Origin of the sequence: Kitasatospora sp. NPDC048715, from assembly GCF_043198905.1 — a bacterium.
In the GTDB taxonomy this organism is placed as follows: Bacteria; Actinomycetota; Actinomycetes; order Streptomycetales; family Streptomycetaceae; genus Kitasatospora; species Kitasatospora lactacystinica.
In genome coordinates, this window is record NZ_JBICVH010000010.1 from 201,934 (window position 1) to 257,979 (window position 56,046).

The 56,046-nt window shown below is 73.6% G+C and carries 50 protein-coding genes and 3 tRNA genes (1 of these 53 only partly in view); 27 read left to right on the forward strand and 26 right to left on the reverse strand.

Going from position 1 to position 56,046, the window contains the following annotated elements:
- Positions 1-218: 218 nt before the first annotated feature.
- Positions 219-770, forward strand: coding sequence for a ribonuclease (locus ACGFSC_RS20400; RefSeq protein ID WP_359902938.1), 552 nt, complete (start codon positions 219-221; stop codon positions 768-770).
- Positions 771-830: 60 nt separating this feature from the next.
- Here the strand turns inward: ACGFSC_RS20400 and ACGFSC_RS20405 are convergent, their stop codons facing one another.
- Entirely contained in the window at positions 831-1,826 is a 996-nt protein-coding gene (locus tag ACGFSC_RS20405) for a hypothetical protein (protein WP_359902935.1), read from the reverse strand.
- Positions 1,827-1,938: 112 nt separating this feature from the next.
- Here ACGFSC_RS20405 and ACGFSC_RS20410 point away from each other — a divergent pair, with 112 nt between their 5' ends.
- Positions 1,939-3,174 (forward strand): ADP-ribosylglycohydrolase family protein, encoded by a 1,236-nt coding sequence (locus tag ACGFSC_RS20410; RefSeq protein WP_359902932.1) that lies wholly within the window; start codon positions 1,939-1,941, stop codon positions 3,172-3,174.
- 57 nt (positions 3,175-3,231) lie between these two features.
- Here the strand turns inward: ACGFSC_RS20410 and ACGFSC_RS20415 are convergent, their stop codons facing one another.
- Complete coding sequence (locus ACGFSC_RS20415) at positions 3,232-3,966, reverse strand: GNAT family protein (protein WP_359902930.1); 735 nt, start codon at positions 3,964-3,966, stop codon at positions 3,232-3,234.
- A 706-nt stretch (positions 3,967-4,672) separates the two neighbouring features.
- Here ACGFSC_RS20415 and ACGFSC_RS20420 point away from each other — a divergent pair.
- The 5 genes from ACGFSC_RS20420 (at position 4,673) to ACGFSC_RS20440 (ending at position 11,684) form a co-directional block, all read left to right on the forward strand.
- Positions 4,673-5,617 carry a PAC2 family protein gene (locus ACGFSC_RS20420; RefSeq protein WP_359902927.1) on the forward strand — a complete coding sequence of 315 codons (945 nt, stop codon included), beginning with the start codon at positions 4,673-4,675 and terminating at the stop codon, positions 5,615-5,617.
- A 200-nt stretch (positions 5,618-5,817) separates the two neighbouring features.
- Positions 5,818-6,825: an SGNH/GDSL hydrolase family protein gene (locus ACGFSC_RS20425; protein WP_359902924.1), complete on the forward strand. Its 1,008-nt coding sequence runs from the start codon at positions 5,818-5,820 to the stop codon at positions 6,823-6,825.
- 229 nt (positions 6,826-7,054) lie between these two features.
- On the forward strand, positions 7,055-8,365 hold the full coding sequence (locus ACGFSC_RS20430; protein WP_359902922.1) for a deoxyguanosinetriphosphate triphosphohydrolase: 1,311 nt from the start codon (positions 7,055-7,057) through the stop codon (positions 8,363-8,365).
- Positions 8,366-8,422: 57 nt separating this feature from the next.
- On the forward strand, positions 8,423-10,330 hold the full coding sequence (gene dnaG / locus ACGFSC_RS20435) for a DNA primase (protein WP_359902919.1): 1,908 nt from the start codon (positions 8,423-8,425) through the stop codon (positions 10,328-10,330).
- Positions 10,331-10,457: 127 nt separating this feature from the next.
- Positions 10,458-11,684 carry an RNA polymerase sigma factor gene (locus ACGFSC_RS20440; protein ID WP_359902917.1) on the forward strand — a complete coding sequence of 409 codons (1,227 nt, stop codon included), beginning with the start codon at positions 10,458-10,460 and terminating at the stop codon, positions 11,682-11,684.
- A 13-nt stretch (positions 11,685-11,697) separates the two neighbouring features.
- Here ACGFSC_RS20440 and ACGFSC_RS20445 read toward each other — a convergent pair whose 3' ends face one another.
- The 4 genes from ACGFSC_RS20445 to ACGFSC_RS20460 form a co-directional block, all read right to left on the reverse strand.
- Positions 11,698-12,924: a DUF2690 domain-containing protein gene (locus ACGFSC_RS20445; RefSeq protein WP_359902914.1), complete on the reverse strand. Its 1,227-nt coding sequence runs from the start codon at positions 12,922-12,924 to the stop codon at positions 11,698-11,700.
- Positions 12,925-13,321: 397 nt separating this feature from the next.
- The gene (locus tag ACGFSC_RS20450) at positions 13,322-14,725 is read right to left on the reverse strand and encodes a glutamate decarboxylase (protein WP_359915604.1); all 1,404 of its coding nucleotides are present in this window, start codon (positions 14,723-14,725) and stop codon (positions 13,322-13,324) included.
- 102 nt (positions 14,726-14,827) lie between these two features.
- Complete coding sequence (locus ACGFSC_RS20455; protein WP_359915602.1) at positions 14,828-16,261, reverse strand: FGGY family carbohydrate kinase; 1,434 nt, start codon at positions 16,259-16,261, stop codon at positions 14,828-14,830.
- A gap of 202 nt (positions 16,262-16,463) precedes the next feature.
- Positions 16,464-16,769: a hypothetical protein gene (locus ACGFSC_RS20460; RefSeq protein ID WP_359915244.1), complete on the reverse strand. Its 306-nt coding sequence runs from the start codon at positions 16,767-16,769 to the stop codon at positions 16,464-16,466.
- Between the two features lie 229 nt (positions 16,770-16,998).
- On the opposite strand from ACGFSC_RS20460, the gene ACGFSC_RS20465 reads away from it, so the two are divergent.
- Positions 16,999-17,071, forward strand: a tRNA-Asn gene (locus ACGFSC_RS20465).
- Positions 17,072-17,132: 61 nt separating this feature from the next.
- Positions 17,133-17,205, forward strand: a tRNA-Asn gene (locus ACGFSC_RS20470).
- Positions 17,206-17,391: 186 nt separating this feature from the next.
- Here the strand turns inward: ACGFSC_RS20470 and ACGFSC_RS20475 are convergent.
- Positions 17,392-18,138: a trypsin-like peptidase domain-containing protein gene (locus ACGFSC_RS20475; RefSeq protein WP_359915246.1), complete on the reverse strand. Its 747-nt coding sequence runs from the start codon at positions 18,136-18,138 to the stop codon at positions 17,392-17,394.
- A gap of 118 nt (positions 18,139-18,256) precedes the next feature.
- A complete protein-coding gene (locus tag ACGFSC_RS20480) occupies positions 18,257-19,120 on the reverse strand; it encodes a hypothetical protein (RefSeq protein ID WP_359915248.1) in 864 nt (287 codons plus the stop codon).
- 189 nt (positions 19,121-19,309) lie between these two features.
- Between ACGFSC_RS20480 and ACGFSC_RS20485 the strand changes: the two genes are divergently transcribed.
- The 5 genes from ACGFSC_RS20485 to ACGFSC_RS20505 all read left to right on the forward strand — a co-directional run bounded on the left by ACGFSC_RS20485 (position 19,310) and on the right by ACGFSC_RS20505 (position 22,635).
- Positions 19,310-19,383: transfer RNA gene (locus tag ACGFSC_RS20485), tRNA-Ile, on the forward strand.
- 335 nt (positions 19,384-19,718) lie between these two features.
- A complete protein-coding gene (locus ACGFSC_RS20490) occupies positions 19,719-20,666 on the forward strand; it encodes an SPFH domain-containing protein (protein WP_359915250.1) in 948 nt (315 codons plus the stop codon).
- Between the two features lie 9 nt (positions 20,667-20,675).
- Positions 20,676-20,903 carry a hypothetical protein gene (locus ACGFSC_RS20495; RefSeq protein ID WP_359915252.1) on the forward strand — a complete coding sequence of 76 codons (228 nt, stop codon included), beginning with the start codon at positions 20,676-20,678 and terminating at the stop codon, positions 20,901-20,903.
- 50 nt (positions 20,904-20,953) lie between these two features.
- Complete coding sequence (locus ACGFSC_RS20500; protein WP_359915254.1) at positions 20,954-21,622, forward strand: GPP34 family phosphoprotein; 669 nt, start codon at positions 20,954-20,956, stop codon at positions 21,620-21,622.
- 101 nt (positions 21,623-21,723) lie between these two features.
- Positions 21,724-22,635: a pyridoxal-phosphate dependent enzyme gene (locus ACGFSC_RS20505; protein WP_359915255.1), complete on the forward strand. Its 912-nt coding sequence runs from the start codon at positions 21,724-21,726 to the stop codon at positions 22,633-22,635.
- Between the two features lie 54 nt (positions 22,636-22,689).
- Here the strand turns inward: ACGFSC_RS20505 and ACGFSC_RS20510 are convergent, their stop codons facing one another.
- Together ACGFSC_RS20510 and ACGFSC_RS20515 are read right to left on the reverse strand one after the other, a co-directional pair.
- The gene (locus tag ACGFSC_RS20510) at positions 22,690-24,282 is read right to left on the reverse strand and encodes an LCP family protein (RefSeq protein ID WP_359915257.1); all 1,593 of its coding nucleotides are present in this window, start codon (positions 24,280-24,282) and stop codon (positions 22,690-22,692) included.
- A 119-nt stretch (positions 24,283-24,401) separates the two neighbouring features.
- Complete coding sequence (locus ACGFSC_RS20515) at positions 24,402-24,866, reverse strand: MarR family transcriptional regulator (RefSeq protein WP_359915259.1); 465 nt, start codon at positions 24,864-24,866, stop codon at positions 24,402-24,404.
- A gap of 137 nt (positions 24,867-25,003) precedes the next feature.
- Here ACGFSC_RS20515 and ACGFSC_RS20520 point away from each other — a divergent pair, with 137 nt between their 5' ends.
- A complete protein-coding gene (locus ACGFSC_RS20520; RefSeq protein WP_359915261.1) occupies positions 25,004-26,032 on the forward strand; it encodes an NADP-dependent oxidoreductase in 1,029 nt (342 codons plus the stop codon).
- A 362-nt stretch (positions 26,033-26,394) separates the two neighbouring features.
- Positions 26,395-26,889 (forward strand): DUF3145 domain-containing protein, encoded by a 495-nt coding sequence (locus ACGFSC_RS20525; RefSeq protein WP_359913089.1) that lies wholly within the window; start codon positions 26,395-26,397, stop codon positions 26,887-26,889.
- A gap of 78 nt (positions 26,890-26,967) precedes the next feature.
- On the opposite strand, the gene fabF is transcribed toward ACGFSC_RS20525, so the two are convergent.
- The 5 genes from fabF to ACGFSC_RS20550 all read right to left on the reverse strand — a co-directional run bounded on the left by fabF (position 26,968) and on the right by ACGFSC_RS20550 (position 32,001).
- Positions 26,968-28,233 (reverse strand): beta-ketoacyl-ACP synthase II, encoded by a 1,266-nt coding sequence (gene fabF / locus ACGFSC_RS20530; RefSeq protein WP_359913086.1) that lies wholly within the window; start codon positions 28,231-28,233, stop codon positions 26,968-26,970.
- 186 nt (positions 28,234-28,419) lie between these two features.
- Entirely contained in the window at positions 28,420-28,659 is a 240-nt protein-coding gene (locus tag ACGFSC_RS20535; protein ID WP_224283099.1) for an acyl carrier protein, read from the reverse strand.
- A gap of 75 nt (positions 28,660-28,734) precedes the next feature.
- Positions 28,735-29,766 carry a beta-ketoacyl-ACP synthase III gene (locus ACGFSC_RS20540; protein ID WP_359913083.1) on the reverse strand — a complete coding sequence of 344 codons (1,032 nt, stop codon included), beginning with the start codon at positions 29,764-29,766 and terminating at the stop codon, positions 28,735-28,737.
- Positions 29,763-30,713, reverse strand: coding sequence for an ACP S-malonyltransferase (locus ACGFSC_RS20545; protein ID WP_359913080.1), 951 nt, complete (start codon positions 30,711-30,713; stop codon positions 29,763-29,765). The genes ACGFSC_RS20540 and ACGFSC_RS20545 overlap by 4 nt, the downstream gene beginning before the upstream one ends.
- 91 nt (positions 30,714-30,804) lie before the next feature.
- Positions 30,805-32,001, reverse strand: a complete 1,197-nt coding sequence (locus tag ACGFSC_RS20550; RefSeq protein ID WP_359913095.1) for a helix-turn-helix domain-containing protein — start codon at positions 31,999-32,001, stop codon at positions 30,805-30,807.
- A gap of 224 nt (positions 32,002-32,225) precedes the next feature.
- Between ACGFSC_RS20550 and ACGFSC_RS20555 the strand changes: the two genes are divergently transcribed.
- Entirely contained in the window at positions 32,226-33,002 is a 777-nt protein-coding gene (locus ACGFSC_RS20555; protein ID WP_359913077.1) for a pirin family protein, read from the forward strand.
- 62 nt (positions 33,003-33,064) lie between these two features.
- On the opposite strand, the gene ACGFSC_RS20560 is transcribed toward ACGFSC_RS20555, so the two are convergent.
- A complete protein-coding gene (locus ACGFSC_RS20560) occupies positions 33,065-33,901 on the reverse strand; it encodes a serine hydrolase domain-containing protein (protein WP_359913074.1) in 837 nt (278 codons plus the stop codon).
- A gap of 214 nt (positions 33,902-34,115) precedes the next feature.
- On the opposite strand from ACGFSC_RS20560, the gene ACGFSC_RS20565 reads away from it, so the two are divergent.
- Both ACGFSC_RS20565 and ACGFSC_RS20570 read left to right on the forward strand, forming a co-directional pair.
- A complete protein-coding gene (locus ACGFSC_RS20565; protein WP_359913092.1) occupies positions 34,116-34,538 on the forward strand; it encodes a MerR family transcriptional regulator in 423 nt (140 codons plus the stop codon).
- Positions 34,535-35,548, forward strand: coding sequence for an aldo/keto reductase (locus ACGFSC_RS20570; protein ID WP_359913072.1), 1,014 nt, complete (start codon positions 34,535-34,537; stop codon positions 35,546-35,548). The genes ACGFSC_RS20565 and ACGFSC_RS20570 overlap by 4 nt, the downstream gene beginning before the upstream one ends.
- Before the next feature lie 62 nt (positions 35,549-35,610).
- On the opposite strand, the gene ACGFSC_RS20575 is transcribed toward ACGFSC_RS20570, so the two are convergent.
- Positions 35,611-36,189, reverse strand: coding sequence for a TIGR03086 family metal-binding protein (locus tag ACGFSC_RS20575; RefSeq protein WP_359913069.1), 579 nt, complete (start codon positions 36,187-36,189; stop codon positions 35,611-35,613).
- A 101-nt stretch (positions 36,190-36,290) separates the two neighbouring features.
- Between ACGFSC_RS20575 and ACGFSC_RS20580 the strand changes: the two genes are divergently transcribed.
- On the forward strand, positions 36,291-37,283 hold the full coding sequence (locus tag ACGFSC_RS20580) for a WYL domain-containing protein (RefSeq protein ID WP_359913066.1): 993 nt from the start codon (positions 36,291-36,293) through the stop codon (positions 37,281-37,283).
- A 16-nt stretch (positions 37,284-37,299) separates the two neighbouring features.
- Here the strand turns inward: ACGFSC_RS20580 and ACGFSC_RS20585 are convergent, their stop codons facing one another.
- The 7 genes from ACGFSC_RS20585 to ACGFSC_RS20615 all read right to left on the reverse strand — a co-directional run bounded on the left by ACGFSC_RS20585 (position 37,300) and on the right by ACGFSC_RS20615 (position 44,554).
- Positions 37,300-38,514, reverse strand: a complete 1,215-nt coding sequence (locus ACGFSC_RS20585) for an alpha/beta hydrolase (protein ID WP_359913063.1) — start codon at positions 38,512-38,514, stop codon at positions 37,300-37,302.
- 211 nt (positions 38,515-38,725) lie between these two features.
- Positions 38,726-39,061, reverse strand: coding sequence for an MmcQ/YjbR family DNA-binding protein (locus ACGFSC_RS20590; RefSeq protein ID WP_359913061.1), 336 nt, complete (start codon positions 39,059-39,061; stop codon positions 38,726-38,728).
- Positions 39,062-39,177: 116 nt separating this feature from the next.
- Positions 39,178-40,467 (reverse strand): acyltransferase, encoded by a 1,290-nt coding sequence (locus ACGFSC_RS20595; protein WP_359913058.1) that lies wholly within the window; start codon positions 40,465-40,467, stop codon positions 39,178-39,180.
- A 26-nt stretch (positions 40,468-40,493) separates the two neighbouring features.
- Complete coding sequence (locus ACGFSC_RS20600) at positions 40,494-41,618, reverse strand: alpha/beta hydrolase (protein ID WP_359913055.1); 1,125 nt, start codon at positions 41,616-41,618, stop codon at positions 40,494-40,496.
- A 148-nt stretch (positions 41,619-41,766) separates the two neighbouring features.
- Positions 41,767-42,441 (reverse strand): response regulator transcription factor, encoded by a 675-nt coding sequence (locus ACGFSC_RS20605; protein WP_359913052.1) that lies wholly within the window; start codon positions 42,439-42,441, stop codon positions 41,767-41,769.
- Positions 42,438-43,751 (reverse strand): sensor histidine kinase, encoded by a 1,314-nt coding sequence (locus tag ACGFSC_RS20610; protein WP_359913049.1) that lies wholly within the window; start codon positions 43,749-43,751, stop codon positions 42,438-42,440. The genes ACGFSC_RS20605 and ACGFSC_RS20610 overlap by 4 nt, the downstream gene beginning before the upstream one ends.
- A 116-nt stretch (positions 43,752-43,867) precedes the next feature.
- Positions 43,868-44,554, reverse strand: coding sequence for a TetR family transcriptional regulator (locus tag ACGFSC_RS20615; protein ID WP_359913046.1), 687 nt, complete (start codon positions 44,552-44,554; stop codon positions 43,868-43,870).
- Positions 44,555-44,771: 217 nt separating this feature from the next.
- Here ACGFSC_RS20615 and ACGFSC_RS20620 point away from each other — a divergent pair, with 217 nt between their 5' ends.
- Entirely contained in the window at positions 44,772-46,370 is a 1,599-nt protein-coding gene (locus tag ACGFSC_RS20620) for an MFS transporter (RefSeq protein ID WP_359913043.1), read from the forward strand.
- A gap of 146 nt (positions 46,371-46,516) precedes the next feature.
- On the opposite strand, the gene aceE is transcribed toward ACGFSC_RS20620, so the two are convergent.
- Complete coding sequence (aceE, locus tag ACGFSC_RS20625; RefSeq protein WP_359913040.1) at positions 46,517-49,267, reverse strand: pyruvate dehydrogenase (acetyl-transferring), homodimeric type; 2,751 nt, start codon at positions 49,265-49,267, stop codon at positions 46,517-46,519.
- Between the two features lie 516 nt (positions 49,268-49,783).
- On the opposite strand from aceE, the gene ACGFSC_RS20630 reads away from it, so the two are divergent.
- The 5 genes from ACGFSC_RS20630 to ACGFSC_RS20650 all read left to right on the forward strand — a co-directional run bounded on the left by ACGFSC_RS20630 (position 49,784) and on the right by ACGFSC_RS20650 (position 53,795).
- Positions 49,784-50,221: a DUF3052 domain-containing protein gene (locus tag ACGFSC_RS20630; protein ID WP_359913037.1), complete on the forward strand. Its 438-nt coding sequence runs from the start codon at positions 49,784-49,786 to the stop codon at positions 50,219-50,221.
- A gap of 260 nt (positions 50,222-50,481) precedes the next feature.
- Positions 50,482-50,940 carry a peroxiredoxin gene (locus ACGFSC_RS20635; protein ID WP_359915651.1) on the forward strand — a complete coding sequence of 153 codons (459 nt, stop codon included), beginning with the start codon at positions 50,482-50,484 and terminating at the stop codon, positions 50,938-50,940.
- A gap of 231 nt (positions 50,941-51,171) precedes the next feature.
- Positions 51,172-51,747 (forward strand): TerD family protein, encoded by a 576-nt coding sequence (locus ACGFSC_RS20640; RefSeq protein ID WP_359915653.1) that lies wholly within the window; start codon positions 51,172-51,174, stop codon positions 51,745-51,747.
- A gap of 227 nt (positions 51,748-51,974) precedes the next feature.
- Positions 51,975-52,553, forward strand: a complete 579-nt coding sequence (locus tag ACGFSC_RS20645) for a TerD family protein (RefSeq protein ID WP_359914478.1) — start codon at positions 51,975-51,977, stop codon at positions 52,551-52,553.
- 147 nt (positions 52,554-52,700) lie between these two features.
- Positions 52,701-53,795, forward strand: coding sequence for a DUF475 domain-containing protein (locus ACGFSC_RS20650; RefSeq protein WP_359914475.1), 1,095 nt, complete (start codon positions 52,701-52,703; stop codon positions 53,793-53,795).
- An 89-nt stretch (positions 53,796-53,884) separates the two neighbouring features.
- On the opposite strand, the gene ACGFSC_RS20655 is transcribed toward ACGFSC_RS20650, so the two are convergent.
- Entirely contained in the window at positions 53,885-55,045 is a 1,161-nt protein-coding gene (locus ACGFSC_RS20655; RefSeq protein WP_359914472.1) for a DUF2637 domain-containing protein, read from the reverse strand.
- A gap of 340 nt (positions 55,046-55,385) precedes the next feature.
- Here ACGFSC_RS20655 and ACGFSC_RS20660 point away from each other — a divergent pair, with 340 nt between their 5' ends.
- On the forward strand, positions 55,386-56,046 hold the 5' portion of the coding sequence (locus tag ACGFSC_RS20660) for a Tellurium resistance (RefSeq protein WP_359914470.1). The gene runs 80 nt beyond the window's last position; only the first 661 of its 741 coding nucleotides appear in the window; it begins with the start codon at positions 55,386-55,388; its stop codon lies off the right edge, out of view.

Genomic DNA, 56,046 nt, shown 5'->3' on the forward strand with positions numbered 1-56,046 from the left:
GTTTTGCTAGGGCCGTCCGATGTTCGTGTGGGTGGGGTTAAGGTTGTTGGTGCTGGGGGGGGCGGGGGGGGCGGGCCCGGGGGGGGGGGGGCCCCCCCCCGCGCCCCCCCCCCCCCCCGGCCGTACGTCGTGCGCCGGCCCGCCGCGCGGGCCGGTGTGGCGGCGGCCACGTGTGCGGTTCCCCCGGGGCGGCCCGGCCGCCTGCCAAGCTGGACCGCATGACCAACCGCAGAAACCCGCTCGTCGTCGTGGCCGTGCTGATCCTGGCGCTCCTGGCCGGGGCCGGGTACCTCCTCGCCAACCGGGGGAGCAGCCACCCCAAGGCCGCCGCGAGCGCCACCGGGAGTGCCGGCGCGGCCGCCGGCACCGGTGCCACGACGTCCGGGTCCGCGGCGCCCAAGCCCTCGGCCCCCAAGCCGACCCCGCCCGCCGGGGGCGCCGGCAGCACCCCGGCCCCGGCCGGCTCCTGGGTCCCGACCGACCCGGCCATGGCCGACGTCTGCCGCACCAAGCTCCCCGGCCAGGCCCAGGACACCCTCGGTCTGATCGCCAAGGGCGGGCCCTACCCGTACAACCGCGACGGCATCGTCTTCGAGAACCGGGAGAGCCGCCTCCCCAAGAAGACCGGCGGCTACTACCACGAGTACACCGTGGTCACCCCGGGCTCCAACGACCGCGGCACCCGCCGGGTGGTGACCGGCGACTCCGGCGAGCAGTACTGGTCCGCCGACCACTACGCCACCTTCCAGGAGATCGACTCCCGCTGCTGAGTGGGCCCGGCCGGGCCGCCCGCACCGCGCCGTCGGCCCGCCTCACCGCGCGGGCCCGCCTCACCTCGCCCGCCGCCAGGTGATCCGGGGGTGCGGTGCGTGCGGGCCGGTGGTGACCAGGGCCGTCAGCTCGTGGAGCACCGGGGCCGGGTCGCGGCGGAGCTGGGCCGGGGTGGTGCGCACCACCGGGAGGCCGGCGGCGGTGAGGCGGTTGGCGCGGGCCAGGCCCCGTTCGTGCTCGGCCGGGCGCAGGTGCCAGGCGCGGGAGTCGATCTCCAGGGCCACGCAGGCGTGCGGCCAGTAGGCGTCCGGGACGGCGAGGAAGCGGCCGTCCAGGAAGAGCACCGGGTTCCACAGCGGGTCCGGCAGCCCGGCGTGCGCCAGCAGTTCGCGGGCCTCGCCCTCCACCACCGACCGCACCCCGACCGTCAGCTCCTCCACCACCCCGGCCACCTGGGGCAGCCCGAGCGCACCCGGGCGGGACAGCAACTGGTCGAGCAGTTCGCCGAGTTCGCAGTGCCGCCGCTGGACGGCCTCCGCGCACAGCGCCCGGAACCGGCGCTGCCCGGTCTCCCTCGGCGCGAGGTCCGCCAGGGCCCGGGCGACCGTGGTGCTCCACAGTCCGTCGGCGCGCTCGAAGCCGCCCGGCATCGCCCCGGACGCCCGGTGGATCCGGACGAACTCCCGGTCCCCGACCCGTCGTTGGCCGGGGATCAGGATGTCGACCGCGTTCAGGTCGGACGGGTGGCCGGCGCTCGGCAGTCCGGCCTCGGCCAGGACCGCCAGGCCGGTCAGCAGCACCTCCCCGGTCCGTGGTTCGCGCCCCTTCGGCGTCGCGTACGCCAGGGCGGCCCGCAGCCGCTGATGGAACGTCAGTCTTCCGCTCTGCAGGCAGATCACCCGGGGCAGCACCTGCTGCCACGGCCCGCCCGGCCGCAGCCGGTGGGCGATGGTGCCGGAGGGCACCCCGAGCCGGCGCAGCTGCGCGCGGGTGGCGATGTGCTGCTGGTCGGCGCCGAGCAGGGCGACCGGATCGAGGGGATTCGCGCGGGTCATGCCCCGGTGCCTGCCCGCCGGAATCGGAGGTATGCGAAACATCCCCCGTCGGTGGGGCCGGCGGTCACGGGTGTTGACGCGACGGCGGCCGAGCCGCTGAGCTGGATGCCATATGACCATTCCATTCACGCACGCCGGCCCCGCGCTGGACGCGCTCCTCGGCCTCCGCACGGGCGACGCCCTCGGAGCCCAGTTCTTCGTCCCGGAGACCGCCCGGACCCACCTCGCCGCCCGCACCGAACCGCCCGGTTCCTGGCCCTGGACCGACGACACCGAGATGGCCTGCTCGGTCCACGCCGCGCACACCGAGCGCGGCGCGATCGACACCTTCGACCTCACCTACGCCTTCGCCCTGCGCCACGACTTCGACCGCGGCTACGGCCCGGCCGCCAACCGGCTGCTCCGGCTGATCCGCGAGGGCGGCGACGCCCGGCAGCTGGCCGCCGAACTCTTCGACGGCCAGGGCTCCTACGGCAACGGCGCCGCGATGCGGGTCGCCCCGCTGGGGGCGGCGTACGCCGAGGACCCGGCCGCCGTCGTCCGGCCCGCCGCCGACACCGCCCTGATCACCCACACCCATCCGCAGGCCGTGGACGGCGCGATCGCGGTCGCGGTGGCGGCCGCGTACGCGGTGCGGGCCCGCACCCGGCCGATGACACCGGAGCGCTTCCTGGAGTCGGTGGCCGGCCTCACCCCGAACGGTGCGGTCAGGGACGGCCTGGTGGAGGCCCGCGGACTGCTCGCCCGGCCGGACTTCCGGCTCGCCGCGCAGGTGCTCGGCAACGGCAGCCGGACGTCCGCGGCGGACACCGTCCCGTACGCGCTGTGGTGCGCCGCCCGGAACCTGGCCGACTACCGCGCCGCCGTGTGGGACGCGATCGCGGCCGGCGGCGACATGGACACCGTCGCGGCGATCACCGGCGGGGTGGTGGCCGCGCACACCGGCACCGGCGGCATCCCGCGGACCTGGCTGGCCGCCTGCGAGCCGCTGCCCGACTGGGCGTTCCCGGAGCCGGGCGGCGTCCGCGCGGCCGGCGAGCCGCACCTGACGCCGATCGGCCTGCCCCGCCCGCACCCCGTGCCCGACCTGCTCTGGTCGGACGCCGACTGGGAGCGGATCAGGCGCGGCCTGCGGGCCCGGGAGGCGGACGAGCGCTGGGCCTCCGTGGTCTCCGAGGGCGTGCTGCACCTGCACCGCGGCGTGGGTGGCGCGGAGGTCTACCGGGTCCGGGTGGCCCGGGTGCGGGGCGGCTGGCGGCCGGTGGAGGCCCTGGTCGAGGCGCACCCGGGACGCCACCGGGCCTGGGACGACCGCACCACCCTGCCGGCCGTCCTGGGGCGTGTCTGACCATTCGCGTCGGGCCAGGACCCGCGAGCCTCGGCCACGAGCCGTTCCGGGACGGCCTCAGGCGGTGATCATCAGCTGCCCGGCGCCGCTGCCGCCCTGTCTAAGGCACTCCTGGTTGATCGCCGGATCCGGGGCGCTCGGCGAGGTGGCGGCGGCGATCCGCAGCTCGATGATGTCCCGGACGGCCGGCCACTCGTCGTCGAGGATCGAGTAGAACGCGGTGGAGCGCACCACGCCGTCCAGCCCGCGCGAGTGCGCCCGGCGGACGCCCTCGGAGGTCGCGCCGAGCCGTTCGATGGCGGCGCGCGAGCGCAGGTTGCGGGCGTCCGCGCGCAGCGAGATCCGCTGCACGCCCCAGGTCTCGAAGGCGTGGCGCAGCATCAGCAGCTTGGCCTCGGTGTTGATGCCGGTGCCCTGGGCACGCGGTGAGAGCCAGGTGTTGCCGATCTCGGCCGCGTCCGGGACGGCCGTGGCCGGATCGCCGAACGGGACCCCGGGCGCGGGCGGCCACACCATCGGGCCCTGCCAGTAGTCGAGTTCCAGGAACCGGGTGGAGCCGACCACCCGGCCGTCGGCGAGGTTCACCGTCGCGAACGGCAGTGACCGGCCCGCGGCCTGGTCGGCGAGCGCCCGCGCGACGTAGTCGCGGGCGGCCTCCCGGCCGTGCGGGACGGGGGTGAAGGCGTAGGTCGTACGGTCCTCGGCGCCGGCCTCGGCGATGGCCTCGGCATGGTGCGCGGCGAGTGGCTCCAGCCGCACGGTGCGGCCGGTGAGGATGACAGGTACGGGCACGGAACCTTGGTCCTTCATCGGTCGGAGGGTGCCTCCCGCGCCGGGGTACGGCTCGGGGTGCTCTGGGCTGGGTACGCCTGGGCCCGGGTCCGCCGGCCGGGTACCCGCGCACGCCGGAGGTCCGGTCGGACGGGGTGGGGGCGGCGGCCCGGAACGGGCGGCGCGGGGTGCCGGAACGGACACGGATCCTCGGACCGGTCCGGCGGGAAGAGCGACGGGACAGTGTGCGTCCGCGAGATGGCCGAGGAGGGTACGAGAGCGCGAAGGGAAGCAGGCGGCCAGGTGAAGGCAAGATGCGTCGTGGGTGGCTGGCCGAGCACCGGACCGGGACGTGGCCGACGGCGTTACGGACGACGTGGCGACGACGCGACGATGCGAGGCAGCGAGAGGACGATACCCGCCAGAAGGCGGTGCGTCACTTCGCGGCACGCGAATGGCCGCGCGGGCCGTTCGCGTGCCCTGCGGACCGACCCCTCGCAGGGCCCTGACCAGGGAGTCTTCGGCCGGGTGCGATCATGGTCCGGAGCGCTCGTCCGAGGCCGTCGGGCGAGCCCCCCGGGGAGCCGTAGGACGCGCCCCGCGGGGCGCGCGGACGGGAGGTCCGCAGGACGGGGGCCGGGCGCGGGAATTCCGGCGGCGCCCGGCGCGCTGGACAGGACGAGAAGCCGGTCGACCGGGACGAGCAGGGAACGGGGTTGGGTGCGCGGTGCGTGACTTCCAGGCGTTGTACGAGCTGGATCAGCAGGGCGTGGCCGCCGTTGCCGCGGCCAACGAGCAGTTGCGCGACACCGGTGCCGGCCTCGTGCTGCTCCAGCACTTCGAGGGCTTCATGGACGCCGGGGAGGCCGGCGGCCAGGTGGTGGCCCACCTGCTGGAGACGGGCGCGCCGCAGGTGGTGGCCCGCTTCGACCACGACCGTCTGGTGGACTACCGGGCCCGTCGCCCGGCGATGGTCTTCGACCACGACCACTGGACGTCCTACGACCCGCCGGAGATCCTGCTCCAGCTCGTCCACGACGCCGCCGGCGCGCCGTTCCTGCTGCTCACCGGCCCCGAGCCGGACGTCGAGTGGGAGCGCTTCGCGCGTGCCGTCCGCGAGCTGGTGGACCGCTTCGAGGTGCGGCTCTCCATCGACTTCCACGGCATCCCGATGGGCGTGCCGCACACCCGCCCGGTCGGCCTGACGCCGCACGGCAACCGGCTGGACCTCGCCCCGGGCTACCCGCAGTGGTTCGAGCAGGCGCAGGTCCCGGGCAGTGCCCAGGCGCTGGTGGAGTACCGCCTGGGCGAGGCCGGGCACGACGTCCTGGGCTTCGCCGTGCACGTCCCGCACTACGTGGCCCGCTCCGCCTACCCGGCGGCGGCCGTGCAGGTCCTGGAGGCGGTGCAGTCCGCCACCGGGCTGGTGCTGCCCGGCACCGGGCTGCGCGAGCGGGTCCCCGAGGTCTACGCCGACATCGAGGAGCAGCTGGCCCAGGGGGACGGCGAGTTGCGCTCGGCGATCCGCGGCATGGAGGGCCAGTACGACGCCGTGGCGGGCGCGGAGGGCCGGGAGAGCCTGCTGGCCGAGCCGGCGGACCTGCCCTCGGCGGACGAACTGGGGCGGCGCTTCGAGCAGTTCCTGGCCGAGCACGAGCGCGGCGCGGAGTAGCCGGGGCAGCCGGAGCGGGCGGGCGGAACCGGGCGGCCGGACGGGGTCCCAGGGGCGGATTCCGGCCGGATCCGGCTCGTCGCGCGGCGATCGGGCGCGGGTGGGAGTGATCGGCCGCGATCGTTCGTTGGCCCCTGGTGTGCCCGGGGGACGGGCCGCCGTAAGGAGCCGACCGTGACCCGTATCCCCGGGGGGAGACCATGCCGAGGACCGCACGCCCGACCATCGCCCTGACCGTCGGACTGGCCGCAGTACTGCTGGCCGGCTGCACCGACAACGCCGGTACCGACCAGCAGGGGAGCGCCGCCGCGGGCGCGACGCCCGCCCGCGCGCAGGCCGGCGGGAACCCGTCGCCGACCGCCGCCCCGCCGCCGACCGGCCCGTACGTCGCGCTCGGCGACTCGTACACGGCCGGGATGAAGCTCCCGCCGCAGGTCGGCGAGCCGGGCGCCTGCTACCGCTCCGGGGCCAACTACCCGTCCCTGGTGGCGAAGGAGCTCTCGCTCGCCGCCGGGCAGTTCAAGGACGTCAGCTGCAGCGGCGCCCGCACCGGGGACCTGACCGGTCCGCAGAAGGTCGCGGACGGCACCAACCCGGCCCAGCTGGACGCGCTGACCGCGGACACCCGGCTGGTCACCCTGGGGATCGGCGGCAACGACGCCGGCTTCATGGAGGTCGTGACCGAGTGCGCCAAGGCCAACCTGGTGGACATCGTCAAGGGCGTGATCACCGACAGTGCCGACCGGATCAGCGAGTCGCCCTGCCGGGACCACTACGCGGCCGGCAGCGGCACCGACGACGTCCAGCGCAAGGTGGAGGCGGCCGGCGACCGGATCGGCCAGGTGCTCCAGGACGTCAAGAAGCGCTCCCCGAAGGCCAGGGTGTACGTGATCGGGTACCCGGGGCTGCTCCCGGCCGACCCGGCGAGCTGCCTGCCGGTGCTCGGCAACGCCGTGGCCGCCTCCGACCTGGGCTTCCTGGTGGAGAAGCAGCAGCAGCTGAACGGCATGCTCAAGAAGCGCGCGGAGGCCGCCGGAGCGGTGTTCGTGGACCTCGCCGGGCCCTCGGCCGGGCACGACATGTGCGCGGGGGAGGACAAGCGCTGGGTGGAGCCGCCCCTGCCGGCCCAGGGGCTGGTGCCGATCCACCCCAACGCCAAGGGGCAGGAGGCGGTGTCCGGCGTGGTCCTGAAGGCGATCAGGGGCTGAGGCCGCCCGGGCCGGGGGAGGTTCGGGACGCAGGGACGCAGGGCGTAGGGGCGTAGACGCAGGGACGCAGACGCGGGGGCGCAGGGGGCGCGCGGGGCTGCGCCGTCCGGGTGGGGTCGACTCGCCGGGGCGGGCACCCGCGCGCCGCGCACCGTTCACGCCCCGGCCCGCGCTCCTTCGCGCGCGGCACACCCCGCGTGTCGGGGGCCCGGCGTACGGTGAAGGGCATATGGACGACACCACGCACCGCCTCGCCGCCCCGATCCCGTACGACCACGCTGCCGAGGCCCGCTGGGTCCCCGAACCCGACAAGCGCCCGGGCCGTACGGCCTTCCAGCGCGACCGTGCCCGGGTGCTGCACTCGGCCGCGCTGCGCCGGCTGGCCGGCACCACCCAGGTGGTCGCCCCGATGCGCAGCGACTTCCCGCGCACCCGGCTCACCCACTCCCTCGAATGCGCCCAGGTCGGGCGGGAGTTGGGGGCCGCCCTGGGCTGCGACCCGGACCTCGTGGAGACCGGTTGCCTGGCCCACGACATCGGCCACCCGCCGTTCGGCCACACCGGCGAGGAGGCCCTCGACCAGGCCGCCGAGGCCTGCGGCGGCTTCGAGGGCAACGCCCAGTCGCTGCGCATCCTGACCCGGCTCGAACCCAAGCGCTTCGCGCCCCAGGAGGAGCAGCCCGCCACCCGGCTCGCCCCCTGGCCGGGCCGCAGCGTCGGCCTCAACCTGAGCCGGGCCGCCCTCGACGCCGCCACCAAGTACCCGTGGACCAAGGGCGCCCACCCCACCGACCCGGCCTCGCCCAAGTACGGCGTCTACGCCGACGACCTGCCGGTCTTCCGCTGGCTGCGGGCCGGCTCCCCGACCGGGCGCAAGTGCTTCGAGGCCACCGTGATGGACTGGTCCGACGACGTGGCCTACTCCACCCACGACGTCGAGGACGGCCTCCAGGCCGGCCACATCGACCCGGCCGCCCTGCGCGCCCCCGGTGAGCGCGCCGAGCTCTTCAAGGTCGCCGAGCGCTACGCCCGGGACGCCGAGCCCCAGGAGCTGTCCGACGCCCTGGACCGGCTGCTCGCCCAGGAGTGGTGGCCCCGCTCCTACGACGGCACCGCCCGCGCCCGGGGCGGGCTCAAGGACCTCACCAGCCAGCTGATCGGCCGCTTCTGCCTGGCCGCCGAGCAGGCCACCCGCGCCCGCTACGGCCCCGGCCGGCTCACCCGCTACACCGCCGAGCTGGTGGTGCCGAGGGACGTCCGGCTGGAGTGCGCGGTGCTCAAGGCGGTCGCCGTCCGCTACGTCATGCAGCGCGACGAGCAGGCCCAGCTGCGGGCCCGCCAGCGGATCGTGATCGCCGAGCTGGCGTACGTCCTCACCCAGCGCGCCCCCGAGGGGCTGGACCCGGTGTTCGCCGCCATGTACCGCGAGGCCGAGGACGACCGCGCCGCCCTGCGCACGGTCATCGACCAGATCGCCACCCTCACGGACGCCTCGGCCCTGGCCCTGCACGCCAAGCTGGTCGGCGCCGCCTGGGCGTAGCCGCCCGGAGGCGGCCGCCACGGATCGAATGCCCGGCCGTCCCAGTAGACTTCCGGGGTGGCCGGGCGGATCAGGGACGAAGACGTGCAGGCGGTGCGCAGCGCACTGCCGATCGACGCGGTGGTCGGCGACTACGTACAGCTGACCAACGGTGGCGGTGGCGAGTACAAGGGCGTCTGCCCCTTCCACGACGAGAAGTCCGCCTCCTTCTACGTGAACCCCGCCAAGGGCGTCTTCCACTGCTTCGGCTGCCAGGAGAACGGCGACACCATCGCCTTCCTGATGAAGATCGAGCACTTCACCTTCGCCGAGGCCGTCGAGCGGATGGCCGCCCAGGCCGGCATCACCCTGCGCTACGAGGAGGGCGGCTACAGCCCCCGCCACCAGCAGGGCGAGCGCACCCGGCTGGTCGAGGCGCACAAGGTGGCCGCCGCCTACTACCGGGAGCAGCTGGCCTCGCCGGAGGCGGAGATCGGCCGCCGCTTCCTGGCCGAGCGCGGCTTCGACGAGGAGGCCGCCACGGTCTTCGGCGTCGGCTACGCCCCCGTGGGGTGGGAGCACCTGGTCCGCTACCTGCGCGGCAAGGGCTTCACGGACAAGGAGATCCTGCTGGGCGGCCTCGCCTCGCAGGGCCAGCGCGGCGGCCTGATCGACCGCTTCCGGGGCCGGCTGGTCTGGCCGATCCGGGACATCGCCGGCGAGGTGGTCGGCTTCGGCGCCCGCCGCCTGCGCGAGGACGACAACGGTCCGAAGTACCTCAACACGCCCGAGACCCCGATCTACAAGAAGTCCCACGTGCTGTACGGCATCGACCTGGCGAAGAAGGAGATCGCCAAGTCGGGCCGCGCGGTGGTGGTCGAGGGCTACACCGACGTGATGGCCTGCCACCTGGCCGGGGTCACCTCGGCGGTGGCCACCTGCGGCACCGCCTTCGCCGAGGACCACATCAAGATCATCCGCCGGCTGCTGATGGACACCTCGCAGTACCGGGGCGAGACCGTCTTCACCTTCGACGGCGACGCGGCCGGCCAGAAGGCCGCCCTGCGCGCCTTCGAGGACGACCAGAAGTTCGCCGCCAAGACCTCCATCGCGGTCAGCCCGGGCGGCATGGACCCGTGCGAGCTGCGCCTGGCCCAGGGCGACGAGGCGGTCAAGCACCTGATCGACAACCCGGTCCCGCTCTTCGAGTTCGCGCTGAACTCGGTGGTGGCCCGGCACCGGGTGGACACCCCGGAGGGGCGTTCGGCGGCACTGGAGGAGTCGGCCCCGATCGTCGCCAAGATCAAGGACCGCTCGATCCAGCACGAGTACGCCGTCCGCCTGGCCGGCATGCTCGGCATCCTGGACGAGCAGTTCGTCGTCCGCCGGATCTCCCAGCTGGCCCGCTGGGACCGCGAGCGCCAGCAGAACCCGCGCGGCGCGGCCGCCCAGCGCCGCCCGGAGCAGGCCCAGCCGCAGCGCCCGGCGCAGCCCGCCTTCCGGCTCAACCCGCGCGACCCGGCCCAGTTCGTCGAGCGCGAGCTGCTCAAGCTGGCGCTCCAGCACCCGGACCTGGTCAGTCCGGCCTTCGACCACTACGGCGAGGACGAGTTCCCGACCCCGCCGTACACCGCCGTCCGGCAGGCCATCGCCAAGGCCGGCGGCGCCGCGCACGGGGCGGGCCTGCCCGACTTCACCAGCGCGGTGCGCGAGGCGTCCCCGGACGACCGGGTGCGCTCGCTGGTCACCGAGCTGACCGTCGAGCCGGTGCGCTCGCGCCGCAAGGTGGACGCGATCTACGCGGGGGAGTTCCTGGTCAAGCTGCGCATGCTGGCGGTGGACCGGCGGATCACCGAGGTCCGCGGCTACCTCCAGCGGCTCGGCCCCCGGGCCGAGGCCGAACAGCTGCACGCGGTGCAGACCGAGCTGTGGCAGCTCCAGCAGTACGGGCAGGAGCTGCGCAGCCGGGGTGCGGCCGCTCTCTAGCGTTCGCTCCACAGAAAGTCGGCGCACGAGTCTCGGCCACGGAGCGTGGCGTACCGCACACTGGAGGACGTCCCACCTCCGTACAGCGCGGGTCCGCCAGAGTCGCGCCCGCCCCGAGGGGATGCCCGTGGAGCAAGGCCTCGTCGCAGCGACCACCACCAGTACGGGAACGAAGCCCGCCGGACCGGCCGGACCGGCCGGTCCGCAGGAGACCGGGGAGCAGGAGACCCATCACGGCCGGGCCCGGGCCGCGCCCCCGGACGGTGCCCGGATCCCCGCCCAGGGCCTGCCGGAGGGCCACCCGGACAGCCCGGTCCCCGAGGCCGTCCCCGAGGCCGTCCCCGAGGCCGAGTTCGGGGCCGGGTCCGGGTCCGAGCCCTCGCCCCTGGCGCGGGCCGGGGCCGAGGACCGGCGGGAGCGCCGGGGGCCCGTCGAGGACACCGGCCCGGCCGCCGACCTGCTGCGCCAGTACCTGCGCGAGATCGGCCGGATCCGCCTGCTCACCGCCGCGGAGGAGGTCGAGCTGGCCCGCCGGGTGGAGGCCGGCATCTTCGCCGAGGAGCGGCTGAACGGCGATCCGCCGCCGCCCGACCCGCTGGCCGGCGAGCTGGACTCCCTGGTGGTGCGGGGCCGGATCGCCAAGCGGCGGCTGATCGAGGCCAACCTGCGGCTGGTGGTCTCCGTCGCCAAGCGCTACGTCGGCCGCGGACTGACCCTGCTGGACCTGGTCCAGGAGGGCAACCTGGGACTGATCCGGGCGGTGGAGAAGTTCGACTACACCCGCGGCTTCAAGTTCTCCACGTACGCGACCTGGTGGATCCGGCAGGCGATGAGCCGGGCGCTGGCCGACCAGGCCCGGACGATCCGGGTGCCGGTGCACGTGGTCGAGCTGATCAACCGGGTGGTCCGGGCCAAGCGCGGCCTGCTCCAGGAGCGCGGCCTGGAACCGACGGCGGCCGAGATCGCCGCCGCCCTGGAGCTGACCGAGGAGCGGGTGCGCGAGCTGCTGCGGCTGGCCCAGGAGCCGATCTCGCTGCACACGCCGGTCGGCGAGGAGGAGGACGTCGCGCTCGGGGACCTGATCGAGGACGCCGACGCCGCCTCGCCCGCCGAGTCCGCGACCTTCCTGCTGCTGCGCCAGCACCTGGAGGCGGTCCTGGCCACCCTGGGGGAGCGGGAGCGCCAGGTGGTCCAGCTCCGCTACGGGCTGGACGACGGCCGCCCGCGCACGCTGGAGGAGATCGGCGCGGTGTTCGGTGTGACCCGGGAGCGGATCCGCCAGATCGAGTCGAAGACCCTGGTCAAGCTCCGCGACCACGCCGGCGCGGAGCAGCTGCGCGGCTACCTCGACTAGCGGCCGGTCGTGGTCAGGACGGACCGGCCGACTCGGTCGGAGCGGCGGCCGGTGCTGCCGGCCCGGTCGGTGCCGGCGGGTCGACGGGTGCCGCCGGGTCGGCCGGTGCCGGGTCGGCCGGTGTGGCCGGGGCCGGAGTCGTGGGCGCTCCCGCGCCGGTGCCCGGCGGGGGAGAGGCGGGACCGATCGGGATCGGGGTGGAGGCCACCACCATGGCCAGGTCGGAGACCACCCCGGTGCAGTCGTGGCCGGCCGGCTGGTAGCCGCAGACCTGGAAGGTGACGGTCGGGTCCGCCGCGTTCAGCATCGCCGAGTAGTTGTCGTAGCCCCAGTGGATGAGCGCCGTCTCGGCGTCGCCGGCGCTGTCGCTGATCGTCGCGTAGTCCTTCGGCTCGCCCTCGGTGATGGCCGCCCAGGCCGCCCGGCAGGTCTGGCTGTACCGGAGGTAGACGACCACCTTGCCGATCACCTGGGTCTGCAGGGTCCGGGCGTCCTTGCCGCAGCCGGTGGTCTTCGGGTCCTTGTGCGCGCAGCCGACGGCCTGACAGGCCGGGGCGCCCGGGGCGGGCTTGGCGCTGGGGGAGGTGCCGGCGTCGGCCGTCGCGGCGGGCCGGTCGGCCGCCGAGGCCTGCCCGTCGTGCCGGCTGATCCGCAGGCCCACCAGCACCAGCAGCAGCGCCAGCACGGCCGCGCCGGAGAGCAGCGCCGCCGGACGCCGCCACCAGACGAGGGGGGCGGGCCCGGACTCCTGCCCGGTCACCGGCGCCTCGCCGGCGGCCGGTTCAGGGGCGGTGGTCTCCTCGGGGGCGGGGCTTTCGGCCGCGGGCTCCTCGGGGCCCGGGGGTTCGTCAGCGACGGCCGGCCGCTGCGGGCCCCGGCCGTCGCGCTCCTCGGCGACCGCCGCGCCCGCGCCCGCGTTCGCGCCCACGCCCGCGCCGGAGCCCGTGTCCGGGCCCGTGACCGGCGCCGCGGCCTCCGGCCCCGCCACCGCCCGCCGCCACAGCGCCCGCAGCGCGGCCGCGTCGCAGTCGACCGTCCCGACCAGCGCGTCCAGCGCCTGCTCGGTGACGACCCGTTTGCCGTTGAGCCAGCGCTCCCAGGAGGCCCGGCTGTAGTGGGTCCGGGCGGCCAGTTCGGACAGTGACAGTCCGGCGGTGTCCTTGATGGCCCGGAGCTCCTCCGCCAGGCGTCTGGCGGGCTCGGACAGCTCCTCGGGCAGCTGCTTCCAGGCGGAACCCAACGCGGGCGCTCCAAACTCGAGAAACGGGGACGGGGAACGGGTGAGCGGCAGGTCCCGGCCCGGGCCGTTCGGCGTCTCCGCTTCTCCAACCTGATCGGCCTGGCGTCCCAAACCCCAGGTCATGGCGCTGAGACGGACGGAAGTGTCTCACAACCCCCGGAGACGCTCGAACATTCACGTGGTCATCGTGCAGAGTTCTCTGGCCGGTGCGGTTCACCCGTCGGTGGAACCGTTCGGACGCCGATCGATCACCCGTCGGTCCGCACCCGTTCCCGGCCCCCACCGGACCGGGGCAGCCTCGCGGGGGGAGGCTGCCCCGGCCCGCCGGGATGCTCCGGCGGGGAGGGCGCTTCGCTGCGCCCTCCCCGCCGTGACGTTCTCCCGGGTGTGCGGAGGGTCAGTGGTGGAAGCCCGAGCGGGGCGGCACCCCGAGCTGCTGGAGCGGGACGGGCTGGCGCCGCAGTTCCGGCAGCAGCCGGTCGAGGTCGGCCAGCAGCAGGTCGGCGAGGTCCCGCGAGAAGCCGTTGCGGCAGACCACCCGGAGCACCGACAGGTCCTCCCGGTTGGCCGGGAAGGCGTACGCGGGCACCTGCCAGCCGCGTTCGCGCAGCCGCCGCGAGACGTCGAACACGTCGAACGGGACGTCCCCTTCGGTGGTGAAGGCGAACACCGGCAGCTGGTCGCCCCGGGTCAGCAGCCGGAAGCCGTCCAGCTTCCCGATCCGCCCGGAGAGGTAGGTGGCGACCTCGCGGCAGGCGCCCTGGACGGCCCGGAAGCCCTCCCGGCCGAGCCGCAGGAAGATGTAGTACTGGGCGACCACCTCGGCGCCGGGCCGGGAGAAGTTGAGGGCGAAGGTCGGCATCTCGCCGCCCAGGTAGTTGACCCGGAAGACCAGTTCCTCCGGCAGTGCCTCCTTGTCGCGCCAGAGCGCCCAGCCCACCCCGGGGTACACCAGGCCGTACTTGTGGCCGGAGGTGTTGATCGAGGCGACCCGGGGCAGCCGGAAGTCCCAGGACAGGTCCGGGTCGAGGAAGGGCGCCACCATGCCGCCGGAGGCGCCGTCCACGTGCACCGGGACGTCGACGCCGGTGCGCTCCTGGAGGGCGTCCAGGGCCGCGCAGATCTCCGCGACCGGCTCGTACGAGCCGTCGAAGGTGGAGCCGAGCACGGCGACCACACCGATGGTGTTCTCGTCGCACAGCGCGACCGCCCGCTCGGCGTCCAGGTGGAAGCGGTCGCCCTCCATCGGCGCGGTGCGGGTCTCGACCTCCCAGAAGTTGCAGAACTTCTCCCAGCAGACCTGCACGTTGACGCCCATCACCAGGTTGGGCCGGGCCCCGGCGGCGTAGCGGTCGGGGTTGCGCCGCATCCAGCGGCGCTTGAGCGCCATGCCGGCCAGCATGCAGGCCTCGCTGGAGCCGGTGGTGGAGCAGCCGACGGCGGTGTCCGGGTCGGGGGCGTGCCAGAGGTCGGCGAGGATCGCCACGCAGCGCCGCTCCAGTTCGGCGGTCTGCGGGTACTCGTCCTTGTCGATCATGTTCTTGTCGAGGCACTCGGTCATCAGCCGGGTGGCCTGGGCGTCCATCGAGGTGGTGACGAAGGTCGCCAGGTTGAGCTTCGCGTTGCCGTCCAGCATCAGCTCGTCGTGGATCAGCTGGTAGGTGGTCTCGGCCGCGACCGGGCCCTCGCCGAGCCGGTGCAGCGGCGGGGCCAGTTTCATCGCGCCCAACGGGTCGGCGACGGTCGGGTACGGGCCGATGCTCAGCCGGCGGTCGCCGCCGGCTCCCTTGTGCAGCGCCATGGCGTCCTGCCGCCTTCCGCGTCGGTGGCCGTGTCCCGTTCCACGCTGCCACCGCGCGCCGGGTGCCGCATCCGCACGGCCGTCACCGCCCCCGGGCCGGGGTCAGGCCGCCGCCTCCGGGTGCATCTGGTCGCGGGCGGCCCGGTACTGCTGACGCACCGCCGAGCCGATCGCCAGGTCCTGCTCCCCGTCGGGCTCGACGGTCTCGGCGTCCGGCAGCTCCCACTCCGGCGGCTCCGGGGTGCCCGCCAGCGCCCACGCGGCCTGCCGGGCGGCCCCGCGGGCGGCGTGGGCGCCCGGTGGCGGCACCACGACCGGGACGCCGAACAGCATCGGGGCGACGTGCCGGACGGCGGGCAGCCGCCCGGCCGTGCCGAGCAGGAACACCCGCTTCACCGCGACGCCCCGGGCGCGCAGCACGTCGAGGGCGTCGGCGATGTTGCACAGCATGCCCTCGACGGCGGCCCGGGCCAGGTGCTGAGGGGTCATCGCCTCGGCCCGCAGCCCGGTCAGGGTGCCGGCCGCGTGCGGCAGCGCGGGGGTGCGTTCGCCGTCCAGGTAGGGCAGCAGCACCAGGCCGTAGGCGCCGGGGGAGGAGTGCAGGGCGAGGTCGCTCAGGCCCTCCAGGTCCCGGCCGAGCAGGGCGGCGGTGGAGCGCAGCACCTCGGCGGCGTTGAGGGTGGCGACCATCGGCAGGTGCCGGCCGCTGGCGTCGGCGAAGGAGGAGACCAGGCCGGAGGCGTCCACCACGGCCTCCTCGTGCACCGCGAAGATCGTTCCGGCGCTGCCGAGGGAGACCACCGCGTCGCCCGGGCCGAGGCCCAGGCCCAGCGCGGCGGCCATGTTGTCCCCGGTTCCGGCCGAGATCAGCAGGCCCTCGGGGGTGTGCCCGGCGGGCTCGGCCGGGGGCAGGACGTCGGGCAGCCTGAGCTCGTGGCCGAGCGCCAGCTCGACCAGGTCCTGCCGGTACTCGCCGGTGATCGGCGACCAGTAGCCGGTGCCGGAGGCGTCGCCGCGGTCGGTGGTGCGGCGCTTGGGGTGGCCGAGCAGCTGCCAGACCAGCCAGTCGTGCGGCAGCAGCACCTCGGCGATCCGACGGGCGTTGGCCGGCTCGAACTCGGCCAGCCAGCGCAGCTTGGCGATGGTGTACGTGGGGGCGGGCACGGCGCCGATCGCGGCGGTCCAGGCGGCCGGGCCGCCGAAGGCGTCCAGCAGCTTGGCGGCGGCCCCGCTGGAGCGCGGGTCGTTCCACAGGAGCGCCGGGCGTACCTGTACCCCGCCCGCGTCCAGGCCGATCATCCCGTGCTGCTGGGCGCTGACGCCGATCGCCCGGACGCCCTCCAGCAGGCCGCCGGTCGCGGCGTCGCCGAGCGAGTGCAGCCAGACCTGGGGGTCGGCCTCGCCCGGGCGCAGGTCCTGGTCCTCGGGGACGGGGTGGGGCGCCTTGCCGGAGCGCAGGACGGCGCCGGTGTCGGCGTCGCACGCGACGATCCGGGTGCGGTTGGTCGAGCTGTCTATCCCCGCGACGATGGCCATGCCGAGATCATGCCTCAGCCCGGCCCGGGACGCGTCCGGGCCGGGTGGGACGTTGCGGGTTCGCGACCGCGCGTTGGGGTTCGCTTGGGTCCGGCGTCACCGTCCCGTCACCGACGGGGGGTAGCCGCCGGGCCGTGTGTCGCGCGACACACGGCCCGGGCCAGTGGCGCACGGGGGCCACCGGCGGGGCGGCCGCCGCCCGTCACGGGCGGACGGTGCCCCAGCCGTCGTCCTCCGCCCGGGAGCGGTTGAAGTACGGCACCCGGTCGGTGACGGCGTTCGGCAGCCGGTCGCCGACCCGGTCCGCGACCGCGCCGGCCGCCCTCCCGGCCACCGCCCCGGCCTGCTGCCGGGCCCGGTCGGTCGCGCCCTGGACCGTGGGGTTCCGGGCGACCTGCCGGGTGACCCTGGCGATCTGTTCGTAGCGCCGGCGCCCGGCTCGCGAGCCGAGGACGTAGCCGGCCGCGAAACCCGCGGCCAACGACAGCTTCCACATGGTCGGATCCACCCTCTCCTGGCGGCTTCTGCCGCATTGCCCTACCCGTCCGTCGGGACGGCGAACCGTCCGCGCCCCAGCATCCCCGGCCCCGTCGCCGGGCGCGCGCGGGGCACGCCGGGCGGCAACCCGGGGGCAAGCCGGGAAAGCGATTGGCGGACCACCCCCCCGAGTGCGCTAATGTATGTCCCGCAGCGAGCGCCGAGGAGCCCGGGAGACCGGGGGCCGAGGCGGGAGCCGATCCCCCATAGCTCAATTGGCAGAGCAGCCGACTGTTAATCGGCAGGTTATTGGTTCGAGTCCAATTGGGGGAGCTCGGGAGAAGGTCCTTCGGGTCCTGCTTCCCGTCCGTGGTACGGAAGTCGAGTACCGCGATCCCGCATAGCTCAATTGGCAGAGCAGCCGACTGTTAATCGGCAGGTTATTGGTTCGAGTCCAATTGCGGGAGCTGCACCGGGTCCGCCCGGTGACTGCTCAGAGCGAAGGCCCCTCGGTCGACCGGGGGGCCTTCGTGTTGTCGTCGTCCGGTCCCGCGGCGTGACGTACGCGACACCGCCCGGCTTCCCCCGGATCCGCCCGTGTGCCCGGTTCCGGTCCCGCGGCCGGCTCCCGGGTCCCGCGGTCGCCTTCCGGGTCAGGCGGTCGCCTTCCGGTAGAGGTCGGCGACCCGCTGGTCGAAGGTGACGCTGTACGAGGTGCCGGGGGTTTCCCCGCCCTCCTGGTAGCCGCCGATCACGCCGATCACCGTGCCGTTCGCGGCGACCCACGGGCTGCCGCTGGTGCCGTCGGTGTAGCCGCCGCAGTCGAAGCGCTCCTGGGTGGCGCTCTGCGAGCTGGTCCGGACGGCACAGGTGATCGGCTCGTCGCTCTCGTTCGGGTAGCCGGTGACGGCGACGGACAGTCCGAAGCCCTGGCCGGTGCCGATCGGATTGCCGCCGACCGCGTCCTCGACCTGCCGGCCGTCGACCGTGCCCACCGTGACGAAGGCCACGTCGTACTCGGGGTCGTCGCCGGCCGCCCAGCGCGGGTCGACGGTGATCGCCTGTACCGGCCAAGTCCCGTACGGCGTGGACCCGTTGCGGTAGCCGGGGGTGAACACCAGACCGTCCAGCAGGCCGATCCGGCGGGTCTGCACGCAGTGCGCCGCGGTGACCAGCAGATTGCGCCGGGGGCTCTGCACCACGCTCGCGGTGCAGGCGCGCGGGCCCTGGGCGGTGCGGATGGAGAGGGTGCCGATCCGGTCCCGGGCGGGGCTCTGCTGCGCGACCTCGGCGGTCGGCGCCCCGTCCTGCCCGCCGCACGCGGTGCCGGCGGCCAGCAGCAGGGCGGCCAGCGCGGCCGTTCGTGCCGTGCGCGGGGGCCGCGGCGGGCGGGAGGCCATCGGGGCTCCGTCTCGTTCCTCGGGGCGGGCACCGGGGCCGTGCGTTCCGCCGTTCGTGAGGAAGATCTACCAGGCCGTGCCCGGCGGCGCCACCGCCGCGTGTCGGGTCCGCCGCGGGTCAGCCGGTGGCGCGGTCGTACAGGGCCTGGACGCGGTCGCCGAAGTAACTGCTGTACGAGGTGTCCGGGCTGTTGCCGCCCTCCTGGTAGCCGCCGATCACGCCGACCACGGTGCCGGTCCTGGTGGCCGGGTCGAAGTCGGTGACCCACGGGCTGCCGCTGGTGCCGCCGGTGTAGTCGGGGCAGTCGATCCGCAGCTGGGTGGGGCTCTGCCGGTCGGTGGTGTTGGAGCAGGTGATCGGGACGCCGCTGCTGCTCGGGTAGCCGGTGATCTTCACCGGGAGCCGGTAGCCGCGGTTGACGCCCAGTCGGTTGGCGCCGAGCACCTGCTGGACCTGCCGGCCGTCCTGCGCCTGGACGACCGCGAAGGCGACGTCCATGTCCGGGTCGGCGTGGTCGTTCCAGTCGTCGTCCACGGTGACGGCCAGCAGCGGCCAGACGCCGCTGGGGGTGTCGCCGTCGCGGTAGCCGGGGACGAAGACCAGATCGCCGCGCCGCCCGAGCCGCGGGTCCCAGACGCAGTGGGCGGCGGTGACGACGAGGTTGAGCCCGGCACTGTCGACCACACTGGCGGTGCAGAAGTGGTCGCCGTCGGCGTTGCGGGTGAACACCGCGCCGACCAGGCCGTTGAGCACGGTGGGCTTGGCGGTGCGGGTGACCCCGGTGTGCCGGCCGGCCGCTCCCCTGAGCCGCTGCCGGTTCCAGCCGTGGCTGTCGACGGAGGCGGAGGTGGAGGAGGCGGTGGGAGGTGCCGAGGTGACGGTGGGGGTGCCCCCGCCCGGGCCCGCCGCGGTGGTGCAGCCGGCCGCGGCCAGCACCAGCGCGAGCGTCGCGGCCGCCGCCCCCGTCCCACGAGTCGTCATCCGCCCAGGCTGCACCGAACGGGTGCCCCGCCGCCACCCGGGCTGCGCCGCCCGGGAGGCGCGTACCGTCGCGCACCCAGCTGCGCCCCCGGCGCGCACCACGGGTGATCGACCGGCTATGCTGCCCGGGACGGCCTCGCTGGGGCCGTCTGCTGCTGCCGTGCCGACGACCGGCGCGTGCGGCGAACCGGGGCGGTAGCTCAGCCGGTTAGAGCAGGGGACTCATAATCCCTTGGTCGTGGGTTCGAGTCCCACCCGCCCCACCTTCTCGATGTGCGACGAGTGTCGTACGACCCTTCGCGGGCGGGCCGCCGAGCCGGCGCCCGCCGCCTTCCCACCGCCTGCGACGTCGCAGAGTCTAGGCCGCGGCCACCCCCTTCCCCGTGTGGCGCGCCGGAATTCACCCACCCGTGGGCATCGGCCCGGGCCGTCCCCGACGGTCGTGCGCCGCCGCTCGGCGGCCGTTCCTTCCCCGTTCCCGTCGCCGCTGGGCGGCCGTCCGTTCCCCTGTTCCGGTCGCCGGCCCCTGGCGCGGTGCGGCAAAAAAGTGATATCACTTTGACATCGGATGCGGATGCTCGCAGAAGGAGTCGCTCCCATGACCACACCGCCTTTCGCCGTCGAGGACGGCCCCGCGCTGGACCTCCCGGTCCCCAGGATCACCGAACGGGTCATCACCGGGGCGGCCGGCCTGCCGGTGCTCGGCGGCGCACTGTTCGGCCTGCTCGCCGGGGTCGGCTCGGTCATCGCCGGCGCGGCCCAACTGTCCTCGAAGACCAGCGGGTTGGGCATCGCCCTGGTGATCGTCGGGCCGCTGCTGCTGCTCGGCTCGCTGCTGACGACGTTCGGGCTGACGGTGGTCTCGCCCGGTCAGGCCCGGGTGGTCCAGCTGCTCGGGCGCTACCGGGGCACCATCCGCGCCGAGGGCCTGACCTGGCTGAACCCGTTCACCAACCGCCGGCACATATCGCTGCGGATCCGCAACCACGAGACCGAGACCACCAAGGTCAACGACGCGGACGGCAACCCGATCGAGATCGCCGCCGTGGTGGTCTGGCAGGTCGAGGACACCGCGATGGCGCTCTTCGAGGTGGACGACTACGCCGACTTCGTCGCCATCCAGACCGAGACGGCCGTGCGGCACATCGCCACCAGCTACCCGTACGACGCCCACCACGAGGGCCAGTTGTCGCTGCGCGACGGTGCGGACGAGATCGCCCGCAAGCTCTCCGCCGAGATCTCCGCCCGGGTCGCCGCGGCCGGGGTGCGGGTCGTCGAGTCCCGGATCACCAGGCTCGCGTACGCTCCGGAGGTCGCCCAGGTGATGCTCCAGCGTCAGCAGGCCGGGGCCGTGGTGGCGGCGCGCAGGCTGATCGTCGAGGGCGCCGTCGGTATGGTCGAGGAGGCGCTGGAACGGCTCGCCGAACGCGATGTCGTGGAGCTGGACGAGGAGCGCAAGGCCGCCATGGTGAGCAACCTCCTGGTGGTGCTCTGCGGCGACCGCGGCACCCAGCCCGTCGTGAACACGGGCTCCCTCTACCAGTAAGGCGAGGCCTTGGCGACGGAACGGAAGAAGCTCCTGTTGCGACTGGACCCTTCAGTTCACGACGCGCTCGCCCGATGGGCCGCGGACGACCTGCGCAGCACCAACGCGCAGATCGAGTTCCTGCTCCGCCGCGCCCTCACCGACGCGGGGCGGATGCCCGGCGGCGCGGCCCGGCTTCCCCGGCGCGGACGCCCGCCCAAGGAGGACCCGGAGAGCGGCGGTCCCGGAGGGGACTGACCGCGGCGGCCCGGGCCACCCACAGATCCTCCAGATCCCGGGAGAACGAGATGGACCTGCCTGCCAACCTGCCCGAGAAGCTGTACCTGCTCGCCCACGACCCGCGGCGCGGGCGGACCACCCAGCACTCCTCGCTCAACCTGCTGCTGCAGGCGGCGGCGCTGACCGAGCTGTTGCGCCGGGGCCTGCTGTACGAGGAGGGCCGCAAGGCCGTCGCCCGGGTCCGCGGCGGCGCCGCCGAGGACGGCCTCGACCCGTACAGTGCCGACCTGTTGGGCCGGATCAGGGCCTCCCGGCCGCACAGCTGGAGCTCGTGGGTCGGCCGTGCCAGGAGCACCGGGCGCGACCAGCCGATCCGCCGGGTCCGGGACGGCCTGGCGGAATCCGGCCGGATCACCCTCCGGCCGCACCGGGTGGCCGGCCTGTTCCCGGTGACCCTGGTCACCGTGCACGACCCCGGGGTCCGCAAGGCGCTGGAGGCCCGCGTCACCGGGGCTCTGACGGGCCCGTTCAGCCGGGTCGACCCGGCCGACGCGGCGCTGACCGCCCTGGTGGCGGTGGGGAAGCTCCGTACGGTGCTCGGCTCCAGGGAGCGCCGGGAGCACCGCGGCCGGATCGCGAAGCTGGCCCCGGCGGCCGGCCCGGTCCCGCGCGCGCTCGGTACCGCCCTGGCCTGGCGGACGGCGGGCCACGCGGCGGAGAGCGCGGCCCTGGGCTGACGGACCGTCCACGGGGGTGACGGTCCGTCCGCGGGGCCACGGAGCCCGGCCGCCCGTCCGGCGGCCGGGCTCCCGGCCGTCCGGGCCCGTAAGCTGGCCGGATGCTCGAACCCGCCCTGCTGCCGACCCCGCTGGTGGACTGCGCCGACGAGGCCTTCGCCCGGGCCGGGGTGGAGCTGCGGCTGAAGCGGGACGACCTGCTGCACCCGACCGTCCCCGGCAACAAGTGGCGCAAGCTGGCGCCCAACCTGGCCGCCGCCGTGGAGCAGGGCCACACCCGGCTGCTGACCTTCGGCGGCGCCTACTCGACCCACCTGCGGGCCGTCGCGGCCGCCGCCGGGGCGCTCGGGCTGGAGAGCGTCGGGCTGGTGCGCGGCGAGGAACTGGCCGACCGGCCGCGCAACTGGTCCCTGCGGGCCGCCGAGGCGGCCGGGATGCGGCTGGAGTTCCTGACCCGGGCCGAGTACCGGGAGGCCACCGGTCGGGCCGAGGGGGAGCACAGCACGGACGCGCCGCTCCGTCGCTGGGGCCGCTGCCTGGTGCTCCCGGAGGGCGGCTCCAACGCCCTGGCCGCCGTCGGCGCGGCCGCGATCCCGGCCGAACTGCCCGGTCTCGGCGAGCGCGACGTGGTCTGCTGCCCGGTCGGCACCGGCGGCACCCTGGCCGGTATCGCGGCCGGTCTGCCGGCGGGCGCGCGGGCGCTCGGGGTGGCCGTGCTGCGTGGCGGCGAGGGCTACCTGGAGGCGGAGGTCGCCCGGCTGCACCGGGCCGCCTACGGGCGCGGGTTCGGCAACTGGCGGATCGACCACGGGCACCACGGCGGCGGCTACGGCAGGGTCCCGGCCGAGCTGGCCGACTTCGCCGAGCGCTTCGAGCGCCGCCACGGGATCGCGCTGGAGCGCCGTTACGTCGCCAAGCTGCTCGCCGCGCTGGCGGACCTGGCGGGGGCGGGCGCCTTCCCCCGCGGCACCCGTCTCACCGCCGTCGTCACCGGGTTGCCGGACCCGCAGTAGCGGCCGGTCGGCTCGCGGTCCACGGTCCACGGCCCACGGTCGGCAGTCGGTCGGTCAGCCGAAGGTCAGGTTGGCGCACGGGTCGGTGTCGGCGTTGCGGGTGTTCTCCGCTATGCCGGTGGGGATGCCACCCGGGACGCCGCTCGGGACTCCGCTCGGGGCGGTGCCCGGGACTCCGCTCGGGGTGGTGCCCGGGACGGTGCCGGGGGTGGCTCCCGCCGCGGCACCGGCCGGGGCACCGGGCTCCGGGCTCGGGGCGGTCACCGGGTCGATCCGGGGGCCGGCCGCGCGGAAGTCGGCGCCGAGGGTGACGGTGATCGCCTCCGAGCCGGGCTCCTCGACCGCCCTGGCGCCGGGGAAGAGCGCCACGACCTGGTCGGCGGTGGCCTTCAGCGCGGGGTCGTAGGAGATCTGGGTGGCCTGCTGGCCGGGGGTGTTCTGGCCGAGCGCGACGTTCCGGAAGCCGCGCGCCCTGAGCGTCTCGGCGCCGGAGCCGGCCAGGCCGGGCGTGCCGACCCCGTTGACCACGGTGATCGGCGCCGCGCTCTGCTCCGGGGTGAGCGGAGTGAGCGGGGTGCCGGGGGCGGTGCCCGGGTCGGTGCTGGGGGAGGAGGTCACCTGGCCCGTCCCGGAGGTGCTCTGCCCGTCCAGGGTGCGGTCCTCGCGCAGCAGCTTCCAGAGGGCGTCGGCGTCCGGCTGCACCAGCCGTATTCGGTCGCCGGCGAAGCGCCAGGGCGCGGTGACGAAGGAGACGTCGGAGAGCTTGATGTCCTGGATCGAACGGGCGAAGTCCACCAGCTTCATCGCGGTGCCCAGCCCCTCGTCCACGGTGAGCGACTTGGTGGCCGCGTCGGCCAGCGGCAGCAGGGTGGGCAGTGAGAAGCCCTGGCCCTGGACCTTCTTGATCATCGAGGAGAGGAAGGCCTGCTGACGCTTCATCCGACCGATGTCGGAGTTGTCGCCGATCCCGTGGCGCGTCCGCAGGTAGTCCACCGCGGACTGTCCGGAGAGCTTCTGGAGGCCCTTCTTGAGGTGTATGCCGTACTGGTTGACGTCGTTGGGCACGCAGGCCTCCACCCCGCCCACGGCGTCGGACATCGCGGCCGCGCCCTTGAAGTCGACCACGACGGTGTGGTCGATCCGCAGCCCGGTGAGCTTCTCCACGGTGTTCTGGGTGCAGGCCGGGTTGCCCTTCTCGGCGAGGCCCACGGTGAAGGCGGAGTTGAACATCTGGTCGGTCTTCGGCGTCGTCCAGGTGCCGTTCGGCAGCTTGCAGGACGGGATGGTGACCAGGGTGTCGCGGGGGATCGAGACGCCGACGGCGTGCTTGTGGTCGGCGTAGACGTGCACCAGGATCGCGGTGTCCGAGTGGCCGACGCCCTCGTCGCCGCCGCCCAGCGAGTCGTTGCCCTCGTCGCGGGTGTCCGAGCCGAGCAGCAGCACGTTGACCGGGACGGAGGCGCCCGGGCTGGCCGGGACGGGGGCCGGCGGGCGCTCGGTGGCGACGCCGCCGGAGTCGAAGGTGGTGATGTTGTTGTCCAGCCGGTGGTAGAACCAGGCTCCGGCGCCCACGACCGACAGCACCAGTACGGCGGCCAGGCCGATGGCGGTCCGCAGGTAGCGGCGCCGACGCGTGCTGCTGCTCATCCTCCGTGCCCCCCGTCTTCAGGTCTCTCGCGTTCGATGTTCGAACGTTAGACGTTCCGGGAGGCTTTTCGGTTACCCCCCTGGGGCCTGCGGAAGGCCCCCGGGTGCTGTGATGCTGATCACGCGCCGGGGCCGGAGGCGCCCGCGAGCATCCGCCGGAGCAGGTCGCGCAGCGCCGTCCGCTCGTCCGGGCCGAGCGCGGCCAGTGGCTCGCGGGCGAAGTTCAGCGATTCGCGCAGTTCCTCGGAGGCGGCCGAGCCGGTGCCGGTGGCGGCGACCAGCTTGACCCGGCGGTCGTGCCGGTCGGCCTCACGGGTCACGAAGCCGCGGGATTCGAGCCGGTCGACGATCCCGGTGATGTTGGAGGGCTCGCAGCTGAGCGTCTGGGCGATCTGGCGCATCGGCATCGGGCCGCGCCGCAGCAGCGCGAGCACCTTGGCCTGGGCGCCGGTGAGCGAGCGGGCGGCGGCGGCCTCCTCGTACTCGCGGTGGAACAGTGCGACCAGGTTGGCCATCAGGTCGACGACCTCGCGGGTGATCTCGTCGGGCTGCGGCGCGGCGTCCTGGATCGACTGGGTGTCCATGGTCGACAGTCTACCTGAAAAGTTGACAACGTGAACCTTTCATGCCCATCGTTACTTCAGTTGCTCAACCTTTCAGGTGCCGAAACCGCACCTGAACCACATCTGAACCCGCAGCCGAACCGCAAGGAGCGCCCCCGATGGCAGAGCAGGCCGCCGCCCCCGCGACCGCCCGTGAATGGCACCTCGCCGCCCGCCCGCAGGGCTGGCCGGTGCCGACCGACTTCGCCCTGGTCGAGGCCCCGGTCCGGGCCCCCGGCCCGGGCGAGATCCTGGTCCGCAACGCCTACCTCTCGGTGGACCCGTACATGAGGGGCCGGATGAACGACGTGAAGTCGTACGTCCCGCCGTTCCAGCTGGGCCGGGCCATGGACGGCGGTGCGGTCGGCTACGTCGTCGCCTCCGGGGCCGAGGGCTTCGCCCCGGGCGACGCGGTGCTGCACGGGCTCGGCTGGCGCGAGTACGCGACCCTGGACGCCGGGCGCGCGGTCAAGGTCGACCCGGCCGCCGCCCCGCTCTCCGCCTACCTCGGCGTGCTCGGCATGCCCGGCCTGACCGCCTACGCCGGCCTGCTCGCCGTCGGCGCCCTGAAGGAGGGCGACAAGGTCTTCGTCTCCGGCGCGGCCGGCGCGGTCGGCTCGCTGGTCGGGCAGATCGCCAGGCTCAAGGGCGCCTCGCTGGTGGTCGGTTCGGCCGGCTCGGCGCAGAAGGTGGCCGGGCTGGTGGACGAGTACGGCTTCGACGCGGCCTTCAACTACAAGGACGCCCCGGTCGCCGAGCAGCTCGCCGAGGCCGCCCCGGACGGCATCGACCTCTACTTCGACAACGTCGGCGGCGACCACCTGGAGGCCGCGATCGGCGCGCTGAACGTGCACGGCCGCGCGGTGCTCTGCGGTGCCATCGCCCAGTACAACGACACCGCCGCACCCGCCGCCCCGCGCAACCTCGCGCTCGCCATCGGCAAGCGGCTGCGCCTGGAGGGCATGCTGGTGGGCGACCACGCCGGGCTCCAGCCGCAGTTCGTCGCGGAGGTGGCCGGCTGGCTGAAGTCCGGTGAACTGCGCACCGAGGAGACCGTGGTGGACGGTTTCGAGAACGCCGCCGAGGCCTTCCTCGATCTGCTGCGCGGCGTCAACACCGGCAAGATGGTCGTCCGCCTGGACAGCTGACGCTCCGTCAGGTCGTCGACCGCCCCGCCGCCCGCACCGGGCGGCGGGGCGGTCGGGCATCGGCGGTGCGCGCTCGGGCGCGGGCGTCGCGGCCGCACTACCGCATTCCGGCCGGATCCGAAAGTGCGTCATCCATCCTGTGGCGCCGCGCGGTACGGTGGTCCCGCCGGCGATGGGGCCGTTCGGGGGAGAGATCCGGCCGAGGGGTAGACCTCGTTGAGGATTCGACTAGCATTGAGCGAAAGCCTGTCCGTTTTGCTCAATTTAGTAGCTTAATGTCGGCTAACGTGAGTAACTGCGGATCAACTGCAGGCACGAGGCAGCTGGGGAAGGCGACCCTCGTCCACAGCCTGGAGGTCCCGGTGACGACACGTGGAGTTCTGTACATCCACACCGCGCCCCGCGCGCTGTGCCCGCACGTCGAGTGGGCCGTCGCGGGGGTGCTCGGTGTGCGGGTGAGCCTGGACTGGATCCGCCAGCCGGCCGCACCCGGGCATTGGCGTGCCGAGCTCTCCTGGCAGGGGGAGCCCGGTACGGCTTCGAAGCTCGCCTCCGCGCTGCGCGGCTGGCAGCTGATGCGGTACGAGGTGACCAGCGAGCCCTGCGCCACGGCGGAGGGGGAGCGGTACAGCAGCACGCCCTCGCTCGGCATCTTCCACGCCGTCACGGGCATCCACGGCGACATCCTGATCCCCGAGGACCGGTTGCGCGCCGTCCTGCTGCGCGCCCGCAGCGAGGGGGCCGACCTGGAGGCCGAGATCGCCCGGCTGCTCGGCAAGCCCTGGGACGACGAGCTTGAGCCGTTCCGGTACGCGGGCGAGGGCGCGCCGGTGCGCTGGCTGCACCAGGTGGTCTGAGGCCGCCCCGCACGGACCGGACGGGCACGACGAAGGGGCCGGCGCTCTCCTTGAGCGCCGGCCCCTTCGTCACGGGCGTCAGCGGGTGCGGAAGGCCAGCACCACGTTGTGGCCGCCGAAGCCGAACGAGTTGTTCAGCGCGGCGATCCGGCCCTCGGGCAGCTTGCGGGCCTCGTCGCGGACGATGTCGGCGTCCACGTCGTCGTCCAGCTCGTCCACGTTGATGGTCGGCGGGGCGATCCGGTGGTACAGGGCCAGCACGGTGGCGACGGTCTCGATGCCGCCGGCGCCGCCCAGCAGGTGGCCCGTCATCGACTTGGTGGCCGAGACCGCGATGTGGTCGAGGTCGTCGCCCAGCTCCTTGCGCAGCGCCTTCAGCTCGGCGGTGTCGCCCTGGGGGGTCGAGGTGGCGTGCGCGTTGACGTGCACGATCTCGGCCTTGTCCAGCTCGTTGCGCTCGAACAGGTCGGCCAGCGCGCGGGCCACGCCGGCGCCGGTCGGCTCGGGCTGCGCGATGTGGTGGGCGTCCGAGGACAGGCCCTGGCCCACGGCCTCGCAGTAGATCCGGGCGCCGCGCGCCTCGGCGTGCTCGACCGACTCCAGCACGACCACGCCGGCACCCTCGCCCAGCACGAAGCCGTCGCGGGCCTTGTCGTAGGGGCGGGACGCGCGCTGGGGGTCGTCGTTCTTCTTGGACATCGCCATCATGTTGGCGAACGCGGCGATCGGCAGCGGGTGGATCGCCGCCTCGGTGCCGCCGGCCACCACGACGTCGGCGCGGCCGGTACGGATCATCTCGATCGCGTAGCCGATCGCCTCGGCGCCGGAGGCACAGGCGGAGACGGGGGTGTGCACGCCCGCGCGGGCGCCGACCTCCAGACCGACGTTGGCCGCCGGGGAGTTCGGCATCAGCATCGGGACGGTGTGCGGGGAGACCTTGCGGGCGCCCTTCTCCTTCAGCACGTCGTACTGGTCGAGGAGCGTGGTCACGCCGCCGATGCCGGAGGCGATCACGGCGCCCAGGCGCTCGGGGGCGAGCTTGGAGGACTCGTCGGTGGCGGGGGTCTCGTAGCCGGCGTCGGCCCAGGCCTCGCGGGCGGCGATCAGCGCGAACTGCGCCGAGCGGTCCAGCTTGCGGGCCAGCGGGCGGGGCAGGATCTCGCCCGGCTCGACGGCGGTCCTCGCCGCGATCTTCACCGGCAGGTCCTCGGCCCACTCCTCGGTCAGGGCCGCCACGCCGGACCGACCGGCGACCAGGTTCTCCCAGGTGCTGGCGGCGTCGGCGCCCAGCGGCGTGAAGGCGCCGATACCCGTGACGACCACGGTGCGGTTTTCAGCGGTCACTGGTTTCTTCTTCTCTCACGTGTGCGGGGGGTCGGCGGCGTGCCGAGGAAGGGCCCGGCCGGGCGCCCCGAGTGGGGGCGTCCCGGCCGGCGGGGTCGGCCAGGCTCGACGAGCCCGGCCGACCGGTCAGCCTTCGCCGGCGTACGGGACGCCGGACGGGCTGGCCGAGTCGAACTGGTCGGTCGATCAGGCGTTGAGGATGTAGTTCACCGCGTCGCCGACGGTCTTCAGGTTCTTGACCTCGTCGTCCGGGATCTTGACGTCGAAGCGCTCCTCGGCGGCCACGACGACCTCGACCATGGACAGCGAGTCGACGTCCAGGTCGTCGGTGAAGGACTTGTCGAGCTGGACGTCCTCGGTCGGGATGCCGGCGATCTCGTTGACGATCTCGGCGAGACCTTCCAGGACCTCTTCCTGGGTAGCCATACTGGCTGCTCCTCTACGGTGTTGAGCGTGTCCGGCCGGCGGCCGGGCACAGGCTTGTGAATTGGGCGAATGCGCCTAGGGGAGAGTAACGACTGCTGCGGCGTACACGAGACCCGCCCCGAACCCGATGATCAGGGCCAGGTCCCCGCTGTGGGCCTCACCGCTCTCCAGCATGCGTTCCATCGCCAGCGGGATGGAGGCCGCGGAAGTGTTGCCGGTCTCGGCGATGTCGCGGGCGACGGGTACCGACTCCGGCAGCTTGAGCGCCTTGATCATGGCATCCGTGATCCGCATGTTGGCCTGGTGGGGGATGAACGCGCCGAGCTGGTCGGCGGTGATCCCGGCGGCGTCCAGCGCCTGCTGGGCCACCTTGGCCATCTCCCAGACCGCCCAGCGGAAGACCGGCTGGCCGTCCATCCGCAGGGCCGGCCACTTGGTCTCCTCGCCCGCGCCGTTGATCGCGTCGGACTTGGCGAAGGCGGTGTCCCAGGCCTGGGTCTGGGTGATGAGGTCGGCCTGCGAGCCGTCCGAGCCCCAGATCAGCTTGCCGATGCCGGGGGTGTCCGACGGGCCGACGATCGCGGCGCCGGCGCCGTCACCGAAGATGAAGGCGGTGGAGCGGTCCGACTGGTCGGTCAGGTCGCTGAGCCGCTCGACGCCGATGACCAGCACGTAGTCGGCGTTGCCGCCGCGGATCATGCCGTCGGCCAGGCCGAGGCCGTAGCCGAAGCCGGCACAGGCGGCCGAGATGTCGAAGGCCGGGGCGTTGCCGCAGCCGAGCCGCTCGGAGATCTCGGTGGCGATCGCGGGGGTCTGCTTGAGGTGCGAGACGGTCGAGACGATCACGCCGCCGATCTGCTCGGCGGAGATCCCGGCCTGGGCGATGGCCTTGCCGGCCGCCTGGACCGACATCTCGGCGACGGACTCCTCCGGGCCGGCCCAGCGGCGCTCGGCGATCCCGCTGCGGGTGCGGATCCACTCGTCCGAGGAGTCGATCCACTCCAGGACCTCGGAGTTGGGGATCACCCGGACCGGGCGGTAGCCGCCGACGCCGAGGATGCGCGAGTACTGCGCGCCGCTCACCGGACGGATCTGGGGCTTGGTCATGCCTGGGTCTCCTGCTCCTGACCGCCGTGCTCCGCAACGAGCTCGCGGGCCTTGTCCAGATCGGCGGGGGTCTTGAGGGCGAGCGTGGCCACACCCTTGAGGTTGCGCTTGAGCAGCCCGGTGAGGGTGCCGGCGGGGGACAGCTCGATCACGGCCGTCGCACCCAGCTGCCCGAGGGTCTCCATGCAGAGGTCCCAGCGGACGGGGTTGGAGACCTGCGAGACCAGGCGCGCGAGCACCTCGGCACCGGTGTCCACGACCGCGCCGTCCCTGTTGGAGACGTAGCGGACCAGCGGGTCGGCCGCGGTCAGCGTCGGGGCCAGCTGGGCCAGCCGCTCGACGCCCGGGGCCATGTGCTCGGTGTGGAAGGCGCCGGCCACCTTGAGGGCGATCAGCTTGGCGCGGGTCGGCGGGTCCGCCTTCAGCGCCTCCAGCTGGTCCAGCGTGCCGGCGGCGACGATCTGGCCGCCGCCGTTGTTGTTGGCCGCGGTCAGACCGTGCTCGGCCAGCTTCGCCGCGACCTCCTCCGGCTCGCCGCCGAGCACGGCGAGCATGCCGGTCTCGGTGACGGCGGCGGCCTCGGCCATGGCCCGGCCGCGCTCACGCACGAAGGTCAGCGCGTCGTGGGCGCCGAGCACCCCGGCGCCGGCGGCGGCGGTGATCTCACCGACGCTGTGACCGGCCACGGCGCCGACCAGCTTGCGGGCGGCGTCCTCGTCCGGGAACAGCTCCCGGGCGGTCACCAGACCCGCCGCGACCAGCAGCGGCTGGGCGACGGCGGTGTCCTTGATCTCCTCGGCGGACGCCTCGGTACCGGCGTGCACCAAGTCGAGCCCGGCGACCTCCGACCAGCCGCGCAGGCGGTCGGCGACGCCGTCGAGCTCCAGCCAGGGGCTGAGGAAACCGGGGGACTGAGCACCCTGTCCAGGGGCGACGATTACGAGCACGGTTCAACCCTCTCTCGCCAGGCGCCCAGGGGCGGGTAGGCGACGGTAACGAAGAAAACCATCCCTGATTGTGCGGTTCCTACACTCCGGCTCAGCCGGGCTCCCCGACGGCGCCCAACCGGCCGAGGGCCAGTGCGATCCGCAGGGTGAACGCCGAACGTACGTCGGAGGGGGCGTACCCCGTGACGTCAGTCACACGTCGCAGCCGATAGCGCACCGTGTTGGGGTGGACAAAGAGCATCCGGGCCGCGCCCTCCAGGGAGGAGGCCTGCTCCAGGTAGACGCTCAGGGTCTCCAGCAGGGCGGACCCGGCCTCGTCCAGCGGTGTGTAGATCTCCTCCACCAGCTGACGGCGCGCGGCCTGGTCGCCGGCCAGTGCCCGCTCGGGCAGCAGGTCGTCGGCCAGCACCGGGCGGGGGGCGTCCGGCCAGGCGGCGCAGGCCCGCAGGCCGGCCGCGGCGGCGTGGGCCGAGCGGGTCGCGGAGAGCAGGTCGGGCACGGTCGGGCCGACCACCACCGGGCCCGGCGCGAACTGGCCGATCAGTGCCCGGGCCGCGTGCACCGGCTCCTTCTCGCCGCCGACCACGACCACCAGGCGCTTGCCCAGCACCCCGGTCAGCACGTTCAGCTTGGCGTACCGGGCGGCCCGGCGGATCGCCTCGACCACCAGCTCGCTGTCGCCGTCCGGCGCGCTGCCCATCACCACCCGGACCTGGCTGGGCTGGCCCCAGCCGAGTGCGGCGGCGCGGGAGAGCACGCCCTCGTCGGCGTCGCCGGACAGCAGCGAGTTGACCACCAGCGCCTCCAGCCGGGCGTCCCAGGCGCCGCGCGCCTCGGCGGCCTGGGCGTACACCTGGGCGGTCGCGAAGGCGATCTCCCGGGCGTAGACCAGCACCGACTCGCGCATGTCCGCCTCGTCGCCGGGGGCGGCCACCTCCTCGATGGCCTCCTCCATCACCTCGATCGTGGTGCGGATCAGCTCGACGGTCTGGCGCAGGGTGATCGCCCTGGTCAGCTCGCGCGGAGCGGTGCCGAAGACGTCGGTGGAGATCGCCTGGGCGGTGTCGGGGTGGCGGTACCACTCGGTGAAGGCGGCGATGCCGGCCTGGGCCACCAGGCCGATCCAGGAGCGGTGCTCCGGCGGCATCCGCCGGTACCAGCCGAGCTGGTCGTCCATCCGCGAGATCGCGGCGGTGGCCAGCTTGCCGGAGGACTTCTCCAGCCGCTTGAGCGTCGCCGCCCGGCGTTCGGCGCGCTCGGCGGCGTTTCTGCGCTCCTGGGCGGTCAGGCGGGGCGCCGCACGGCCGGGTCGGTCACGGGCCGACCGGGGGGCCGGGCCCTTTCCGGCGGGGTCGGGTGCGGGGCTGGGACTGGGTTCGCTCTTGGAGTTCGCGGAGGCGGCTGGCACAAGGACAAGACTGCCTCACGCGAGTGACTGCTCGTGCACACCCCCCCGGCACGGTGGCGCGGTGGCAGGAGTCGCACCGCGGGCCCAGCCACTACGGTGGGGGCGTGACCGAAGCCCTCGACCGCCCCCGTGCCGACCTGCGCCGCACCGCCGAGCGCTACCGCTCCGTCCCGGCCGAGGGCGTCGAGACCAGGCACGCGTTCTCCTTCTCCGGCCACTACGACCCGAAGAACACCCACTTCGGGGCACTGCTCGCGTGCAACGAGGAACTCCTCGCCCCCGGCGCCGGATTCGAGGAGCACAAGCACCGGGACACCGAGATCCTCACCTGGGTGCTGGAGGGCGCGCTCGCCCACCGCGATTCGCACGGCCACAGCGGGGTGGTCCGACCCGGGATGGTCCAGCACCTCAGCGCCGGTTCCGGGGTCACCCACACCGAGCGCAACGTCGGCGGCGCCACCGGGCCGGTCCGCTTCGTCCAGATGTGGCTCCAGCCGGACGAGTTCGACGCGCCCCCCGCCTACGGCCTGCGCAAGGTGGAACCGGCGGACGGCGGGTTGACGCTGCTCGCCTCCGGGCTGGAGCGCGATGCCGGGACGGACGCCCTGCGGCTGCGCCGCGGCGACGCCGCGCTCTGGCTGGCCACCGCCGGGCCGTGGCAGCCGCTGCCGCTACTGCCCGAGGCGCCCTGGCGGTACGCCCACCTGACCGCCGGCTCGCTGGGCTACCGGACCGTCCCGGGGCCCAAGGGCGGCGGCCGCTCGATGGTTCCGGGCGACAGCGTGCGGATCACCGGCGAGGCCTTCGCCGACCCGGCGGCGGGGGAGACCGGCGCCGAACTCCTGCTCTGGGAGATGCACTCGCCGGTCTCCTACGGTTAGGGCGTGTCTGAACAATTCCCGCCGGGTGCGCCGACGCGAATGGTCGGACACGCCCCAGCGGCTCAGCGCTTCGGGAGTTCTTCGAGCACCGCGTCGGAGAAGGCCGGCCAGGCCTCGACCGCCCACGGCCCGAAGTCCCGGTCGGTGAGCGCGACGCAGGCGGCGCCGGCCTGCGGGTCGACCCACAGGAAGGTGCCGGACTGGCCGAAGTGCCCGAAGGTTCCGGGGGAGTTGGCGGCGCCGGTCCAGTGCGGGCTCTTGCCGTCGCGGATCTCGAAGCCGAGGCCCCAGTCGTTCGGGCGCTGGTGGCCGTAGCCGGGCAGCACACCGCTGGTGCCGGGGAAGGCGACCTCGCGGGTGGCCTGCCGGAGCGTGGACGGGTCCAGCAGCTTGGGTGCCTGCAGTTCGGCGGCGAACCGGGCGAGGTCGGCGACGGTGGACAGGCCGCCGGCGCCGGCCGGGGACTTGTGCGCGGTGTTGATCAGGGTGTCCGTCATGCCCAGCGGCTCGAACACCGCCTCGGCGGCGTAGCGGGAGAACTCGATCCCGGCGGCCTCGGACAGCGTCCGGGCCAGCACGTCGAAGCCCGCGTTGGAGTAGAGCCGGCGGTTGCCGGGCTCGCCGAACACCCGGTGCTCGTCGAAGCCCAGGCCGGAGGTGTGCGCGAGCAGGTGGCGGACGGTCGAGCCGGCCGGACCGGCCGGGTCGTCCAGCTCGAACACGCCCTCCTCGACGGCGACCAGCGCCGCGTACGAGGTGAGCAGCTTGGTCACCGAGGCGAGCGGGAACAGGTGCTGCTGCGGCCCGTGCGCGCCCAGGACCGCGCCGTCCGCCCCCCGGACCACCGCCGCCGCGGCATGGGGCACCGGCCAGTTCTCGATCATCCGCAAGCTCTCCATGGGATCCGACTGTAGTCGCCGGGAAATTCCGCGGAGAAGGTGGTGGTGGAGCCACCCGGGTGTCGGGCTTGCTTGGAGTGCACTCCAACTCGGTAGCGTCGTTCACGTCGTCCAGGACAGGGGGAAACGAGCGATGGCCGCACCCGCACGCATCGAGATCGACCTGCGCAGCTGCTCCGAGGTGTTCAGCCGCCCCGTCGGGGATCCGGACCCGATGCCGAGGCACACCATCAGCGAGGTCGCCGCGGCGAGCGGGCTGACCACCCACACCCTGCGCTGGTACGAGCGGATCGGCCTGCTGGACCCGGTCGACCGGGCGGCGGGCGGCCAGCGCCGCTACTCCGACGCCGATCTGCACCGGCTGGCCTTCCTGGGCCGGCTGCGGCTGACCGGCATGTCGGTGGCGGACATGCTCAAGTACGTGGACATGGCCCGCCAGGGCGAGCAGACCTACGGGGAGCGGCGGCTGCTCCTGGAGGCCCAGCGCGAGGAGGTCCGACAGCGGATCGTGGACCTCCAGGCCACCCTCGCCGTCCTCGACTACAAGATCGATCTCTATGCCGGGAAGGTCGCCGGTGGCGCCGGAATCCCGGCCAAGTGCCAGAACATCCATGTAGAGGAAGAGCAGAGCGCATGACTCAGACCGTCCTTCCCACCGTCGAACTCGGCACCGGCGGCCCGCTGGTGGGCGTCCAGGGCCTCGGCTGCATGGGCATGAGCGAGTTCTACGGCCCCACCGACACCGGCGAGGCGCTCGCCACCCTGGACGCCGCGCTGGCGACCGGTGTCACCCTCTTCGACACCGCCGACATGTACGGCTCCGGCCGCAACGAGGAGCTGATCGGCCCCTTCGTCCGGGCCAACCGGAACCAGGTGGTGCTCGCCACCAAGTTCTCCATCCTGCGCTCCGAGGAGGACGGCGCGGTCCGCGGCATCAGCAACGACCCGGCGTACATCCGGACCGCGGTGGACGCCTCGCTGCGCCGCCTCGGCACGGACGTGATCGACCTGTACTACATGCACCGCCGCGACCCGGCCGTGCCGCTGGCCGACTCGGTCGGTGCCATGGCCGAGCTGGTGCGGGCCGGCAAGGTGCGCCACCTCGGCCTGTCCGAGGTGACCGGGGCGGAGCTGCGCGAGGCGCACGCGATCCACCCGATCGCCGCGCTCCAGTCCGAGTGGTCGGTGTTCGCCCGTGACGTCGAGCGCACGGCGGTCCCGGCCGCGGCGGAGCTGGGCGTCGCCTTCGTGCCGTACTCGCCGCTCGGGCGGGGCTTCCTGACCGGCGCCTTCCAGGACGCCAAGGAGCTCTCGGCGGACGACTACCGCCGTTCCCACCCGCGCTACACCGGCGACAACGCGGCCGCCAACGGCGAACTGCTCGACCCGCTGCGGAAGATCGCGGCGGCCCGCGGCGTGACGCTCGCCCAGGTCGCACTGGCCTGGGTGCACCAGCAGGCCGAGGTGCACGGGCTGGCCGTCGTGCCGATCCCGGGCACCCGCAGGCGCGGCCGGCTCGCCGAGAACACCGCGGCGGCGACGCTGCGGCTGACCGCCGAGGAGCTGGCGCTGCTGGAGCCGGTGGCCGGCCGGGTGGCGGGGAACCGCTACGCGGACATGAGCTCCACCTCGGCGGCGCGCGAGTAGCGGGACCGGCGGCCCGGGGGAGCCGGCGCGGGCTCCCCCGGGCCGCCGGGCCGGTGCCGGGCTCAGACCGTCCGGCCCATCCAGGCGGCCAGCCGGGTGTGCACGTCGGCGTCCTCGGCGACCGGCCGGACGGCGGCGAACGGGACGCCCGGCACCCGCTGTTCGGCCGGCAGCACGAACTCGGCGACGGCCAGCGCGGTCCGCGCCAGGTCGTCGTCCAGGGCGAAGCCGTTGCCGAGGCTCCCGGCGATGTCCCCGGAGTGGGTCACCAGCTCCATCAGGTAGCCGGCCACCGCCGCCGCGCCGGGCACCTCGCCCCAGGGGGCGACGGTCGGGCGGCCGAGCTTGGCGTCGTCCGCCCAGGCGGCGGTGACCCGGGCTCGGGCCCGGCCCAGCGCGGCCGGCCAGCCCTCGTCCGAGGGGTCCTCGACGGCGGCCACGACGTCCTCGGCGCGGCCGCCCTCGCCCATGTACGCGAACCGGTGGATGCCGCCGACCACGTGGTTCAGCAGCTGACGCAGGGTGAACTCGGTGCAGGGGGTGGGCCGGTCGAGGTCGGCCGGGGCGATCGTGGCGAACAGCTTCTCCAGCTGGTCGAGGGCGGTCAGGTACTGCGGGCGGGCATCCTGGACAGCGGTCATCGGCGCTCAACTCCCTGGTGTCGGGTGGTCTTTCGGGCTCGGAACGCAATTTCCCAGTAAAACCTGACAACTGCCGTCAGGATTACTGGGATTCTTGGGGCATGAAGGCCGACCGCCTGCTCTCGATCCTGCTGCTGCTCCAGACCCGCGGCCGGGTGTCCGCCACCGAACTCGCCGAGCGGCTGGAGGTGTCCGTCCGCACCATCTACCGCGACGTCGAGTCGCTCTCCGCCGCCGGGGTGCCGGTGTTCACCGAGCGCGGGCGGCACGGCGGCATCGGCCTGCTGCCCGGCTACCGCACCGACGTCACGGGCCTGACCGCGGACGAGGCCAGGGCGCTGTTCGTGCTCTCCGCCCAGGGCGCGCACAGCGACCTCGGGCTGGACGGGGCGCTCGGTTCGGCGCTGCGCAAGGTGATGGCGGCGCTGCCGGCCCCGCACCGGCCGGCCGCCGAGCGGATCAGCGAGCGGATCCTGGTCGACCCGGCCCGCTGGATGCAGACCCCCGGCGCGGTCGGCCCCGCCGCCGGGCCGGACCTGGGCGAGCTGCAGTACGCCGTCTTCGCCGACCGGCGGCTGCGGCTGCGCTACCGGCACGGCGGCACGCCCGCGCCGGTGGAGTACACCGTCGACCCGTACGGGCTGGTGAGCAAGGCGGCGGTCTGGTACCTGGTGGCCGATCTGCACGGCGAGCCGCGGCTGTTCCGGGTCGACCGGGTGCTGGCCGCCGACACCACCGAGGAGACGGTGCGGCGCCGGGCCGGGGTCGGGCTCGGTGACGCCTGGGCGGTGCTGCGCGAGCAGGTGGAGCGGCTGCCGAAGGACCTGCCGGTGCGGGTGCGGGTCCGGCGCGGACGGCTGGACATGTTCCTGCGCATCCACGGCGGCCGGGTCACCGCGCCGCCGCCGGAGGCGGGCGCCGGGCCGCCCGAGGAGTGGGCCGAGGTGGCGATGGCCTTCCCGGCACCGGCGGCCGTCCGGTCGCTGCTGGCCTTCGGCGCGGACGTCGAGGTGCTGGTCCCGCCGGCCGCCCGGCGCGAGCTGGCCAGGGCGGCGGCGGAGGCCCTGCGGCTGTACCAGGACCAGCCGTCCTGAGCCCCGGGGGCCGGCCTCAGGAGCCGGGGTTGGCCCGGACCACGTCCTGGTAGCGGCCGAGGGAGATCGCCGCGAAGTTGCGCAGGCTGTCGGTGCCCTCGGTGAAGTAGCCGTTGTGGCCGGCCGCGCGGGCCGAGGAGATCTGCTCGGAGCCGAAGCCGCTCGCCGTCGGGTCGGCGCCGTGGCCGAGTCCGCCGACCTCCAGGAACGGCACGTTGCCGATCCAGTCGCTGGGGTTGCGGGTGGCCCAGACGTGCACGCCGGCGCCCAGTTCGGTGGTGCTCTGCACGCCCATGCCGGGGCTGCCGAAGACCACCAGGTCGGTGATGCCGGAGGTGTCGGACGGCGAGGCCGCCGCGCGCGGGATCTCCGGGGCGGCGGTGCCGCAGACCACCGAGCCGTACGAGTGGCAGAGCAGCGACGGCGGCGCGTCCGGCCGGGTGGTCTCCTTCAGCCCGGAGAGCAGCCGCTCCAGCCGGGGGGCGGCGACGTCGGCGAGCCGGGAGGTGGCGGCGTCCGGGCCGAGGCCGGAGGGGGTGACGTAGCCGGTCCAGGAGATCACGGCGGTCCGGGTGTTCGGCGCCTGGCGCCGCTCCTCGGCGTGGAGGGCGCGGGCCATGCCGGCCGGGGAGCGCAGCGGCTCGGCGGCCTGGTCGTGGTGGCCGAGGTCGGCGTCCGAGCCGGGGACGAGCACGGAGATCCGCTCGGCGTCGGCGAGGTCGCCCCACACCTCGCTGACCAGGCCGCGGCCGCGCGGGTCGAAGGCCAGGACCTGCCGGCCGGGGGCGAGCAGGTGCTCGACGTCGTTGGCGCGGGAGACGGCCAGCGCGCGGGTGTCGGAGTCCAGTTCGCGGTCGGCGGCGCGGGCCAGGGCCCGGTCGCGCTCGGCGGCCAGGGCGATCCTGTTGGCGCGGTAGCGCAGGTCCAGCGGGGCGCCGTCGTAGTTGCCGACGACCAGCGGGTACTGCTGGATCAGCCGGTCCAGTTCGGTGGGCGCGAGCGAGGCGAAGAACGCCGCGGCGGCGGCCGGGGCGGTGGTGGCCGGGTCGGGCAGGGAGTGGCCGAAGGAGTGGTCCTGGACCCAGGCGGCGCTGCCGGCCGGAGGGGTGGAGATCGCCAGCTGTTCGGAGGAGACCGCGGCCGCGGCGGCGGCGCCTCCGGCGTCGGCGAGCACCGCGCAGCCGGCGAACGCCCCGATCAGTACCCGCTTCCAGCGCCGACGGTTGCGCACCGCACCAACTCCCTTGGGGCCCGTCACCGTTTCGCGGGCGGTGCCCGGAGGGTGCGATAGCTCTGCTGACTTCCCTGCGCAAGCCTAGGGGGCCCGGAGGGAGGACGGGAACGCCTAAACTGTGGGATGGATCACATGAACCCGGGGTGTCCGCGCGACGTCTCCCAGTGGTTCGGACGGTGCCCCGTGCGGCCGTTCGACAGGGCCGCGCTCAGGCGTCGAACTCGCGTACCAGGCGCTTCGGCGCCGTCCGCCGCCAGGCCTCGGTGACGAGGTCGTGCAGCTCGTCCCGGTCCACCAGGTCCAGCCGGACGCTCACCCAGCCGTGCCGTCCGACGTACGGGGCGGAGGAGAACACCTCGGGTTCGGCGGCGAGCAGTTCGGCCTGGTCCTCGAGGGAGGCCTTGACGGTGACCCGGTCCCCGTCGGGCGCGCCCATCGCGAAGATCCGGCCGCGGACCCGCAGCGTCTCGATGTCCCAGGTCGGCTCCTGGGCGGCTTCCGGCAGGGCCAGCGCCATCGTGCGGAACTCGTCGAACGTCACCATGGCGGCAGGGTAGGGCAGGACACCGACAGCGTGCCGCAGGGGCGCGGACCGATCGGCCCGCGCCCCTGCGGCACGCCGTGCTCCGCCGCCCGGAGCGGCCCGCACCCGGTGGGCCGTCACACCACGCCCAGCGCGTACGCCGCGAAGAGCGCCGCCGCGGCGCCGGCCACCGCCTTGCCGCCCCGCGAGAAGGCCGTCCACGGGCCGTCGAACCGGCGGGTGAACCAGCCGAGCGCCACCAGCACGGCGGCGAACAGCGGCAGCAGCGCCAGCCTGGCGGCCACCCAGCCGAGCGAGTCCGGCGCGGTGGTCAGCCCCGGGACGGCACCCAGCCCGGCCGCGCCCGGCACGGCGACCGCGAGCATCGCGCTCTGGTGCCAGCAGAAGATCGTCATCGCCGACAGGTTGACCACCACGACCGGCAGCCAGAGCAGCGGACGGCGGGTCAGCAGCCGGCCCAGCCGCTCCCGCAGCAGCACCGCGGCGCCGCACTGGAACGCCGCCAGGGCGAGCACCAGCAGGGACGGCGGGTGCGAGTTGGTGCGCGCGGCCCCGGGCACGCCGACCATGCTGGCCGGGTAGTGGAAGACCAGCAGCAGCGCGGCGAACAGCGCCCCGCCGCCGAGCAGCAGCAACCGGGCCGCCGGGCGGCCGAGCCGGCCCTGCGCCCAGAGCACGCCCAGCTGGTAGCCGAACAGCCAGCCCGGAAGGATGTTCAGCAGCGCGACCCAGGACGGCACCGCCCCGGCCCACGGCCCGTACCGCAGCAGGTCGACGGCGGCGACCGAGGCCACCAGCAGGCCCGCGGACCAGCCGCCCAGCCGGCGCCCGGCGGCCACGCAGAGCGGGGTGAGCGCGGTCAGCCCCAGGTAGACCCCGATGTACCAGAGCGGCTGCACCACCAGGGTGGCACCGGTGCGCAGGGTGTCCGCGGGGACGCCGAGCGCGGGCAGCAGCGGGACCAGCGCCGCCCAGACGGCCGTCACCCCGAGCACCGGGCGCAGCAGCCGGACGGTACGGGCCCGCAGCCAGCCGCCGTACGTCACGCCCCTGGCCCGGGCCCGCTCCAGCGAGCGGACCGAGGAGTGGCCGCCGACCAGGAAGAACACCCCGAGCATCTGGAGCACCCAGCTGAGCGGGGCGAAGAAGCCGAGGGTGGAGAGCGGGCTGGTGTTGTGCAGGGCGCCGTCGGGGGAGCGGGTGAGGCCGCCGAGCATCCAGTGGCCGACCGGTACGGCGAGCAGGGCGAGGGCGCGCAGCCCGTCCAGGGCGCGGTCGCGGTGGGCCGGGGTCTTCGCGTCGACCCGCGCGGCGGCGCGGCGCAGCGCGGTGAGCGGCCGGGGGGTGCGGGGCCGGGGCGTGCGGGGCTCCGCGGTGCGGGGCCGGGGGGCGAGGGTGCTGGCCATGGTGGTGCTCCTTCCGGTGCGGGCGGTCAGGCGCGGCCGAGCGCGACGGCGGCGTAGGCGGCGAGGGAGGCGGTGCCGGGGGCGAAGTAGCCGTCGTGGCCGTGGGATCCGGTGGCGGGCAGCGGGCGGGCGCCGAAGCCGGGGGCGGTCGGGTCGGCGCCGTGGCCGAGGCCGAACAGCCGGACGTTGGGCACGTCGCCGATCCAGTCGGAGTCGTTGCGGGCGGTGGCCCAGAGCGGGACGCCCGGGTCGAGGTCGGCGGCCGAGCCGATGCCCATGCCGGGCGAGCCGAGCACCACCACGCCGGAGGCCTGCGCGGGGGTGGGGCGGGCCAGGCCGCAGACGACCGAGCCGTAGCTGTGGCAGAACACGGTGGGCGGGGCCTGCGGGCGGGTGGTGACGGCGAGTCCGTCGAGCAGCCGGGTGAGGCGGGGGGCGCCGGCCCGGGCCAGGTCCTCGGTGGCGGCGTCCGGGCCGAGGCCGAGCGGGGTGGTGTAGCCGGCCCAGGCGATCACGGCGGTCCGCCCGTCGGTGGCGTCCAGCAGCGCGCGGGCCATGCCGGCGGGGGTGCCGTACGGGCCGGACGCGCGGTCGAAGCGGAGCAGGTCGATGTCCGAGCCGGGGACGATCACGGCGGTGCGGCGGGCGGTGGCGAGGTCGCCGTACACCTCGGCGACCTGGCCGCGGCCGCGCGGGTCGAAGGCGAGGATCCGCCGGCCGCCGTCCAGCAGGGCGCGGTAGCGCTCGGCGCGGGTGCTGGCGGCCTCGTGGTCCTGCGGGGTGAGGGCGGGGTCGGTGGCCCGGGCGAGTTCGCGGGTGCGCTCGGCGGTCAGGGCCAGGGCGTTGGCCCGGTAGCGGAGGGCGACCGGGGCGCCGTCCAGGTTGCCGACCACCAGCGGGTGCCGGACGGCCAGGGCGTCCTGCGCGGCCGGGGCGAGTTCGGCGAAGAACGCGGCGACGCCGGCCGGGGTGGTGGTGGCCGGGTCGGGCAGCCGCCGGCCGAGCGAGGAGTCGGCCGTCCAGGCGGCGCTGCCGGGCGGCGGGCCGGTGACCGCGGTCTGGGTGTCGGCGGCCCAGCCGCCCGCGCCGAGTACGACCGCCAGCGCCACCGCGGTGGCGGCGATCGCCCGTCCGGCCCGAAACCTGCGCATGTCCTTGCCCTCCCTCGTCCGTTCGGCCGCCGAATCCGTTCGGCGTCCGATGGGGAGGAAGGTAGGAACGCGACGGCCCCGCGGACGTCACACCGCGGGGCCAACTCCCGGGTGCTACCCGGGTATCAGAGGGGGCGAACGGCTGCTCCTACTGACCTGGGGTCACCAGGCCGGACTCGTAGGCCAGGACGACCGCCTGGGCGCGGTCGCGCAGGCCGAGCTTGGCGAGGATGCGCCCGATGTGGGTCTTGACGGTCTGCTCGGCGAGCACCAGCTTGGCGGCTATCTCCTGGTTGGACAGGCCGCGGGCGATCAGCTCCAGCACTTCGGTCTCGCGCGGGGTCAGGCCGTTGAGCCGTACCTTGGGGTCGTGGCGCTTGGCCGGGCGGGTGCGGGCGAAGTCCTCGATCAGCCGGCGGGTCACCGAGGGGGCGAGGAGCGCCTCGCCGGCCGCGACCACCCGGACCGCGGCGATCAGGTCGGCCGGCGGGGCGTCCTTGAGCAGGAAGCCGCTGGCCCCGGCGCGCAGCGCCTCGTACACGTAGTCGTCCACGTCGAAGGTGGTCAGCATCAGCACCTTGGGCCGGTGGGCGCCCGGCACGGCCGGGTCGAGCAGCCGCCGGGCCGCCTCCAGGCCGTCCATGACGGGCATCCGGACGTCCATCAGCACCAGGTCCGGGTGGGTGCGGCCGTTGACCTCCAGGGCCTGGGCGCCGTCCGCCGCGTCCCCCACCACGTCGATGTCGCTCTGGGCGTTGAGCAGGGCCGCGAAGCCCGCGCGCACCATGGCCTGGTCGTCGACGATGATCACGCGGATGGTCATGCGGTGGTCTCCCGGGGGGTGTCTGGAGGGTCGAGGGGCAGGACGGCGGCCACCTTGAAGCCGCCGTCCGGCAGCGGGCCGGTGTCCAGCCTGCCATCGACCAGCCGGACGCGTTCACGCATTCCGACCAGCCCCTGCCCGGTGCCCTCGACCGAGGCCTCCAGCGACTCGGTGCGCTCCGGCGGGGGCGCGTTGACCACCGTCACCAGCAGTGCCGGGCCGTCCGCGGTCAGCGACACCCAGGTCCGCGCGCCGGGGGCGTGCCGCACCACGTTGGCCAGCGCCTCCTGCACGATCCGGTACGTGGACAGGCCGACGGCCTGCGGCACCAGGTCCACCAGGTCCGGCTCCACCGTCAGCTCGGCCGGCACCCCGGCCCGGCCCACCGTCTCGACCAGCTGGGCGAGTTGGCCGACCCCGGGCTGCGGTGCCTTCTCCCCGCCGGACTCCTCGCTGCGCAGCACGCCGAGCAGCCGGCGCATCTCGGCCAGTGACTCGCGGGCGGTGCCGGCTATCGCGGTGAACTCCTCGGCGGCCTCGTCCGGCACCCCGGTGATCCGGTACGGCGCGCTGGCCGCCTGCACCGCGATGACCGACATGTGGTGCGCCACCACGTCGTGCAACTCCCGTGCGATCCGGGCGCGTTCCTCCAGCAGGGTGCGGCGTTCGCGTTCGGCCTCGCTGATGTGCTCCTGCTCGGTGAGCAGCCGGCGGGCCACGGCGCGGTCCCGGACGGCCCAGCCGAGCAGCAGCGCGGCGCCGCTGAGTGCGATCAGCAGCACGGTGGTGCCGTCGCCGGAGCGGGGCAGGCCGAGGGTGGTGGTGAGCGCGGTGAGCAGCACGGTGGCCACCCAGACCGAGACCACGGTGGCCCGGCTCTCCCGCAGCGCGAGGGCGAGCAGCAGGAAGACGTAGGCGATGATCATCGGGGCCGTCCACGGCCAACTGCCCATCAGCTGGTGGTGGCGGGCGGTGATGCTGGCGGTGGCGACCATGGCGGCGGCGCTGATCCACCAGGCGGTCAGCGGCCGGGTGACGGCGAGGAACAGCGGCGTGGTCTGGGCGATGGTGAGCGCGGCGGCCACCGGCAGCACCAGGTCGTAGAAACCGACCAGGTTGGCGATGCCGGTGGGGATCAGCGAGCCCTGCAGGGCGATCACGACGATGTACGGCAGTCGGCGCACCCAGCGCCGCCGGGAGTCGCCGAGCAGCGGGGTCGCGTCCTCGCTCGGGGTGGTCAGGTGGTGCCGCAGGGCGCGCAGTTGGCGCAGTGCGAACGCGCGGGCGTCGGCTTCGGTGGGCGTTTTCATCGTGGGCCAGCCTAGGAGGGCGGGCCGTGCGGGTCGTCGCACTGGAGCGCGAACTTCCGCGGGGCTACCGGGGTACCGGGTGATACCCCGGTATGACCCGGGTGCGGCGCCGGGTGCTACGCGGGGCTGCGCCAGTGGCCGGCCAGGGCCGGGCCGAGCTGGTCGAAGTAGCGCTCGATCACCGCGACCATGCCCTCGGGGCCGGCCGGTGCGTGCTCGGCGCTCCAGGACAGGTGGGCCGAGCGCAGCAGGCTGCCGAAGACGGCGGCGAGCACGGCGGGGCGCAGGTCCTCGGCCGGGTCCAGGCCCTCGCGTTCGGCGAGCACCTGGACCACCAGGCGCTCCTGTTCGGTGACCCGGCGCAGTTGGGCGGCGAGCAGCGGGGGCGTCTCCTCGATCATCCGCATGAGCTCCAGGGCGCTGTGGATCGAACCGGGGCCGGCGGACTCCTCGCTGCCGAGGTCGCGCCAGGCCTTGACGATCGCGGCGCGCAGGGCCTGGAGCGGGGTCTCCTCGGCCGGGCGGTGGCGCAGGCACTCGATGAAGTAGTCCTCGGCCACGGCCATCACGGCGAGCGCGACCTCGTCCTTGTTGGCGAAGTAGCGGAAGAAGGTGCGCTGGGAGACGTCGACGGCGGAGGCGATCTCGTCGACGGTCGTGTGGGCGAAGCCCTGCCTGAGGAAGAGCAGGTGGGCGGCCTGGATCAGGGCGTAGCGGGTCTGCTGCTTCTTGCGCTCGCGCAGGCCCGGCGCGCGTTCGGGGCCCGCCGGGGTGCCGGTGGTGCGGGGGGTGTGAGCGGCCATGGCGGGGGCCTTCCGGAGCGCTGGGTGTGGCGGGTGGGACCACAACTTTAGCGCTCTGACAAATGGCAGTGATGGTCAGAAGTCACTGTTTGCCGAATGTCAGAGGCTGACATAATCTGCCGGGGTGGCGCCCGTCGGGCCGGGGCACCTGTGGGGACGGGTGGGCCGGGGCGCCACGCCCATGTCCCGCACCGAGCCACGCCCCCGGAGGGCCCAGATGAGTCAGTCCGTCGTGAAGAACTCCGAGGCGGACGCGCCGCCGAACCCACCGTCGGGGGGCGGTCTCAAGGGACACCCCTGGCTGACCCTGCTGACCGTCGCGGTCGGCGTCATGATGGTCGCGCTGGACGGCACGATCGTCGCCATCGCCAACCCGGTGATCCAGGAGAAGCTGCACGCGGCGCCCTCCGAGATCCAGTGGGTCACCAGCGGCTACCTGCTGGCCCTGGCGGTCTTCCTGATCACCGCCGGCAAGATCGGTGACCGCTTCGGCCACAAGACCACCTTCCTGGTCGGCGCGGCGGGCTTCGCCGTCACCTCGGCCGCGATCGGCTTCGCCGGCAACATCCAGACCGTGATCGCCTTCCGGGTGCTCCAGGGCCTGTTCGGCGCGCTGCTCCAGCCGGCCGCGCTGGGCCTGCTGCGCGGGGCCTTCCCGGCCGAGAAGCTCAACATGGCGATCGGCATCTGGGGCGGCGTGATCGGCGCCTCCACCGCGGCCGGACCGATCGTCGGCGGCCTGCTGGTCGAGCACGTCAACTGGGAGTCGGTGTTCTTCATCAACATCCCGGTCGGCCTGGTCGCGCTGGCGCTGGGCGTGTGGATCCTCAAGGACGTCCGGGCCGAGAACGCCGCCAAGTCCTTCGACCTGCCCGGCATCGCGCTGCTCTCGGTGGGGATGTTCGCGCTGGTCTTCGGCATCATCAAGGCCCCCGAGTGGGGCTGGGGCGACGGTCGGACGCTGCTGTTCCTGATCGGCGCGGTGGTCCTGATGGTGCTGTTCGCGCTCTGGCAGGGCAAGGCCCGCGAGCCGCTGATCCCGCTCGGCCTGTTCCGCTCGGTGCCGCTGTCGGCGGGCGTCCTGCTGATGGTGCTGATGGCCTTCGCGTTCTTCGGCGCGATCTTCTTCGTGACCTTCTACCTCCAGAACGTCCACGGGATGAAGCCGGTCGAGGCCGGCGTCCACCTGCTGCCGATGACCGGCATGATGATCATCGGCTCGCCGCTGGCCGGCCTGGCGATCGGCAAGCTGGGCCCGCGCATCCCGATCGTGGCCGGCATGCTGATCACCACCACCGCGATGTTCGGCATGTCCACCCTGGACACCGGCTCCGGCAACGGCGTGATGTCGCTCTGGTTCGTCCTGATGGGCCTGGGCATCAGCCCGGTCATGGTCGGCGCCACCGAGGTGATCGTCGGCAACGCCCCGCTGGAGCTGTCCGGCGTGGCCGGCGGCCTCCAGCAGGCCGCGATGCAGGTCGGCGGCAGCCTCGGCACCGCGGTGCTGGGCGCGCTGATGGCCGCCAAGGTCGGCGACGTCCTGCCGGGCAACTGGGCCAAGGCCGGTCTGCCGCCGGTGGAGGGCGAGGCGGGCGAGGGCCTCAAGCAGGCCGCCCAGCTGGGCATCGCCCCGCCGGCCCCGGCCGGCACCCCGCAGCAGGCGGTGGACGCGATGGCCGGCGCCGTCCACGAGTCCTTCGTGAGCGGCATGTCGCTGGCCTTCGCGGTGGCCGCCGTGGTGGCCTTCGGCGCCGCCGTGCTCGGCCTGCTCACCCGCCGCGGCGCCACCGACGCGGGCCCGGCCGTGCACATCTGACCGGCCCCGCCGCGCCACGGCCCCGGACTCGTCGGAGTCCGGGGCCGTCGTGCTGCTCCGGGGACCGGACGGAGGGCCGCGCCGCGGCGAACGCCGAAGGGCCGGACCCCCGACGGGAGTCCGGCCCCTCAGTGCCTACGGGCTGATCAGGCCTCGCCGCCGGCGGCACCCGGGTCGGCCGCGGCCACGTCCAGCAGCTGGTAGCGGTCGATCGCGTCCTTCAGCGCCGAGCGGTCGATCTTGCCCTGCTTGGCGAGCTCGGTGAGCACCCCCAGGACGACCGACTGCGCGTCGATGTGGAAGAAGCGACGGGCCGCGCCACGGGTGTCGGCGAAGCCGAAGCCGTCGGCGCCCAGCGACTGGTACTGACCCGGCACCCAGCGGGCGATCTGGTCCGGCACCGCGCGCATCCAGTCGGACACCGCGACGACCGGGCCCTCGGCACCCTGGAGCTTCTGGGTGACGTACGGCACGCGCTGCTGCTCCTCGGGGTGCAGCAGGTTGAACTCCTCGGCCTCCACCGCGTCGCGGCGCAGCTCGTTCCAGGAGGTCGCGGACCAGACGTCGGCCTTGACGTTCCACTCCTCGGCGAGGATGCGCTGGGCCTCCAGGGCCCACGGCACGGCCACGCCGGAGGCGAGGATCTGGGCCGGGATCTGGCCGGCGGTGCCCGGCGCGTACTTGTGCAGACCCTTGAGGATGCCCTCGACGTCCACGTTCTCGGGCTCGGCCGGCATCTTGATCGGCTCGTTGTAGACGGTCATGTAGTAGAACACGTCCTCGCCGTGCGGGTGCTCGGCGCTGGAGCCGTACATCCGCCGCAGACCGTCCTGGACGATGTGCGCGATCTCGAAGCCGTACGCCGGGTCGTACGCGACGACACCCGGGTTGGTCGAGGCCAGCAGGTGCGAGTGGCCGTCGGCGTGCTGCAGGCCCTCACCGGTCAGCGTGGTGCGGCCGGCGGTGGCGCCGATCACGAAGCCGCGGGCCAGCTGGTCGGCCATCTGCCAGAACTGGTCGCCGGTGCGCTGGAACCCGAACATCGAGTAGAAGACGTACACCGGGATCAGCGGCTCGCCGTGGGTGGCGTAGGAGGAGCCGGCGGCGATCAGCGAGGCGGTGCAGCCCGCCTCGGAGATGCCGTCGTGCAGCATCTGGCCGGTCGGCGACTCCTTGTAGGCGAGGAGGAGGTCCCGGTCGACCGACTCGTAGGTCTGGCCGAGCGGGTTGTAGATCTTCGCCGACGGGAAGAGCGAGTCCATGCCGAAGGTGCGGTACTCGTCCGGCGCGATCGGCACGAAGCGGTTGCCGATGCCCTTGTCCCGCATGAGGTCCTTGAGCACCCGGACGAACGCCATGGTGGTGGCGATGGTCTGGTTGCCGGAACCCTTCTTGACCGCCTTGTACGCGTCGTCGCCGGGCAGCTCCAGCTTCCGCGGGCGGACCTTGCGGGTCGGCACGTAGCCGCCCAGCTCCTCCCGGCGGTCGTGCATGTACTGGATCTCCTCCGAGTCGCGGCCCGGGTGGTAGTAGGGCGGGTAGCCCTCCTCCAGCTGCTTGTCGGTGATCGGCAGGTGCAGCCGGTCGCGGAAGCGCTTCAGGTCCTCGACCGTCAGCTTCTTCATCTGGTGGGTGGCGTTGCGGCCCTCGAAGTTGGGGCCCAGCGTCCAGCCCTTGACGGTCTGGGCGAGGATGACCGTCGGCTGGCCCTTGTGCTCGCGGGCCGCCTTGAACGCCGCGTAGATCTTCTTGTGGTCGTGGCCGCCGCGACCCAGGTGCTGGATCTGCTGGTCGGTCATGTTCTCGACCATGGCGCGCAGGCGCAGGTCGCCGCCGAAGAAGTGCTCGCGGATGTACTGGCCGGTCTCGGTGGCGTAGGTCTGGAACTGGCCGTCCACCGTGGTGTTCAGCTTGTTGACCAGGACGCCGTCGCGGTCCTGCGCGAGCAGCGGGTCCCAGCTGCGGTCCCAGACCAGCTTGATCACGTTCCAGCCGGCGCCCCGGAACTGGGACTCCAGCTCCTGGATGATCTTGCCGTTGCCGCGGACCGGGCCGTCCAGGCGCTGCAGGTTGCAGTTGACCACGAAGGTCAGGTTGTCCAGGCCCTCGCGGGCGGCCAGCGACAGCTGGCCGAGCGACTCGGGCTCGTCCATCTCGCCGTCGCCGAGGAAGGCGTAGACCTGCGAGTCGGAGGTGTCCTTGATCCCGCGGTGCTCCAGGTAGCGGTTCATCCGGGCCTGGTAGATCGCGCCGAGCGGGCCGAGGCCCATCGAGACGGTCGGGAACTCCCAGAAGTCCGGCATCAGCCGCGGGTGCGGGTAGCTGGAGAGGCCGTACGGGGCCTTCGACTTCTCCTGGCGGAACGCGTCGAGCTGCTGCTCGGTGAGCCGGTCCAGCAGGAAGGCGCGGGCGTAGATGCCGGGGGAGGCGTGGCCCTGGAAGAAGACCTGGTCCCCGGACTCGCCCTCGCCGTCCTTGCCGCGGAAGAAGTAGTTGAAGCCGACGTCGTACAGAGACGCGGAGGAGGCGAAGGTGGCGATGTGGCCACCGACGCCGATGCCCGGGCGCTGCGCCCGGGAGACCATGACGGCCGCGTTCCACCGGGTCGCGTTGAGGATCTTCCGCTCGATCTCCTCGTTGCCGGGGAAGAACGGTTCGTCCTTGGTCGCGATGGTGTTGACGTAGTCCGTGCTGCGCATCTCGGGCACGGCGACACGCTTCTCGCGGGCGCGCTCGATCAGCCGCAGCATCAGGTAACGGGCACGCTCACGCCCCCGCTCGTCGATGGCCGCATCGAGCGACTCCAGCCATTCCGCGGTCTCCTCGGGATCGAAGTCCGGGACCTGACTCGGAAGGCCGCCAATGATGATCGGGTTGCGATCGGATCCGGAAGCCACGCTGTTCCTTCACTGTCGGTCGAAACTGAGGTGTGTCGCGCCGCCTCCATCGTGCTACCGCGCTCGGAGATCCGTCATCTCTACCGATCGGTAACCGGTCCGCCCGGCGGGCGGCCCGGTCTGGCGGCGTGCGGTGCGGGCGTCTTCGTCCGCTCCGCACACCCCCGGGTGTTACGAAAAGAGGTGGTCCGACCTGGTGTCCCGTCCGCCCGATGGCGGGCGGCCGGGGTGAGGGCCAACAGGAGACTCTACGCCCGCGCACGCGCGGACCCGAATGCCGTTCGCATCTCGGGCGTGCGTACGGCCTGTGGGCCGGGACCACCCGAAGCATCCTTGGACCATGCAGAAAAGGGCAAATCGGTGTGATTCCCGCCACCTCGCGCGGCGTGTCCCCCTGCGACACGTCAACCTTTGGAGGGGATCGGGGGTCGGGTACTTGCGCGAACCGCCGCGCCCGTGTGGACTACGGCCACAGCCCCGGCATGGATGCCGGGCCGAATACTGGAGGTTATTCCCGTGAGCGCGACCGCGGACCCCGCGGACAAGTCCAACCCGGCGACCCGTCTCGGCTTCGAAGAGGGCCAGATCATCCAGGAGCTGGGGTACGACGACGACACTGACCAGGAGCTCCGCGAGGGAATCGAGGAGCTCATCGGGACGGATCTCGTCGACGAGGACTACGACGACGTCGCCGACGCCGTTCTGCTGTGGCACCGCGACGACGACGGGGACCTCACCGACGCCCTCGTCGACGCGCTGGAGTACCTCGCTGAAGGCGGCCTGATCTGGCTGATGACGCCCAAGACCGGGCGGGACGGCCACATCGAGGCCTCCGACATCAGCGACGCGGCCAAGACCGCGGGCCTCTCCCAGACCAGCTCGATCAACATCGTCAAGGACTGGGCGGCCACCAGGCTCGCGACCAAGTCCACGGCGAAGGGCGCCAAGCGCTGAGCGGTCTCCGAAGCACGTGCGGCGGGCCCCGCCGGAGGAATCCCTCCGGCGGGGCCCGCCGCACGTGCGCCGCCGCGCAGGCCGGTTCCGGGCCCCGCGCCGGCACCCCCGGGCCCGCCCGCCGGGGCGTTCGCGGACGGCGAACGCGGCGGGCCGCGGCCACCCGCCTCATCCGTTCGGCGCAACGGCCGTAAACGAATGCGAGGATGTGGCCCGCCGCGCCCGCCGCGCGGCGCGGTCGCGTCAGAAAGGTCCCGCTCATGGCCATCGAGGTCGGCACCCCGGCTCCGGACTTCGAGCTCAACAACCAGCACGGCGAGGCCGTCCGGCTCTCCGACTTCCGCGGCCGGCGGAACGTCGTCCTGGTCTTCTACCCGTTCGCCTTCACCGGCGTGTGCACGGGCGAGCTGGGCGCGATCCAGCGGGAGCTGGCGGGCCTGCAGAACGACACCGTGCAGGTGCTCGGCCTCTCCTGCGACTCGCAGTTCTCCCAGCGGGTCTTCGCCGACCGGGAGGGCCTGGAGTTCCCGCTGCTGGCCGACTTCTGGCCGCACGGCGAGGTCACCCGGGCCTACGGCGTCCTCGACGAGGAGCGGGGCTGCCCGCTGCGCGGCACCTTCGTGATCGACACCACGGGCACGGTGCGCTGGAGCGTCGTCAACGGCCTCCCGGACGCCCGGGACGAGCAGGAGTACCTGAAGGTCCTCGCGGCGCTCTGAGACCCCCGTACGGGCCCCGCACGCGCCTCGGCCGGGTCGTGAGCGCCCCGGGGCACCCGCCGGCCGAGTGCCCCGGGGCCGTGTCCGGCCTGATCAGGGGTGCGGACGGGAACCCCGTACTACGCTCGGGCCGTTGGCGGGGTGGGATGCGGGAGCCGATGGGACTCCCGCCGCCCCGGACCGCACCACCGGGGGCACCACTGGACGTGCCTCCCGATTCTTGGAGGACTAGTGGGAGTCAGCCTCAGCAAGGGCGGCAACGTCTCGCTCACCAAGGAGGCACCCGGCCTCACCGCCGTGGTCGTCGGCCTGGGCTGGGACGTCCGGACCACCACCGGCGCGGACTTCGACCTGGACGCCAGCGCCCTGCTGTGCAACGCCCAGGGCAAGGTCACCTCGGACGGCAACTTCGTGTTCTTCAACAACCTGAAGAGCCCGGACGGCTCGGTCGAGCACACCGGTGACAACCTGACCGGCGAGGGCGAGGGCGACGACGAGGCGATCAAGGTCAACCTGGCCGGCGTGCCGGTGGACGTCGAGAAGATCGTCTTCCCGGTGTCGATCTACGACGCCGAGACCCGCGGCCAGAACTTCGGCCAGGTGCGCAACGCGTTCATCCGCGTGGTGAACCAGGCCGACAACACGGAGCTGGCCCGCTACGACCTCTCCGAGGACGCCTCCACCGAGACCGCGATGGTCTTCGGCGAGCTGTACCGCAACGGCGTGGAGTGGAAGTTCCGCGCCATCGGCCAGGGCTACGCCTCCGGTCTGCGCGGCATCGCGCAGGACTTCGGCGTCAACGTCTGAGCCCGCGCCGGCGCCCTGCGGCGCGGGCTGCGCGCCGTTCTCCCGGGGCGGCCCCGGACCTCCGAGGTCCGGGGCCGCCCCGGCTTCGTCCGGCCCGGTGCCGAGGCGGTTCCTCGCACTGCGAGGATGTGAGTTCAGGAAGTTCAGCCGACCAGAACCGGTCGGCCGGGGCCGCGGGGGACTACACCTGGATGGCGCCCCGGGAGAAGCAAGGGAGGAAGAACGTCATGGTGGTCACGCTCGCCAAGGGTGGCAACGTCTCGCTCACCAAGGCCGCGCCGAACCTGACGCAGGTCCAGATCGGCCTCGGCTGGTCCGCCCGTTCGACCACGGGCGCCCCGTTCGACCTCGACGCTAGCGCCCTGATCTGCGGTGGCGGGCGAGTGCTCGGTGACGAGTACTTCGTCTTCTACAACAACCTCAAGAGCCCCGAGGGCTCGGTGGAGCACCAGGGCGACAACCTCACCGGCGGCGACGAAACGGGTGACGACGAGGTGGTCCTGGTCAGCCTGGACCTCGTCCCGGCGCAGGCCGACAAGGTGATCTTCGCGGTCTCGATCTACGAGGCCGAGGCGCGGCTCCAGAACTTCGGTCAGGTCCGCAACGCCTACATCCGGGTCGTCAACTCGGTCGACGGCCAGGAGATCGCCCGCTACGACCTGTCCGAGGACGCGTCCAGCGAGACCGCGATGATCTTCGGTGAGCTGTACCGCTACGCGGGCGAGTGGAAGTTCCGCGCGGTGGGCCAGGGGTACGCCTCCGGCCTGCGTGGCATCGCGCTCGACTTCGGCGTGAACGTACAGTAAAGGCGGAAATCGGACTTGTCGTACCCGACCCGATCATGAGAACAGAGGGCAGTGCGGGGGTGACCTGACCGGGCCGGGCCCGGTCAGGACGTCTCGGGGACGAGGCCGCCCCCGGCACGGCCAGAACCCGAAAGGTAGCCAACTCCCGTGTTCCTCCGCACATTCGGCTGGTCGTTCGCGATCACCGTCATCGGCCTGATCGCGGCCGGCCTGCTCTGGGGAGCCCAAGGCTTCGGCATCGTGCTGATGCTCTCCATCCTGGAGATCTCCCTGTCGTTCGACAACGCGGTGGTCAACGCCACGGTGTTGAAGCGGATGAACCCGTACTGGCAGAAGATCTTCCTGACCGTCGGTGTCCTCATCGCGGTCTTCGGCATGCGCCTGGTCTTCCCGCTGCTGGTCGTCGGCCTCACCGCGAAGCTCAGCCCCACGACGGTCATCGACCTCGCGCTGCACTCCGAGAAGACCTACGAGGGCCTCACCTACGGCCAGTACCTGGAAGCGGCCAACCCGGCCATCGCGGCCTTCGGCGGCGTCTTCCTGCTGATGATCTTCCTCGACTTCATCTTCGAGGAGAAGGACTACAACTGGCTGGCCTGGATCGAGCGCCCGCTGGAGAAGGTCGGCAAGCTGGAGGCCTTCTCCACCGTCGTCGCCCTGGTCGCCCTGCTGCTCGCCTCCAACTTCTTCGCCGGGGAGCACGCGGAAACCGTTCTGCTCGCCGGTGTCCTCGGCCTGGTCACCTACCTCGCCGTCAACGGCCTCTCCTCGATCTTCGAGTCGGGGCTGGAGGCCGAGGAGGAGCGCGAGGAGGAGGCGGAGAAGGCCGGCAAGTCGATCGTCCAGGTCGGCGGCAAGGCCGCGTTCTTCCTCTTCCTCTACCTGGAGGTCCTGGACGCCTCGTTCTCCTTCGACGGCGTGGTCGGCGCGTTCGCCATCTCCAGCGACATCTTCCAGATCACCCTGGGCCTCGGCATCGGCGCGATGTACATCCGCTCGCTGACCGTCTTCCTGGTCCGCAAGGGCACCCTGGACGACTACGTCTACCTGGAGCACGGCGCGCACTACGCCATCGGCGCGCTGGCGGCGATCCTGCTGATCGGGATCAAGTACCACATCCCGGAGATCGTCACCGGGCTGATCGGCGTCGCCTTCATCGGGCTGGCGCTCGGCTCGTCGATCCTGCGCAACCGGCGCGAGGGCGCGGACGAGGAACCGGAGCTGGTCGGCACCGGAAAGTAGTCCGCAGGGCAAGCGAAACGGCCGCCTCCGGGATTTCCCGGGGGCGGCCGTTCCTCGTGGTCCGCGACCGTGGCCGCGGGGTGCCGGGGTCAGCCGAGCTGCTGCTCGATCGCGCGCAGCTTGCGCTCCAGCGAGTCCAGCTTCGGCATCGACAGGGTGTCGTCGTCGGCCGTCAGGTCGATGGCCGAGCCGCTGCGGGACGACCCGGTGCCGGAGGAGGACGAGGAGTACGAGGACGAGGAGTAGGAGGACGAGTACGAGGAGGACGAGTACGAGGAGCCGACGGCGGCGCGGGGGCGGCGGCCGGCGTCCAGCGCGGCCGGCTCCGGCGAGTCGCCGGACAGGAGCGAGGCCGAGGTCGAGGTGGTGGCGTCGGATCCCGCGGCTAGGGCAGGCTCCGTAGCGCTCGGGCCGTCTCCGGCAGCCGTGAGGGCGGGAACCTGGCGGCCGCCGCGGGTCCGGGCGAGCATGCCGCCCTGCCGGGAGATGGCCTTCAGCTCGGCCCGCTCGCGGCGGTCGGCCGTACGGGCGCGGGCCTTGGCGTCCAGCTTCGCCTGGCGCTCCTCGCGCACCTCGTCGACCGCCTCGTCCAGGCTGCGGACGTTCTCCAGCAGCATCAGCGACCAGGCCGCGTAGGTCTCGCGCGGGGCGCGCAGCCAGCGGACGATGCGGATCTGCGGCAGCGGGCGCGGCACCAGGCCCTGCTCCCGCAGCGCGGCCTTGCGGGTCTGCTTCAGCGCCCGGTCGAACAGGATCGCCGCCGAGATCGACATGCCGGAGAAGAACTGCGGGGCGCCGTCGTGCGACACGCCGCGCGGGGCGTGCACCCAGTTGAACCAGGCCGAGGCGATCGCGAACACCCAGACCAGCAGGCGCGAACCGAGCGCGGCGTCGCCGTGGCTGGCCTCGCGGACGGCGAGCACCGAGCAGAACATCGCGGCGCCGTCCAGACCGAACGGGACGAGGTACTCCCAGCCGCCGGACAGACCCAGGTTCTCCTTGCCGAAGCCGACCAGGCCGTGGAAGGAGAGGGCGGCCGCGACACCGGCGCAGCAGAACAGCAGCGTGTACGAGGAGATGCCGTAGATCATCTCCTTGCGCCGACGGCGCTCCTCGCTGCGCTCCCAGGAGTCGCCGGACTCGTCCTTCTTCGAGCTCTTGAATCGCAGCGTCGCCATCAGGACGGCGACGAACAGCAGGGCTGCGCCGCCGACGACGGTCCAGACCAGCTGTATGGAGGTCAGGTTCATTGCGGGTCGGGCCTCGGGTTTCCGCAGGGGACAGGATCACAGCGCGACACAGGCGGTCAGGGCCCGCCGAGCGGGAGCTGCCTGACGGTTCGTTCGTCGCCGCACGACGGGCCCGCCGCGCCCGCGCAGGGGCGGACGGGACACCTGTGCGGCTAGACGATATCGCGTCCGAAGGGGCGGCATGTTACGGGAGGGCGGCTTCCTCCCGCCAATCGACCCGCCGGTCGGGCCCGGTTGGGTAGAGGAGGGGGCGGACTGGGTATCCGACGGCCGGGCCGATGCCCGATCATTGGTCGGCGGACCGTCAGAACGCCTGGCGGGAGCAGGGGGAGAGGACTGCATGGTCTCGATCTGGGAGTACCTGCGCGGGGACAAGAGCTACACCTTCGACAACCCCGGCGGTCAGCACAAGGTCATACTCACCAAGTCGGCCCCGCAGCACGCGATCACCGGGTCGGCCGCCACCACCGGCTACCTCTACGTCAACCTGCACTGGACGATGAGCGCCGGAGGCGCCGCCCGGCCGAGCACCCGGGAGTCCGTGAAGCGGTTCTTCAGCCCACGGATCCTGCGGCCGCAGGACCCGGACTCGCCGCAGGGCACCGAGCCGACGAACGTCGACCTCGACCTGGCCTGCATGTACGAGCTCTCCGACGGGAGCACCGGCGTGGTGCAGCCGCTCGGCGGGCTCTTCGGAGACCTCCAGAACGCGCCGTACATCAAGCTCAGCGGCGACGACCAGTACGGGGCGCCGTCCGGCGAGACGATGTACGTCAACCTGGAGAAGAAGGACAAGTTCAAGCGGCTGCTGATCTTCGTCTACATCTACGACGGCACGCCGGCCTTCGAGCAGTCGCACGCGGTGGTCACGATCGTGCCGCAGACCGGGCCGCGGATCGAGATCAAGCTGGAGGAGCGGGCCCGGGCGGCGCGCTCCTGCGCGGTGGTGCTGATCGAGAACTCGGGGGACAACCAGCTGACGGTGCGCCGCGAGGTGCGGT

Coding starts and splice junctions, on each gene's coding strand:
- ACGFSC_RS20535 (WP_224283099.1), bottom strand. CDS start 28,659: ATGGCTACCCAGGAAGAGGTCCTGGAAGGTCTCGCCGAGATCGTCAAC.
- ACGFSC_RS20515 (WP_359915259.1), bottom strand. CDS start 24,866: ATGGACACCCAGTCGATCCAGGACGCCGCGCCGCAGCCCGACGAGATC.
- ACGFSC_RS20605 (WP_359913052.1), bottom strand. CDS start 42,441: ATGACCATCCGCGTGATCATCGTCGACGACCAGGCCATGGTGCGCGCG.
- ACGFSC_RS20450 (WP_359915604.1), bottom strand. CDS start 14,725: ATGGCGCTGCACAAGGGAGCCGGCGGCGACCGCCGGCTGAGCATCGGC.
- ACGFSC_RS20455 (WP_359915602.1), bottom strand. CDS start 16,261: ATGGCCATCGTCGCGGGGATAGACAGCTCGACCAACCGCACCCGGATC.
- ACGFSC_RS20575 (WP_359913069.1), bottom strand. CDS start 36,189: ATGACCGCTGTCCAGGATGCCCGCCCGCAGTACCTGACCGCCCTCGAC.
- ACGFSC_RS20490 (WP_359915250.1), top strand. CDS start 19,719: ATGACCACACCGCCTTTCGCCGTCGAGGACGGCCCCGCGCTGGACCTC.
- ACGFSC_RS20565 (WP_359913092.1), top strand. CDS start 34,116: ATGCCGAGGCACACCATCAGCGAGGTCGCCGCGGCGAGCGGGCTGACC.
- ACGFSC_RS20645 (WP_359914478.1), top strand. CDS start 51,975: ATGGTGGTCACGCTCGCCAAGGGTGGCAACGTCTCGCTCACCAAGGCC.
- ACGFSC_RS20425 (WP_359902924.1), top strand. CDS start 5,818: ATGCCGAGGACCGCACGCCCGACCATCGCCCTGACCGTCGGACTGGCC.
- ACGFSC_RS20635 (WP_359915651.1), top strand. CDS start 50,482: ATGGCCATCGAGGTCGGCACCCCGGCTCCGGACTTCGAGCTCAACAAC.
- ACGFSC_RS20400 (WP_359902938.1), top strand. CDS start 219: ATGACCAACCGCAGAAACCCGCTCGTCGTCGTGGCCGTGCTGATCCTG.
- ACGFSC_RS20480 (WP_359915248.1), bottom strand. CDS start 19,120: ATGACGACTCGTGGGACGGGGGCGGCGGCCGCGACGCTCGCGCTGGTG.
- ACGFSC_RS20610 (WP_359913049.1), bottom strand. CDS start 43,751: ATGAAAACGCCCACCGAAGCCGACGCCCGCGCGTTCGCACTGCGCCAA.
- ACGFSC_RS20430 (WP_359902922.1), top strand. CDS start 7,055: ATGGACGACACCACGCACCGCCTCGCCGCCCCGATCCCGTACGACCAC.
- ACGFSC_RS20505 (WP_359915255.1), top strand. CDS start 21,724: ATGCTCGAACCCGCCCTGCTGCCGACCCCGCTGGTGGACTGCGCCGAC.
- ACGFSC_RS20580 (WP_359913066.1), top strand. CDS start 36,291: ATGAAGGCCGACCGCCTGCTCTCGATCCTGCTGCTGCTCCAGACCCGC.
- ACGFSC_RS20590 (WP_359913061.1), bottom strand. CDS start 39,061: ATGGTGACGTTCGACGAGTTCCGCACGATGGCGCTGGCCCTGCCGGAA.
- ACGFSC_RS20615 (WP_359913046.1), bottom strand. CDS start 44,554: ATGGCCGCTCACACCCCCCGCACCACCGGCACCCCGGCGGGCCCCGAA.
- ACGFSC_RS20570 (WP_359913072.1), top strand. CDS start 34,535: ATGACTCAGACCGTCCTTCCCACCGTCGAACTCGGCACCGGCGGCCCG.
- ACGFSC_RS20410 (WP_359902932.1), top strand. CDS start 1,939: ATGACCATTCCATTCACGCACGCCGGCCCCGCGCTGGACGCGCTCCTC.
- ACGFSC_RS20500 (WP_359915254.1), top strand. CDS start 20,954: ATGGACCTGCCTGCCAACCTGCCCGAGAAGCTGTACCTGCTCGCCCAC.
- ACGFSC_RS20510 (WP_359915257.1), bottom strand. CDS start 24,282: ATGAGCAGCAGCACGCGTCGGCGCCGCTACCTGCGGACCGCCATCGGC.
- ACGFSC_RS20475 (WP_359915246.1), bottom strand. CDS start 18,138: ATGGCCTCCCGCCCGCCGCGGCCCCCGCGCACGGCACGAACGGCCGCG.
- ACGFSC_RS20595 (WP_359913058.1), bottom strand. CDS start 40,467: ATGGCCAGCACCCTCGCCCCCCGGCCCCGCACCGCGGAGCCCCGCACG.
- ACGFSC_RS20520 (WP_359915261.1), top strand. CDS start 25,004: ATGGCAGAGCAGGCCGCCGCCCCCGCGACCGCCCGTGAATGGCACCTC.
- ACGFSC_RS20405 (WP_359902935.1), bottom strand. CDS start 1,826: ATGACCCGCGCGAATCCCCTCGATCCGGTCGCCCTGCTCGGCGCCGAC.
- ACGFSC_RS20540 (WP_359913083.1), bottom strand. CDS start 29,766: ATGACCAAGCCCCAGATCCGTCCGGTGAGCGGCGCGCAGTACTCGCGC.
- ACGFSC_RS20600 (WP_359913055.1), bottom strand. CDS start 41,618: ATGCGCAGGTTTCGGGCCGGACGGGCGATCGCCGCCACCGCGGTGGCG.
- ACGFSC_RS20560 (WP_359913074.1), bottom strand. CDS start 33,901: ATGGAGAGCTTGCGGATGATCGAGAACTGGCCGGTGCCCCATGCCGCG.
- ACGFSC_RS20655 (WP_359914472.1), bottom strand. CDS start 55,045: ATGAACCTGACCTCCATACAGCTGGTCTGGACCGTCGTCGGCGGCGCA.
- ACGFSC_RS20620 (WP_359913043.1), top strand. CDS start 44,772: ATGAGTCAGTCCGTCGTGAAGAACTCCGAGGCGGACGCGCCGCCGAAC.